Source organism: Micromonospora sp. NPDC047644, assembly GCF_040704315.1.
Lineage (GTDB): Bacteria > Actinomycetota > Actinomycetes > Mycobacteriales > Micromonosporaceae > Micromonospora.
In genome coordinates, this window is record NZ_JBEYSY010000009.1 from 169,783 (window position 1) to 227,453 (window position 57,671).

The 57,671-nt window shown below is 70.3% G+C and carries 44 protein-coding genes (2 of these 44 only partly in view); 16 read left to right on the forward strand and 28 right to left on the reverse strand.

Annotated elements, in window-relative coordinates:
- The 7 genes from AB0877_RS16780 to AB0877_RS16810 all read right to left on the reverse strand — a co-directional run.
- Nucleotides 1-108: the 5' end (the start) of a dihydrofolate reductase family protein gene (locus AB0877_RS16780; protein ID WP_366609630.1), read on the reverse strand. The gene continues 507 nt to the left of window position 1, outside the view; only the first 108 of its 615 coding nucleotides appear in the window; the start codon lies at nt 106-108; the stop codon falls past the left edge of the window.
- A 288-nt stretch (nt 109-396) separates the two neighbouring features.
- A complete protein-coding gene (locus AB0877_RS16785) occupies nt 397-1,797 on the reverse strand; it encodes a non-reducing end alpha-L-arabinofuranosidase family hydrolase (protein ID WP_366609632.1) in 1,401 nt (466 codons plus the stop codon).
- Nucleotides 1,798-1,983: 186 nt separating this feature from the next.
- Nucleotides 1,984-3,069, reverse strand: coding sequence for a hypothetical protein (locus tag AB0877_RS16790; protein WP_366609633.1), 1,086 nt, complete (start codon nt 3,067-3,069; stop codon nt 1,984-1,986).
- A 47-nt stretch (nt 3,070-3,116) separates the two neighbouring features.
- The gene (locus AB0877_RS16795) at nt 3,117-3,569 is read right to left on the reverse strand and encodes an OsmC family protein (RefSeq protein WP_366609635.1); all 453 of its coding nucleotides are present in this window, start codon (nt 3,567-3,569) and stop codon (nt 3,117-3,119) included.
- A 25-nt stretch (nt 3,570-3,594) separates the two neighbouring features.
- Entirely contained in the window at nt 3,595-5,334 is a 1,740-nt protein-coding gene (locus AB0877_RS16800; RefSeq protein WP_366609637.1) for a multicopper oxidase family protein, read from the reverse strand.
- Nucleotides 5,331-5,783: a DUF6220 domain-containing protein gene (locus tag AB0877_RS16805; RefSeq protein WP_366609639.1), complete on the reverse strand. Its 453-nt coding sequence runs from the start codon at nt 5,781-5,783 to the stop codon at nt 5,331-5,333. The genes AB0877_RS16800 and AB0877_RS16805 overlap by 4 nt, the downstream gene beginning before the upstream one ends.
- Nucleotides 5,784-5,793: 10 nt before the next feature.
- Nucleotides 5,794-6,786, reverse strand: coding sequence for a carboxymuconolactone decarboxylase family protein (locus AB0877_RS16810; RefSeq protein WP_366609640.1), 993 nt, complete (start codon nt 6,784-6,786; stop codon nt 5,794-5,796).
- A gap of 144 nt (nt 6,787-6,930) precedes the next feature.
- Here AB0877_RS16810 and AB0877_RS16815 point away from each other — a divergent pair, with 144 nt between their 5' ends.
- From AB0877_RS16815 to AB0877_RS16830, 4 genes are all read left to right on the forward strand, one after another.
- Entirely contained in the window at nt 6,931-8,061 is a 1,131-nt protein-coding gene (locus AB0877_RS16815; protein ID WP_366609641.1) for a sensor histidine kinase, read from the forward strand.
- A gap of 26 nt (nt 8,062-8,087) precedes the next feature.
- The gene (locus tag AB0877_RS16820; RefSeq protein WP_366609642.1) at nt 8,088-8,750 is read left to right on the forward strand and encodes a response regulator transcription factor; all 663 of its coding nucleotides are present in this window, start codon (nt 8,088-8,090) and stop codon (nt 8,748-8,750) included.
- Nucleotides 8,751-8,856: 106 nt separating this feature from the next.
- Nucleotides 8,857-9,570, forward strand: a complete 714-nt coding sequence (locus AB0877_RS16825) for a hypothetical protein (protein ID WP_366609644.1) — start codon at nt 8,857-8,859, stop codon at nt 9,568-9,570.
- Nucleotides 9,571-9,646: 76 nt separating this feature from the next.
- Nucleotides 9,647-11,176: a gluconokinase gene (locus AB0877_RS16830; RefSeq protein WP_366609645.1), complete on the forward strand. Its 1,530-nt coding sequence runs from the start codon at nt 9,647-9,649 to the stop codon at nt 11,174-11,176.
- Here AB0877_RS16830 and AB0877_RS16835 read toward each other — a convergent pair.
- Genes AB0877_RS16835 through AB0877_RS16850 form a run of 4 tightly spaced genes read right to left on the reverse strand, consistent with a single transcriptional unit; the run spans nt 11,154 to nt 15,269 of the window.
- Nucleotides 11,154-12,044, reverse strand: coding sequence for an ABC transporter permease (locus tag AB0877_RS16835; RefSeq protein ID WP_366609646.1), 891 nt, complete (start codon nt 12,042-12,044; stop codon nt 11,154-11,156). The genes AB0877_RS16830 and AB0877_RS16835 overlap by 23 nt on opposite strands.
- Nucleotides 12,044-12,931, reverse strand: a complete 888-nt coding sequence (locus tag AB0877_RS16840) for an ABC transporter permease (protein ID WP_366609647.1) — start codon at nt 12,929-12,931, stop codon at nt 12,044-12,046. The genes AB0877_RS16835 and AB0877_RS16840 overlap by 1 nt, the downstream gene beginning before the upstream one ends.
- Nucleotides 12,932-12,939: 8 nt before the next feature.
- Nucleotides 12,940-14,052, reverse strand: a complete 1,113-nt coding sequence (locus AB0877_RS16845) for an ABC transporter ATP-binding protein (protein ID WP_366609649.1) — start codon at nt 14,050-14,052, stop codon at nt 12,940-12,942.
- Nucleotides 14,049-15,269: an extracellular solute-binding protein gene (locus tag AB0877_RS16850; protein ID WP_366609650.1), complete on the reverse strand. Its 1,221-nt coding sequence runs from the start codon at nt 15,267-15,269 to the stop codon at nt 14,049-14,051. The genes AB0877_RS16845 and AB0877_RS16850 overlap by 4 nt, the downstream gene beginning before the upstream one ends.
- A 185-nt stretch (nt 15,270-15,454) precedes the next feature.
- Between AB0877_RS16850 and AB0877_RS16855 the strand changes: the two genes are divergently transcribed.
- Nucleotides 15,455-16,543, forward strand: a complete 1,089-nt coding sequence (locus AB0877_RS16855; protein ID WP_366609651.1) for a LacI family DNA-binding transcriptional regulator — start codon at nt 15,455-15,457, stop codon at nt 16,541-16,543.
- A gap of 17 nt (nt 16,544-16,560) precedes the next feature.
- Here the strand turns inward: AB0877_RS16855 and AB0877_RS16860 are convergent, their stop codons facing one another.
- The gene (locus AB0877_RS16860) at nt 16,561-17,085 is read right to left on the reverse strand and encodes a YfbM family protein (RefSeq protein WP_366609860.1); all 525 of its coding nucleotides are present in this window, start codon (nt 17,083-17,085) and stop codon (nt 16,561-16,563) included.
- A 256-nt stretch (nt 17,086-17,341) separates the two neighbouring features.
- Here AB0877_RS16860 and AB0877_RS16865 point away from each other — a divergent pair, with 256 nt between their 5' ends.
- Nucleotides 17,342-20,803, forward strand: coding sequence for an alpha-glucuronidase family glycosyl hydrolase (locus AB0877_RS16865; RefSeq protein WP_366609653.1), 3,462 nt, complete (start codon nt 17,342-17,344; stop codon nt 20,801-20,803).
- 111 nt (nt 20,804-20,914) lie between these two features.
- Here the strand turns inward: AB0877_RS16865 and AB0877_RS16870 are convergent, their stop codons facing one another.
- The 5 genes from AB0877_RS16870 to AB0877_RS16890 form a co-directional block, all read right to left on the reverse strand.
- The gene (locus AB0877_RS16870) at nt 20,915-23,914 is read right to left on the reverse strand and encodes a glycoside hydrolase family 95 protein (RefSeq protein ID WP_366609655.1); all 3,000 of its coding nucleotides are present in this window, start codon (nt 23,912-23,914) and stop codon (nt 20,915-20,917) included.
- A gap of 618 nt (nt 23,915-24,532) precedes the next feature.
- The gene (locus AB0877_RS16875; protein ID WP_366609656.1) at nt 24,533-24,790 is read right to left on the reverse strand and encodes a MafI family immunity protein; all 258 of its coding nucleotides are present in this window, start codon (nt 24,788-24,790) and stop codon (nt 24,533-24,535) included.
- Nucleotides 24,791-24,799: 9 nt separating this feature from the next.
- Nucleotides 24,800-29,005 (reverse strand): polymorphic toxin-type HINT domain-containing protein, encoded by a 4,206-nt coding sequence (locus tag AB0877_RS16880; RefSeq protein ID WP_366609658.1) that lies wholly within the window; start codon nt 29,003-29,005, stop codon nt 24,800-24,802.
- A gap of 190 nt (nt 29,006-29,195) precedes the next feature.
- On the reverse strand, nt 29,196-29,687 hold the full coding sequence (locus AB0877_RS16885) for a hypothetical protein (protein WP_366609660.1): 492 nt from the start codon (nt 29,685-29,687) through the stop codon (nt 29,196-29,198).
- Nucleotides 29,688-29,727: 40 nt separating this feature from the next.
- Entirely contained in the window at nt 29,728-31,671 is a 1,944-nt protein-coding gene (locus AB0877_RS16890) for an FG-GAP-like repeat-containing protein (RefSeq protein WP_366609662.1), read from the reverse strand.
- A 283-nt stretch (nt 31,672-31,954) separates the two neighbouring features.
- Here AB0877_RS16890 and AB0877_RS16895 point away from each other — a divergent pair, with 283 nt between their 5' ends.
- Nucleotides 31,955-33,007 carry a hypothetical protein gene (locus AB0877_RS16895; RefSeq protein ID WP_366609663.1) on the forward strand — a complete coding sequence of 351 codons (1,053 nt, stop codon included), beginning with the start codon at nt 31,955-31,957 and terminating at the stop codon, nt 33,005-33,007.
- A 9-nt stretch (nt 33,008-33,016) separates the two neighbouring features.
- Nucleotides 33,017-33,892 carry an alpha/beta hydrolase gene (locus AB0877_RS16900; RefSeq protein WP_366609665.1) on the forward strand — a complete coding sequence of 292 codons (876 nt, stop codon included), beginning with the start codon at nt 33,017-33,019 and terminating at the stop codon, nt 33,890-33,892.
- A 7-nt stretch (nt 33,893-33,899) separates the two neighbouring features.
- Here AB0877_RS16900 and AB0877_RS16905 read toward each other — a convergent pair whose 3' ends face one another.
- A complete protein-coding gene (locus AB0877_RS16905) occupies nt 33,900-34,130 on the reverse strand; it encodes a hypothetical protein (protein WP_366609667.1) in 231 nt (76 codons plus the stop codon).
- A 126-nt stretch (nt 34,131-34,256) separates the two neighbouring features.
- On the opposite strand from AB0877_RS16905, the gene AB0877_RS16910 reads away from it, so the two are divergent.
- Complete coding sequence (locus AB0877_RS16910; protein ID WP_366609669.1) at nt 34,257-34,652, forward strand: hypothetical protein; 396 nt, start codon at nt 34,257-34,259, stop codon at nt 34,650-34,652.
- Between the two features lie 15 nt (nt 34,653-34,667).
- Here the strand turns inward: AB0877_RS16910 and AB0877_RS16915 are convergent, their stop codons facing one another.
- The 4 genes from AB0877_RS16915 to AB0877_RS16930 all read right to left on the reverse strand — a co-directional run bounded on the left by AB0877_RS16915 (nt 34,668) and on the right by AB0877_RS16930 (nt 40,237).
- Nucleotides 34,668-35,051: a hypothetical protein gene (locus tag AB0877_RS16915; RefSeq protein ID WP_366609861.1), complete on the reverse strand. Its 384-nt coding sequence runs from the start codon at nt 35,049-35,051 to the stop codon at nt 34,668-34,670.
- Between the two features lie 98 nt (nt 35,052-35,149).
- Nucleotides 35,150-37,693 carry a DUF6493 family protein gene (locus AB0877_RS16920; protein WP_366609671.1) on the reverse strand — a complete coding sequence of 848 codons (2,544 nt, stop codon included), beginning with the start codon at nt 37,691-37,693 and terminating at the stop codon, nt 35,150-35,152.
- On the reverse strand, nt 37,693-39,018 hold the full coding sequence (locus AB0877_RS16925; RefSeq protein ID WP_366609673.1) for an SWIM zinc finger family protein: 1,326 nt from the start codon (nt 39,016-39,018) through the stop codon (nt 37,693-37,695). Before AB0877_RS16925 ends, AB0877_RS16920 begins: the two co-directional genes overlap by 1 nt.
- A 40-nt stretch (nt 39,019-39,058) precedes the next feature.
- A complete protein-coding gene (locus AB0877_RS16930) occupies nt 39,059-40,237 on the reverse strand; it encodes a MalY/PatB family protein (protein WP_366609674.1) in 1,179 nt (392 codons plus the stop codon).
- Nucleotides 40,238-40,521: 284 nt separating this feature from the next.
- On the opposite strand from AB0877_RS16930, the gene AB0877_RS16935 reads away from it, so the two are divergent.
- Complete coding sequence (locus tag AB0877_RS16935) at nt 40,522-41,568, forward strand: SMP-30/gluconolactonase/LRE family protein (protein WP_366609676.1); 1,047 nt, start codon at nt 40,522-40,524, stop codon at nt 41,566-41,568.
- A gap of 48 nt (nt 41,569-41,616) precedes the next feature.
- Here AB0877_RS16935 and AB0877_RS16940 read toward each other — a convergent pair whose 3' ends face one another.
- On the reverse strand, nt 41,617-42,255 hold the full coding sequence (locus AB0877_RS16940; RefSeq protein ID WP_366609678.1) for a hypothetical protein: 639 nt from the start codon (nt 42,253-42,255) through the stop codon (nt 41,617-41,619).
- A complete protein-coding gene (locus AB0877_RS16945; protein WP_366609680.1) occupies nt 42,252-42,413 on the reverse strand; it encodes a hypothetical protein in 162 nt (53 codons plus the stop codon). Before AB0877_RS16945 ends, AB0877_RS16940 begins: the two co-directional genes overlap by 4 nt.
- 75 nt (nt 42,414-42,488) lie before the next feature.
- Here AB0877_RS16945 and AB0877_RS16950 point away from each other — a divergent pair, with 75 nt between their 5' ends.
- Nucleotides 42,489-46,571: a tetratricopeptide repeat protein gene (locus AB0877_RS16950; RefSeq protein WP_366609682.1), complete on the forward strand. Its 4,083-nt coding sequence runs from the start codon at nt 42,489-42,491 to the stop codon at nt 46,569-46,571.
- 296 nt (nt 46,572-46,867) lie between these two features.
- A complete protein-coding gene (locus AB0877_RS16955; RefSeq protein ID WP_366609863.1) occupies nt 46,868-47,728 on the forward strand; it encodes an oxygenase MpaB family protein in 861 nt (286 codons plus the stop codon).
- Nucleotides 47,729-47,842: 114 nt separating this feature from the next.
- Here the strand turns inward: AB0877_RS16955 and AB0877_RS16960 are convergent, their stop codons facing one another.
- Genes AB0877_RS16960 through AB0877_RS16975 form a run of 4 tightly spaced genes read right to left on the reverse strand, consistent with a single transcriptional unit; the run spans nt 47,843 to nt 53,371 of the window.
- Nucleotides 47,843-50,167, reverse strand: a complete 2,325-nt coding sequence (locus tag AB0877_RS16960; RefSeq protein WP_366609684.1) for a glycoside hydrolase family 3 N-terminal domain-containing protein — start codon at nt 50,165-50,167, stop codon at nt 47,843-47,845.
- A gap of 38 nt (nt 50,168-50,205) precedes the next feature.
- Nucleotides 50,206-51,066: a carbohydrate ABC transporter permease gene (locus tag AB0877_RS16965; protein WP_355008552.1), complete on the reverse strand. Its 861-nt coding sequence runs from the start codon at nt 51,064-51,066 to the stop codon at nt 50,206-50,208.
- A 2-nt stretch (nt 51,067-51,068) separates the two neighbouring features.
- Nucleotides 51,069-52,067: a sugar ABC transporter permease gene (locus AB0877_RS16970; RefSeq protein WP_366609686.1), complete on the reverse strand. Its 999-nt coding sequence runs from the start codon at nt 52,065-52,067 to the stop codon at nt 51,069-51,071.
- Entirely contained in the window at nt 52,064-53,371 is a 1,308-nt protein-coding gene (locus tag AB0877_RS16975; protein ID WP_366609688.1) for an extracellular solute-binding protein, read from the reverse strand. Before AB0877_RS16975 ends, AB0877_RS16970 begins: the two co-directional genes overlap by 4 nt.
- 138 nt (nt 53,372-53,509) lie before the next feature.
- On the opposite strand from AB0877_RS16975, the gene AB0877_RS16980 reads away from it, so the two are divergent.
- The 4 genes from AB0877_RS16980 to AB0877_RS16995 all read left to right on the forward strand — a co-directional run.
- A complete protein-coding gene (locus tag AB0877_RS16980; protein ID WP_366609690.1) occupies nt 53,510-54,520 on the forward strand; it encodes a LacI family DNA-binding transcriptional regulator in 1,011 nt (336 codons plus the stop codon).
- A gap of 141 nt (nt 54,521-54,661) precedes the next feature.
- Nucleotides 54,662-56,509, forward strand: a complete 1,848-nt coding sequence (locus AB0877_RS16985; RefSeq protein WP_366609692.1) for a glycoside hydrolase family 15 protein — start codon at nt 54,662-54,664, stop codon at nt 56,507-56,509.
- A 120-nt stretch (nt 56,510-56,629) separates the two neighbouring features.
- Nucleotides 56,630-57,184 carry a hypothetical protein gene (locus tag AB0877_RS16990; protein WP_366609694.1) on the forward strand — a complete coding sequence of 185 codons (555 nt, stop codon included), beginning with the start codon at nt 56,630-56,632 and terminating at the stop codon, nt 57,182-57,184.
- Between the two features lie 286 nt (nt 57,185-57,470).
- A protein-coding gene (locus tag AB0877_RS16995) for a UvrD-helicase domain-containing protein (RefSeq protein WP_366609696.1) crosses the window boundary here: on the forward strand, nt 57,471-57,671 show its 5' portion. It continues 2,013 nt past the right edge of the window; the window shows 201 of its 2,214 coding nt (coding positions 1-201); the start codon lies at nt 57,471-57,473; its stop codon lies beyond the right edge, outside the window.

The window sequence follows — 57,671 nt, forward strand, 5'->3', positions numbered from 1 at the left end:
GGTGACGGCGCGGCCCATGTTCTCGTCGAAGTACGGGAAGTGCCAGTCAGGGTCGATCTCGGCCACACCGTCGGCCGAGATGAACAGCGTGGAGATGACCTTTGCCATCGCGGAGGTCCCTTCGAGTCGGGTGATGTCGGTACGTCGACCGGCGCATCGTCCCAAACTCGTCGGCCGCAGCCCGCCTCGCTGGCGCGTGTCGTGCCCCGTCTTTGTCAGCCCGGATACCGCGACTTCCGTGAACCCGAGTCAATCAAGCGCCGGACCGGGCCGGGCAGGGCCCAACCGGAGACCGGGGACGTCAGAGGATCGATCGCGCCCGGCGTGGTGCGGGGCGGGCTCGGTGTGACGCCGAGCCCGCCCCGTTCCGGGTCGGTCGAGCGCGATCGAAGTGGGTCAGCGCTGCAGGGTCAGCAGACCCGGCCGGTACGGCAGGAGGCCGTAGTCGCCGCCGGAGCTGGGAGAACGACCCTGGTAGAGCAGTTGCAGGTTGCAGGCGTCAACGGTCATCGTCTGGTCGGCGTTGGTGCGCAGCAGCTCACCGTGGCTGATGTCGTTGGTCCAGGTGGCACCGCTGTTGGCCTTACCCGCGAACGGGTTGCTCTCGCTGGTGGCCTGCGGCGTCCACGAACCACCCAGGCTGGTGGCCGTGAACGAGCGGAAGTAGCGGCCCTGCGAACCGATCGCCTCGACGATCATGAGGTACTTGTTCAGACCCTGGAGCTTGTAGACCTGAACCGCCTCGAACAGGTTGTTCGTGGTGTCGCTCATGATGGTCGTGTAGTTCGAGCCGAAGCTGCCCGGGAAGTTCCCGATCGGCATGCTGGCGCGGTAGATCTTGCCGTTGTCACCGGCGAAGAACAGGTACATGTTCGTGCCGTCACCGATGACCGCCTGGTCGATCGGGCCGGTGCCGGAGCCGGTGATGCTGCCGCTGAACAGCGTCTGCGCCGCCGACCACCCGTTCGGGTTGGTCGGGTCGGTCGAGGTCCGGTAGGAGAACGCCGGCCCACCCCACTGGTAGGCGAGCACCCAGATGTTGCGCGGCGCGAAGTAGAACAACGACGGGGCGACGGTCGCGTTGTTCATCGCGTTCTGGCTCGCCGAACCCATCTGCGAGTAGTTCGAGAACAGACCGAAGTTCATCGAACCCCACCTGGTCCCGGTGTCGTGGGTGGTGGCGTAGACGAGTTGCTGGCCGTTGTAGGGGGCGACGGTGAAGTCCTTCAGCGACACCCAACCGGACCTCGGCTGCGCCAGCGCACCGGTCGACGACCACCGGTACGTCGACGGAAGGTCGCAGGTCTGGGTGGGCGGCGGCGTGGTCGGGGGCGGGTCGGTCGGCGGCGGAGTCGTCGGGGGCGGAGTCGTCGGCGTCGTGCCGCCGGTGCAGGTGACACCGTTCAGGGCGAAGCTCGTCGGGACGGGGTTGCTGCCCGTCCAGGAGCCGTTGAACCCGAACGACACAGTGCCGTTGGCCGGGATCGCCCCGTTGTAGCTCACGTTCTTCGCGGTCACCGCCGACCCGCTCTGCGTCAGCGACGTGTTCCAGGCCTGCGTCACCGTCTGCCCGGCACCGTACGACCAGGTCAGCGTCCAACTGCTCAACGGGTCACCCAGGTTCGTGATCGCCACGTTGGCGCCGAAGCCACCCTGCCACTGCGACGAGACGGCGTAGTTCACCGAACAACCCTCAGCCGCGGCACCGGCCGGCAGCGCCGCGACAACTGTCGACGACAGCACCAAGCCGACGCCGGCCGCAACCAGACCGACATTGGTGATTCTGGATCTGACCATGTAGCACCCTCCTCGCGGGACGGCGGCCCATGCATTGGTGGTGGTCATTGTGTGGTGACCGGTTGTGAACGTTAACAGGCCGCGTCAAGCATGCTACGGGAGCGCTCCCATACCCTCAACAGCATCTATCTTTCGTTCTCGCGAATGCCGGCGATGCCGATGCTGCCGGCCCGGCGGTGACCTTCCTCAGACGACGGTGAGGGTCACGACACCGAACTGGTTGCCCCGCTGCACGTAGTGCGGCAGATAGAGCTTCCACGTCACGGTCAGCTCCCGCCCGGCCCGCATCGAGGCCGGCACCTCGGCGACCATTTCGAACGTCGCGCTGCCGCCGGCGGAGAGCTGCGGCAGCGCGCGGCAGTTCAGCCGGTACAGCTGGGCCGAGTTCACCGCGTCGTTCGTCGCGTCGCCGAGAGAGAACCGTTCCATCAGGTAGGCCGGGCACGGGTCCAACGCGAGGGGACCGTCGGTCGGGTTGCCCAGCGTCACCCGGAAGGTGAGCCGCGACCCGGCGGCGGCGGTCGTCGGCCCCCGCACAGCGACGGTGAGCTTGTCGAGCGGCGAGGACGGGGGCTTCGACACCGCCACCGGCTCGGTGAACCCGCTCGCGGACAGCGTCCCCCGCGCGCGCGGGTTGACCCCCTCCCCCCGCGGGCAGCCCGGGCGCTCGTCGGCGGTGACCGGTGCACGCAGCCTGCCGCCGTCGTGCGGCAGCTCGATCGCCAGCTCCAACGGCCCCTTCACCGGTTGGCAGAACGGTCCGGACCAGTCCAGACGCAGGCTGGCGCTGCCGCCGGCCGGCACGACGACCACCCGGGTGCGGCCCTCCTCGTCGATGCCGTGGGTGTAGAGCATCGGGATCTCGCGACCGCCGGCGCGCATGGTCGTGGGCACCTCGCCCTGCAGGGTGCACTCGACCGTCGACGAGTTCCGCACGTCCACTTCGCCGATGAGCTTGCCAATGGCGGCGTCGAAGCCCCGAGGCGTCTCACCGCCGGTGCCGGGCCGCGTCCAGGTGGTGAGCCGACCGGTCAGCTGCTCCGCCCGGCACGGTTCGCTGCCGGCGGCCGGCGTTCTCGGCGCGGGAGGGCGACCGTTGAAGTCCTCGTCGGTGATCTTCAGGTCGGCCCAGGGCACGCTGCCGTCGGCGAGCAGTTCGGTGGGCGCCGGCAGCGCGACCGTCGGGTCCGAGCGACCCGGCTGGGCGTTCGGGTCGGCACACGCCACCACCACGGTGAGGACGATCAGCAGTGGCACCAGTAGTCGACGCATCCCGCCACCCTCACACGAACGAGCCACCCGGTCCTGAGTAGCCGTGCTCAGCGCCGGTCAGTCTCCGATGGCCCCGGGCCCTCGGCGATCGCGACCGGAGTGCCCAGCTCGACGGTACGGGAGACCGTGCACAACCGATCGTGCGACTGCTGCAACGACCGGGGCAGCGCCGCACGGGCCGCGTCGCCCTCCGCGCCCTCCGGGAACGTCACCGTGAACTCGACCCGCAGGTTACGCATCCGGTTTCCGCCGGCCTCGTCCCGGATCTTGTCCCCGGTCACGGCGACGGCGAACCCGGTCGGCTCGGCACGACGACTGGTGATGTGGTCCACGTCCACCGCGGCGCAACCGCCGAGGGCGGCCAGCAGCAACTCCACCGGCGTGAAACTGCCGTCCTCGCCCGTGCCCAACGACACCGACCCACCACGGGAGTTCCGCACGACGTAGTTGCCCAGGCTGGTGCGCTCGATCGCCACCGAACGGAAGGTGTCCTCAGTCATGACAGAAAACTACCCGCCTCGACGATCACGAGTACATGAGATGCAGCGTCATCCCGGCATCGGCGTGCGCCAGGTTGTGGCAGTGGTTGGCCCACATCCCCGGGTTGTCGGCCCGGAACGCCACCTCCCACACCTCGCCCGGACGGACGTCGAACGAGTCCAGCCACAGCGGGCTCCCGGTCGCCGGTTCACCATCGCGGGCCAGCACCAGGACGTGGTGGCCGTGCAGGTGCCACGGGTGCACGATCTGCGACCGGTTGACGATCGTGAACCGCACGACGTCACCCAGGCGTACGACCTGCGGTGGGATGTCCGGATCGGCCGCGCCGTTGACGGTGTGGGCGTACCGCGGTAGCAGTCCGCGCAGGTCGAGGCCGCGATCGAGGACGAGGGTGAACGTCTTGTCGAACCGGGACCACTGCGCCGGGGTGGTCGCGCCGTAGTCGAGCGGATCCAGCACCGGCCAGGCGCCGGTCGCCGTCGACACCGGGCCGGTCGAGAAGACGGTCCGTCCGTCGACGACCAGTGCCACCGGGGTCGCCGGCGCGTCGAAGACCAGGTCGTAGCGGCCCCCGGCCGGGATCAGCACGGCGGTGTCCACCAGCGGCGTCGGGCCGCGCAGGTCGACGCCGTCGACCGCGGCCACCCGGAACGCGGTCCCGGCCAGGGCGTACCGGTGCGTCGTGCTGTCGGTGTTGATCAGCCGCAGTCGCACCGGCACCCCGGCCTCGACCTTCTCCACCCTCGGCGCGGGCAACGGACGGCCCGACAGGGTGTGCACCGGCACTGTGACGTCGAGGCCGGTCACCGGGCCCGGTCGCACCACCAGCACCCCGTAGAGACCCATCCGTACGCCGACATCGGAGGTTGAGTGCGTGTGGTACCAGTACGTTCCGGCCTGGTCGGCGCGGAACCGGTAGACGAACTCCTGCCCGGGCCGCACCGCCGCCTGGGTCACACCGGGTACCCCGTCCTGATCGTTGGGCACGTCGTACCCGTGCCAGTGCAGGGTGACGCCGCGCTCGATGTTCCGGTTGCGCAGCGTCACCTCCAGGACGTCGCCGACGGTGGCGGTCAACTCCGGTCCGGGGACCTGCCCGTTGAACGCCCACGCCGCGACGTTCCGCCCGGCGGCGTCCACAGTGGCGGTTGCGGCGGTCAGGGTGAACCGCCGGGTGGGTTCGTCGGCGATGCGGACCGCCGGGGAACCGTGCTCGTGCGGTACGGCGGGCGCGGCGCTCGGGGTGACGGTCAGCCCGGTTCCGGTCAGCAGGGCCGCGACCGCCACCACGAGGGCCACCCGGGACACCGCCCGGGACGGGCGCGCGCCGAGCGCACGCGCCGAGATCACCGTGGCCGCCGTGACCCCGGCGACCGCCAGCAGCCCCGCCCCGGCCGACGCCGGGTAGCCGTGCAGAATCGTCACGAGCAGGGCGCTGCTCGTGGCGTACCCGGCGAAGAGGAGCGGGACCGCGGCGGCCCGGATGTCGCCCCAGGCCCGCAGCAACCGCGGACCGGCGACGCCCACCGCCGCCAGCGACAGCGGGGCGGCGATGAGGACCTTCTCCGCCGCGAACCACCAGCCGGCCCGGGCGAGGGCGGTGATCGTGAGCGCGCGGGCGAGCGTGGCCAGCAGCGCGACGGCCGCCAGCCCGAGTGCGAGCGGACGCCGACGGGCGGCGGACGCGGTGCCGGCCCCCAGCCAGGCGGCGACCGCGAGGACCGCGATCACGAGGTCGGCCGCGAGCAGCGACCCGGTGGTCACGCCGGCTCTCCTTCTCGGGTGACGAGACGGGCCGCGCCGGCGGGAACCGGGACGGCGAGCTGTCGCGCTGCCCGATGGACGCCGACCACGACGTGCACCGCGATGATCCCGTTGAGCGCGTGCAACCCACCGATGATCAGGCCGAGCGGGGTGCTGACGCCCGACGCGTCGGTGGACGCCTCCGCCACCATGGCGATGAGTGGCTGGAGGGCGACGAGGCCGATCGGGAGGACCGCCAGTCCGATGACCTTTCCGGGTGCTTTCGCCAGCGCGGCGAACAGGGCGGTGAGCAGCGTGAGAAGCGGGATCACCGCCATGCCATTGACGCTGTGCAGCGCGTACGCGTCGTCGCTGGCGGGCCTGGTGAATCCACCCACGGCGGCGAGGACGAACTGCACGGCGAACGCGACGAGCAGCAGTGCGCTGATGATGACGAGTGCCTTGCGCATGGGTTGTCTCCTAGCGGTGCGCCGAGGCGAGGGCCTGGGCGACGTGATCGGTGGCCGTGATCGCCCCGTACGCGACCAACCGCACGAGGTCGGCGTCGGCGGGGTGGGAGAGCCGCCAGAGAGCGACGTCACCCGGGCTGATCGCGCCGGGCGCGAACGCCGCCAGCAACGCGATCCGCGTCCCGACGCGGTCCGTGCCCGGCACGTCCCGGACGAGGTCGACGGCCCAGTCCGCGGGCCGCGCCGGGACCTGCCCGTCCTCCCAGCGCACCGTGGCCGTGACGGTCTGGCGGGCCACCGCGCCCAGCAGGTCCCCACCCCGGGTGGCGGCGTTCCGCAGCGACGCGAAGGCGACACCCACCGGGCTGTCCCCCGCCCAGGCGGGAGGTGATGCCGTCGGGTCGACGTCGAGCAGCGCCAGGCTCCGGCCGGGCTCCTTCGACTCCCGGGCCGCCCTGGCGTAGAGCCGGCCCCCGACCGAGCGCACCAGCGGTGAGCGTTGCAGGCCGCCGGGGAGCAGATCGGGGTCGAGCAACGCGGAGACCACCCGGTTGATGAAGTGGAAGGCGAGCAGGGTGCCGGTGATCTCCGGGCCGTGGGTGCTGGTCCAGTCGGCGGATCTGGGGTTGCGGCTCGCCTGCGCCCAGCCGACGAGCGCGGCGTGCCTCGGCTCGGCGGGCGTCTCGCCGCGGGCGACGGCCTCGGCCAGCTTCGGTACGCCCAGCGCGTGCAGCAGCAGCACGTGGGCGTCGACGCAGAACTGACAGCGGTTGGCCCGGGAGACCGAAGCCGCGACGAGTTCGCGGTCGACCCGGGGCGCGTCCCCGGCGAGCAGCGCCTCCCGCATCAGCGCCCAGGTCGCGGCCAGCACCTCCGGCAGGGCCGAGAGCGCCTGGAAGGTCGGCAACGGCCCGAGAAAGTCCTCGCGCATCTGTTCGTAGACGGCTGCGGTGCGGCCGGTGGCCGCCCTCGTCGGTGTGGGGGCGAAGAAGCGGTATGTCATGGGCTCGATGCTTGTTGCGGCGGGCCGGGAAAACGTCGTGCCGTCGCAGACACTTGCCGCGCCGCTCATACCGCGTCCGTGGTACGCCGCAACTACCACGCGCGCGGGATGCTCCACCGGCGACGGCCGTTCTACAGTGCGACCATGCGCCGCGACCTCCCGTTTGCCCTCGGCGGTCTCGCCCTCGGCGTCCTCCTGCTCGGCAACGCCGTGCTCACCCCGGACGCCGCGCCGGTCGAGGTGCTCGACGTCGCCCTGGTCCTCGCCACTGTGGTGGCCCTGGCGGCGTGCCGGCGACACCCGGTGATGGCGCTGGGCGTGGTCACCGTCGCCATGTTGGCCGTTCACGTCCGGGTGCATCCCGGGGTGTCCGCCGCGTTCCCCGTCCTCTGCGCGGTCTACGTCACCGCCTGGCAGGGACACCGGTCGGCCGCCGCCGTGGCCAGCCTCGCCTTCCTCGGTAGCTTCCTGGCCAGCGACATCTCGATGGCCCCGGCCGGCCGACCGGGGCAACTGGTCGCCGAACGGACGGCCCTGTTGCTCGGCTGGTTCGTGGCGGCCAACGTCGCCGGCCTCGTCGCGCGGCAGCGCCGGGCGTACCTGGAGCAGGTCGAGCAGCGGGCCGTCGAGGCCGAGCGCACCCGCGAGGAGATGGCGTTGCGCCGCGCCGGGGAGGAGCGCCTGCGCATCGCCCGCGACCTGCACGACTCTTTGACCCACAGCATCTCGGTGATCAAGGTGCAGGCGGGGATCGCCGTGCACCTGGCCCGCAAACACGGCGAGGAGCCGTCGGCCACGCTGCTGGCGATCCAGGAGGCCAGCGGCGCCGCGATGCGGGAACTCCGCACGACCCTCGACGTCCTCCGCGCGCCGACCGACGGCGATCGGGTCGGTCTGGCCCGGGTGGACGAGCTGGCCGAGCGGACCCGGGCGGTCGGCGTACCGGTGCAGGTGACCGTCACCGGCCAGCGCGGGGACCTGCCCGACGAGGTCGACCAGGCCGGGTACCGGGTCATCCAGGAGGCGCTCACCAACGTGGCCCGCCACGCCGGGCCCGCGACCGCGCACATCCAGGTGGAGTACGCCCCGGCGGGGCTGACCGTCGCGGTCACCGACGACGGCCGGGCGTCGCCGACCGAGCCGCTGACCCCGGGCGTGGGCCTGCGCGGCATGCGGGAGCGGGTCAGCGCCCTGGGCGGCACACTGCGGACCGCCGCGCACGACGACCACGGGTTCACCGTACGGGCCACCTTCCCGCTGGACGGACCACGATGACCGTCCCGCCTCCCGCGGAAGCAGGGATGATCCGGGTGCTGCTCGCCGACGACCAGGCGCTGATGCGGGCCGGCTTCCGGGCGCTGCTCGACGCCGAGGACCACCTGGAGGTCGTCGGTGAGGCGACCGACGGCACGTCGGCCGTCCACCTGTCCCGGTGCCTGCGCCCGGACGTCGTCCTGATGGACGTGCAGATGCCGGGCCTCGACGGCATCGAGGCCACCCGGCGCATCGCCGCCGATCCCGACCTGGCGGCGATCCGCGTCCTCATCCTCACCAACTACGGGCTCGACTCCTATGTGTTCGCCGCGCTCCGTGCGGGCGCCAGCGGATTCCTCCTCAAGGACGCCGACCCGGCCGACCTGCTGCACGCCGTCACCGTCGTGGCGCGCGGTGACGCGCTGCTCGCGCCGACCGTCACCCGCACACTGATCAGTGAGTTCGTGGCCGGACCCCCGCCGGTCGTGCCGACCGCCGGACGTGACGTGCTGACCGCCCGGGAGCAGGAGGTCGTCGAGCTGGTCGCCCGTGGGCTGACCAACGACGAGATCGCCTTGCGCATGGTGATCAGTCCGCTGACCGCCAAGACACACGTCAACCGGGCGATGACGAAGCTGCACTGCCGCGACCGGGCCCAGGTGGTCGTGTGGGCGTACGAGTCGGGGCTGATCACGCCGCGTCGGCGGTGATCGCCGTCTCCGAAGCCGAGTCGATCACCCCCCCTTGGGAACACGAGGCAGGGTCGACGCACTAGCATTGCCGCCGTCCGCGACGGCTCTGCTGAATCGAGGCGACATGCGTTGGCTCCGTCGATTGCTGGGCGGTAGGCGAGTCCAGCTCGACCCGGGACGCCAGCAGGCGCTGCTGCACGACGTCCAGTCCCGGTACGGCCCCCACGCGCGGGTCCGGTTCAACGAGCAGGTCGACGCGCTCGCCGGTTCGCTCGACAGCGACGACGGCCTGGTGGTGGCGACCCGGATCGTGAGTCAGGTCGCCGACGAGGCTCACGTGGACCTTCAGGCCCAGGCGCAGGAGATCCACCGCCGGACGGGCCGACGGCTGCTGGTGCACCGCCGTAACTACCGGCCGCTGTGGAAGGAGGCGGGCCCGGCCCTGCGCTGGCCGCTGTTCGCGCTGCCGTGCGGCTTCCACCCGTACGCGCAGGTGGCCGCCGCCGTCACCGTGGTCGGCAACAGGGCGCCCCGGCTCGACCGGGTGACCGACCCGAACCCGCTGGTAACCCGCGTGTTCGAGGTGCTCGACCTGACCACCTCCGGCTGGGAGTACGGCCGGGTGCGGGTGGACACCGACGCGGCCACCCTGGCCGATCGGCTGATCGTCAGCGCCGGGCGGGTCCTCGCGGCCATGGACGACCCGCCGCGACTGCCACCCGCGGTCCGGGAGCTGATGCGTCGCAACAACACCGTCGCCGTGCACGATCCGGCCGGCCCCCGGGCGGTCGGCGGCATCAACCTGGGCGCGCGGATGCGGGAGGAGTTCCTGGTCTGAGCGCCCGTCGGCGCTACTGACGACAACTGCGCGCAACCGCTTGCCGGTCCGGCGAACGCCGCTCGACCATGGGCGGATGGGGCCGGAGCGTCGCGTGATCGTCGGGGTCGACGTGGGCGCCAGAGCCGTGCGGGCTGTCGCGTTCGCACTGGACGGCACCGCCCGGCACGTCGCGACGCGGGAGTACCCACCGCGTGAGCCGATGCCCGGCTGGCAGGTACAGGACCCGGACGTACTGATGGCGGCCACAGTGGCGGCGATGTCCGCGTGCGTGGCCGACACCTGCGGGGCGGAGGTGGTCGCCGTCGCGCTCAGCTCCGCCCGGTACGGCCTGATCGGGCTGGACGCGGCCATGACGCCGGTGACGCCGCTGCTGACCCGGCGCGACAGGCGGTCGTCGGAGGCGGCCCGCGAGTTGCGGTTGTCCGGCCAGAGCCGGGAACTGCACCGGTTGACGGGCACCCCCGTGCACCCGATGAACCCGCTCTGCAAGCTGCTGTGGTTCGCCCGCCACGAGCCGCGGCTGTGCACGGCGACGCGGTGGTGGATCGGCCTCAAGGACTACGTGGTTCATCGGCTCACCGGGATGCTGGTGACCGAGTTGTCCTCGGCATCGGGCACCGGGATGTTCGACGTGCACCGTCGAGGGTGGAGTTCCGCCGTACTCGATCTCGCCGGGGTGTCCGAGAGTCAGCTGCCCCCGGTGCTGCCCACGACGGCGGTCTTGCGGTTGTCGGCGACGGCCGGGCACGCGGTGGGTCTGCCCTCCGGCACACCGGTCGTCGTCGGCGCGGGAGACGGTCCGTTGCGGAGTCTGGGCGCGGCGGCGACCGACCCCGCCGTCGGTGGCCTGACGCTCGGGGCCACGGGCGCCCTGCGGACGGTGGTCGAGGCTCCCCTCACCGACCCGGCGGAGACCTTCTGCTGCGGTGCGTTGACCGACGACGCGTGGGTTGTCGGCGGCGCGCTCAGCAACGGCGGCAACGTCGTACGGTGGGCGGGACGTGTCCTCGGTGACGACCGGGCCGCGCCCGCGCTCCTTGATCTCGCCGAGCGGATCGCACCGGGCAGCGACGGTCTCGTGATGCTGCCCTACCTGCGGGCCGACGAGGCCCCGCCGCAGGATGGTGCTCCGCCGGGCGCGTTCCTGGGCCTGCGCAGTGAGCACTCGCGCGGCCACCTGGTGCGGGCTGCCGTGGAGGGCGTCTGCCTGCAACTCGCTGGGGTCCGTGACCGGCTGGCCGCGCTGACGCCGATCCGCAGCGTCCGCCTGACCGGCGGCGCCTTCGGGTCTCCGCTGTGGCGCGAGGTGATGGCGGCGGTGCTGGACTGCCCGGTGCGCGTCGCGGGTGTGGGCGAGCACGTCACCCTCGGCGCGGCGGCCCTCGGGCTCTTCGCGACCGGTCACAGCAACGATCTCAAGGAGTCGGTCAGCCAGCTCGATCCCGGGGTCGCCCGCGGCGAGCCCGTCGCGGTGGACCCGGCGCTCGCCGCGGCCTATCGCGGGCTGCGGACGACGATGCCGGCGCTCCTCACCGTCGCGGGTCGCCTGGGCGAGATCCTCGACGAGGCGACCGACGCCCTCAGTGCTCCGGCTCGTCCTTGACCTGCGCCACGAGCTGGGTCGGGTTGACGTAGCGCAGCGCGACGACGAGCAGGACCAGCATCATCGAGGTGTAGATGACCGCCATGGCGTCGACCGACTGCTGAGCCCTGATCCCGGACGCGGACATCGAGTAGTAGAGCGCCACCACCAGGGTCTGCGAGTCCGGCCCCGCGGTCAGGAAGGTGAGCTCGAACATGCCCACGGTGCGGACCAGCACGAGGATCGCCGAGGCGAGGATGCCCGGGACGAGCAGCGGCGTGAGGACCCGCAGGAACACCGTCCGCAGGCCCGCGCCGCACATGCGCGCCGCGCTCTCGATCCTCGGGTCGATCTGCTCGATGAACGGCGTCATGGTCAGGATGACGAAGGGCACCGACGGCACGAGGTTGGCGAGCACCACCCCGGACATGTGCCCGGCCAGGCCGAACTTGTAGAGGACGGTCGCCAGCGGGATGCCGTAGGTGATCGGGGGCATCAGGATGGGCAGCAGGAACACCAGGAAGATCAACCGTTTGCCCGGGAACGAGCGCCGGGCGAGCGCGTAGGCGGCCGGCACGCCGATCACCAGCGACAGGCCCACGACGAGGACGGAGACCTCCAGCGTCACGACGATGACCTGGAGCAGCGTGAACTCGTCCCAGGCTCGGGCGTACCAGTCGGTGGTGTAGCCGTCCGGGAGCCAGGTGTCGAACCAGCGCTGGCCGAACGAGCTGACCAGCACGGACGCCACGACGCCCAGCAGGTTGAGGAAGAAGAAGATGACGACGCCCCACACGATCCAGGCGGCCGGGCGCGCGGCGATGCGCCGCCGCCGGTCGGTCCTGGTGGCGGGGGGCCGCGCTGGTGGGGCCTGGGTGCTCGTTGCCATCAGCCCTTGCCTCCGGTGGAGCCGGTGTAGAAGCGGCTACGGGCGGCCAGCACCACAGCGATGATGACCAGCTCGACGAAGCCCATGATCATGGCAATCGCCGACGCGTACGGGTAGTCGTACTGCTCGTACGCCGCCTGGTAGGCGGCGAGGGAGATGACCCGGGTCTCCCCGGCCGGGTTGCCGACCAGAACGGCCGACGGGAACACGCTGAACGCCAGGACGAAGGTCAGGCAGAACGTCGTGGCCAGGCCGGGCATCAGCAGCGGCAGGGTGATCCGGGTGAACCGCCGACGCCAGTCCGCGCCCAGCGTCGCGGCCGCCCGTTCCAGGGTCGGGTCGATGCCGGACAGGTACGACAGCACCAGCAGGAACGCGAACGGAAAGCCGGTGATCACCAGCGAGAAGAAGACACCCCAGTAGTTGTGGGTCAGTCGCACCGGCTCGTCGACGAGGTTGCTGGCCAACAGGATCCGGTTGAACCAGCCGGTCGGGCCCAGGAAGTTCAGCAACCCCTGGGCGGTGAGGACGGTGCCGAGCGTGATCGGCACGACCAGCAGCGTGGTGACCAGCCGCTTGCCCCGGAACCGGCCACGCATCCGGTAGGCGATCGGCACCGCGGCGAGGACGTTCAGGAGCGCGGCGGGCAACGCGATCCGCAGCGTGATCCAGATGGTGCCCCGTTCGTAGGAGTCGGAGAAGAACCGGGCGTAGTCGCTGAGCGGCCCGCCTCTGGTCGGCTGGAACGAGAGCGTCAGCCCGTAGAAGAACGGGTAGAGGAACAGGGCGATGACGAAGACCAGGGCCGGGACCAGCAACCAGAGCTGACGATCGACGCCCCGCTCAGCGAGGCGGTGCTGCCAGTGCGCCAGCGGTCTCCCGGGCACGCCGCCGCTCACCGCGTCGCCCCCGAGGCGTCCGCGAGGCGGTCGGGCTGCGCCGACGCGTCGGCGGGATAGACGAGCAGCCGCTGCGGGTCGACGGTGAGCTTGACCTGGTCGCCCGGCGCGATCCGCTGCTCGGTGCGCAGGTGCAGCAGCAGCCCGGTGTCGGTGCGGGCCTCGGCCGCCAACTCGCGGCCCTGGTACTCCACCACCTCGACGGTCGCCGACATGGCGTTGCGAGTCTCGCCGGGCCCGTCGACGCGGATGTCCTCGGGGCGTACCGCGACCATGACGTCCGCGCCGGGCTGGAGGCCCCCCACCACCTCGCCGAGCAGGCGATGGCCGGACGACTCGACGCTGGCCCGGCCGCCGTCGGACTGCTCCACCCGACCCCGCCACAGGTTGCGGTAGCCCATGAAGTCGGCGACGTGCCAGTTCGCCGGTCGGGTGTGCAGCTCCCGCGGCGAGCCGATCTGCTGCACCCGCCCCTCTCGCAGCACCACCAGCCGGTCGGCCAGGGACAGCGCCTCCTCCTGGTCGTGGGTCACGTAGACGGTGGTGAGCCCCAACGACTGGTGCAGCCGGCGGATCTCGGTCCGCATCTCCAGACGCAGTTTGGCGTCGAGGTTGCTCAGCGGCTCGTCCATCAACACCAGGGACGGCTCGAACACGACGGCGCGGGCGATCGCGACCCGTTGCTGCTGGCCACCCGAGAGCTGACCGGGCAGCTTGTCGACGTGGTCCTCCAATCGCACGAGCCGCACCGCCTCGGCCGTACGCCGGCGCGTCTCCTCCCTGGGCAGCCGCCGCATCCGCAGCCCGAAGGCGATGTTCGCCCGGACCGTCAGGTGCGGAAAGAGGGCGTAGCTCTGGAACACCATGCCGAAGCCGCGCCGCTCCGGCGGGAGCGTGTCGATGCGGCGCTCGTCCTGCCAGATGCTTCCCGCCGTCAACGGCAGCAGCCCGGCCAGGCAGTTCAACGCCGTCGACTTGCCGCAGCCGGACGGGCCGAGCAGGGCGATGAACTCCCCCGCCTCGATCGTCAGGTTCAGGTCGGTGAGGGCGGCCTGGCCACCGAACCGGCGGGACACCCCGTCCAGCCGCAGCCGGGTGAACGCGCTCATCCCTGCTTGACCTTGCCGCCGCCGATCTCGCGGTCCCAGCGGCTGAACGCCGCCACCAGGCTCTTGGCGTCGAGCGGGACCTCGGTCGGGTTTCCGGCGATCAGCGCGTCGTACTCGGGGCGGCCGAACTCCCGGATCGCGTCCTGGCTCTTCTGCGGCGCCGACGAGAGCTGGACGTCCTTGATCGCCGGGCCTGGGTAGAAGTAGCCCTCGTCGTACGCCTTGGCCTGCTGCTCAGGGGTGAGCATGAACGCCAGCAGGGCCAGCACCGCGGCCTGGGTGTCGGTTGACACGCCCTTGGGCAGGACGGCGTAGTGCGCGTCGGTGACCCAGTGGAAGCCGTCGATCGGGGTGATCCTGGCCTCCTTGGGCACCGTGCCGAGCACCCGCGGGTTGATGTCCCAACCGGTGGTGCTGACGATCAGGTGGGCGGTGCCGTTGGCGAGGTTCTTCATCGTCTCGGTGGTGCCGGACGGGTAGTAGTCGACGTACTGGCCCAGCTCCTTGAGGAATGCCCACGTCTTGTCCCAGCCCGCGGTGGGGTCCTTGGGGTTCGTGTCCCCCAGGATGTAGGGCAGTCCCATCAGGAACGTCCGCCCCGGGCCGGAGTTGGCCGGCCGGGCGTACTGGAACCGCTTCGGGTTGGCCTTGGCCCAGGCGAGCAGCGCGTCCGCGCTGGTGGGTGGCGTCGGCAGGCGGGACGGCAGATATTCGAGCAGCGGACCGGACGGGTAGTAGGTGACGGTGACGCCCGCGTTGCCGGCGAGCTTCTGCATCGCGGCGGCCGGTGCCAGGTAGTTGCTCATGCCGCCGAGGCGGTCCTGGAAGGTCGGCAACACGTCGATCCAGAGCCCCTGCTCGATCCCGGCGGCCAGGCCGTCGACGCCGGTCAGCACGAGGCCGATGTCCACCCGGTCCGCCCCCTGCTGGGCCTTGATCTTCCCGGCCAGCTCGGGCGCCGGCGCCTTCGAATAGGTCACCCGGGAGATCACCTCGGGGTTCTTCTCGACGAACTCGTCGATCATCGCCTGGGTCAGCTGGAGGCTGCCCGCCACGTCGAGGACGTTGAGCGTGACGGCCTTGCCGGGCCGCTGCGGCACCTCACCGGTGCTGTCGCCCTTGTTGTCGCCGGGGGCCTCGGGTGCCCCACACCCAACCGCGCCCACCAGGAGCGACGATGCCGTGACCAGGAGAGCGCCGCGCCGTGAGATACCCATGAGCTGTTCCCTCCGCCAGGTGTCGTCGGTGCTGATTGAGGCAGCCGGCGCGCCGTGGCGGCAACGGGTTGCCATGTATTGCCTCGCGCGAATGCGTTCGACCGTTGGATTGTTGCGGGGGCATTGCCGAGTATTCACGCCCGTCATAGCATGATCACTGCGCCCCAGCTGGGAGGAGCATGACAATGCCCGACCACACCAGGCCGCCCGAGAAGAGAGTCACGATCTACGACGTCGCGGTCGAGGCCGACGTCTCACCGTCCACGGTGTCCCGCGCCTTCTCCCGGCCGAGTCGCGTCAACTCCGAGACCGCCGAACGGATTCGGCAGGTCGCCGAGCGGCTGGGCTACCGGACCAACCCGCTTCCCCGCGCCCTCACCACGTCCCGCACGCGCGTGATCGCGCTCGTCATCGCCGACATCACCAACCCGGTGTACGCCGGGATCGTGCGCGGGGCGCAGGAGACGGCGATGCACGACGAGTACACCACGGTGCTCATCGACGCCCAGGAGTCCGACCGGGTGGAGCGGGCGGCGATCGAGCGCACGATGTCGACGGTCGACGGCATCGTGCTCGCCAGCAGCCGGATGTCGGACTCGGCCATCCGGATGTTCGCCAAACAGCGGCCGGTGGTGGTCCTCAACCGTTCCGTCGCCGACGTGCCCTGCGTCGTGACGGACAACCCCCGCGGGGTCCGGCGGGCCGCCGAGCACCTTGGGGAACTGGGGCACGACCACATCACCTACGTCGCGGGGCCGCAGGCGTCCTGGCCGAACGGCATCCGCTGGCGGTCGTTGCTCGAAGCCGGCATGGAACTCGAAATCAAGGTGCGCCAGATCGGCCCCTTCAGCCCCACCATCGAGGGTGGCGAACGGGCCGCCGAGGAGCTTCGCGCTCGTCCCGCGACCGCCATCCTCGCCTTCAACGACCAGATGGCGATCGGGCTCATCCGGGGCCTCACCCGGATAGGCGTCGACGTTCCGGGCGACGTCAGCATCGTGGGTTTCGACAACACTCTCGCCGCCGACATCGTCACACCCGGGCTCACCACGGTCGCGGCACCGTTCTACGCGGAGGGTTCCGCGGCGGCCCGGCACCTGCTCACGATGATCGAGGGCGCCCCCGGGCACACCGGACGGCCGATGGTCCTGCCGGTACGCCTCGTTGTCCGCCACTCGACGGCCGCCCGCGACCGGAAAGCGGGTCGCCCCCGACCGTGGGTACGCCAGCGGCCGGCGCTCGCCGCGAGCCTGCCACCTCTCTCGGAGCAGTGAGATGGCTCACCCGCCGCTCAGTCGAGCCAGCAGATCACCGCGGCGCCATCCCTGGCGGCCGCACCGAAGAAGCGTTGAACGTCGGGTAGGTAATGGGCCACCCACCCAAGTTGGCCGGGTCGGTCCCAGGTTCCGGGGTAGATGTCGGCGCGGACCAACTCCTGTGGGTCGACGCCCCGGATGAAGTCGTCCTGGGTGAGCTCGGCCAGGCGCGCGGCCGCCGTCGCGACGTCGACCGGTGTCAGATAGGTGGGCGGCCCGTAGCCCCAGTCGTCTTCGAGGTTCTCCACGAAGTCGAACATCTCCTCGCTGTCGGGCTCGACGTCGGGCAGCTCCACGAACCGCTCCGCGCCGGAGACCAGCGGAATCTCGAAGCCCAGCCGATCGAGGAGGAACTCGAACCCGTCCCAGGCCTTGTCGATGGCCTCCCAGCGTTCAGAGTTGTCGTTCCGTTGCGTCATCGCGAGGTCGTAGGCCCAGCCGAGGTCTGTTTTCGCCCGCTCCAGTTCGTCGGGCGAAACGCGCAGCCAGTTACCGTTCATACTCACCGCGGCAGCCTAGGTACCGGCTACGACAGTTCCGGACAGCACCGAGCTTCCCGCAGCCATGGTCCACCGAGTCGACGGCGGCTCTCGCGGAACGTGTCGGGGATTGGGGCCGCACGGGCCGCGACAAGAAACGACAACTCGTTGCCGAGGCACGGCCCCATCGAGCAACATCGACGCTCACCCATCTGTCGACGTCGTCGTGCTCCCGCGCCGGGCGCACGACGACGAGTGGACGAACGAGGAGACGGCGATGATCCGAGGCTCGACGCCCAGGCTACGACGGACCCTCATCGTGCTGGGCACGGCACTGGCCACCGTCGCGGCCACCCTCACGGTCGCCACCGCCACGCCGGTCGCCGCGGCTCCGTCGCCGGACGACTACAACGGCTCCGACCTGTGGCTGCGGTACGTACCGGTCGACGACGCGAAGCTACGCGCTGACTACCTGCGCGCGGCCACGGCGATCGTGGTCGAGAACGCCGACGCCACGAAGGTCCACCGGCACACGACGGACCTCGCCATGGCCCCCGATTCGCGCGAGAAGCTCGTCGACACCACGCTGGGCGCCGCCCGGGACGAACTGGTCCGCGGTCTGGGCGGGCTGCTCGGTCAGCCGATCCCCGTGGCGACGGTCGACGGCGGCACGGTCCCGGACGGCGCGGTCGTGGTGGGCACGCCGACGAGTTCGCCGCTGGTGGGCCGCACCATCGCCACCCGCGACCTGGCCAAGGTCGGCGACGAGGGCTACCTCGTCCGCACGGTGACGAGGGGCGGGGCACGGTTCACCGTCATCGCCGGCACCACCGACCTCGGTGCGCTGTACGGCACCTTCGCCTTCCTCAGGCTGCTACAGACCCGGAAACCCGTCGACCACCTCCGCGTCGCGGAGTCACCGAAGATCAAGCATCGGTTGCTGAACAACTGGGAGACCGAGCGTCTCTACGCGGGCAACAACGCCTCCGGGCTGGGCGGGCTGAACGGGGAGAGCGGGGCGATCTTCAACTTCGCCGCGACCGGTGCCAGCGCCGGCCGGAACCTGCCCGTCATTCTGGACCGCTACCTCGTCATGGCCCGCGCGTTGGCGTCCCTGGGCATCAACGGCATCACCATCAACAACGTCAACGCCGACAACGCGTACCTGACGAGCACCCGCATCGCGCAGGAGGCGGCCCTCGCCGACGCGCTGCGTCCGTACGGCATCAGGTTGGGCCTGTCGATCCGCTACACCGCACCGACCGACAGCCGGTTCGCGCCGGACACCCTGACCAACAGCCAACTCGATCCGTACGGCGCGGACTTCCGGGGCTGGTGGCACCGCCGGGCCCAGCAGATCCAGGCCGCGATCCCGGACTTCATGGGCCTCACCGTCAAGGCCAACTCCGAGGGCCAGCCGGGGCCACAGGACTTCGGGTACGACCACGGTGACGGCGCCAACGCCATCGCCGCCGCGATCGCGCCGCTCGGGATGACAGTGCACTGGCGGACGTTCGTCTACAACGCCGAGGTCGACAACGACCGGCTCAAGCGGGCCTACCTGGAGTTCGGGCCGATCGACGACGAGGTCCAGCCGGACGGCAGCCGGGGACGCTTCGCCGACAACGTGTTCCTCCAGACCAAGAACGGGCCGCTGGACTTCCAGGCCCGGGAGCCCGTGCACCCCATGTTCGGCCGGATGGAGAACACCAACCAGGCCCTCGAACTCCAGATCACGCAGGAGTACACCGGCCAGAACTGGATGCTGGCCTACCTCGGCCCGATGTACGAGGAGATCCTCAAGACCGACACGTACGCGACCGACGCGAACGGGAACCTGCTCACGAAGCGCCTCGTCGGCAACATCGTCGACGGGACCGCCCAGCACCACCCGGACACCGCCATCGTGGGTGTCGCCAACCTCGGCAACGCGGACAACCTGACCGGGCACCACTTCGCCCAGGCGAACCTCTTCGCCTTCGGACGTCAGGCGTGGGACTGGACGCTCGACTCGGCGGACATCGCGACCGACTGGACGCGGATGACCTGGAGCAACGACCGGCGCGTCGTCGACACCATCAACCGGATGATGATGGGCTCGTGGGAGTCGCTGGTCAGCTACCAGACGCCGCTGGGCATCGGCCACCAGTTCGCCGAGGGCGCCCACTACCGCCCCGACCCCGCCGACTGGGCCGGCCGCGACGACTGGAGCCCGATCTACTACAACAAGGCCGACAGCGTCGGTCTGGGCTTCGACCGCTCCCCCACCGGCAGTAACCTGGCCGCCCAGTACTTCCCCCGGTTGCAGCAGCGCTACGGGAACATCAAATCGGTCCCGGAGAACCTGCTGATGTGGTTCCACCACGTGCCGTGGGGCCATCGGATGGACAGCGGCCGGACGTTCTGGGACGAGTTGGTCTACCGCTACCAGATGGGCGTGCAGTACGTGACCTGGATGCGGGAGACCTGGGACGCGCTGCAACCCGACATCGACGCACGCCGGTTCACCGAGGTACGCGCCAAGCTGGCGGTGCACGAGGCGGACGCCGCCGACTGGCGGGACACCTCGGTGAACTACTGGAAGGAGTTCAGCGGGCGGGACGTCCCGGTGGACGACGCGCCGCTGTCGGCGACGATCGTCGTCAACGGCAAGAGGTTCGGCGGCTTCAACCTGTCGGACACCTCGTACACCATCCCGCTGCCGGCCGGGGCGTCGCCGACCATCACGAAGGTGCGAACTGCCGACCGGAAGGCCCGCTACGAGATCATCTCCCAGGCGGCCGACGTGCCCGGTCAGGCGGTCGTCAAGGTCACGACGGAGAGCTTCTTCGGCCCACTGGTGAAGAACTACGTCTTCAACCTGGTGCCCGACACGACGCTGAAGGCCCTACGCGTCGGCGGCAAGCGCCTGGAGTCCTTCGCGCCGACGGTGCTGCGCTACAACGCCCTCACGCCGGCCGGCACCACCACCGTGCCGACGGTCACCGCCAGCGCCGCCGACCCCGCCGCCACGGTCACGGTCGAGCAGGCGACCAGCCCCACCGGGCAGGCCCGGGTCACCGTCACCAACGGCGCAGCCTCGTCGGTCTACACGGTGGACCTGAACACCACGATCACCGGCAGCGACGAGTTCGACTCGGCCCAACTCGGCCCGCAGTGGCAGTGGGTACGGCCGGACGAGAGCAGCCGGCGTCTGGCCGAGGGGTCCCTGGTCATCACCGCTCGGCAGGGCGACCTCCAGGGCACCGTGAACACCGCGAGGAACATCGCCCTCCAGGACGTCGACGGTGACTGGACGGCCGAGTCCAGGGTCGTCTTCTCCCGCCCACTCGCCGCCAACAACGAGCAGGGCGGTGTTCTCGGGTACGCGGACGACAACAACTACGTGAAGCTCGCCTGGGAGATGGGGAACGCGACCGCCGCCGTCAACAAGACCCGGATCGTTTTCCTGCGCGAACAGAACGGCACGGCGTCCACCCTGGAGATCACCGGAGCGGACGCCCAGCGCATCGTCGGGGCCGACGGCGCCGTCTGGCTGCGACTGACCAAGGCCGGGGCCAGCTACCGCGCCTACTACTCCACCGACGGAAGCGTCTACCGCTACATCGGCACCCACACGCTGAACGCCGACGTGACGAAGGCCGGGCTGTCAGCCTTCAACCGGGCCGGCACCTCCACCGACCTCGACGTCGCCTTCGACCACTTCCGGATCGAGAGCCGCGGGGAGCGCATCCGCTAGACGAGAGCGTGACCGACGGTCACCGCCGACCGGCGACCGGCGACCACGACCGGGCCCGTCCCCACGGTGGGACGGGCCCGGTCGCGTTCCCCCGAGCAGGATTCGTTACCGTCAGCCGCCGATCGCGATGGCGAAGATGTGCATGGTCGGCACGTTCGTCGCGGGACGGGCGCTGATGTTCGGCAACACGACCGAGGCCACCGCCTTGCTCTGCAACGCCACACCCACGTAGTAGACGCACGCGGCGGTGTTCTGCCGGCCGTTGTTGGGCCGGTTCTGATACGCGGACACGATCGCCGCGGTGCCCCCGGAGTGCGGCCCGCCGTACCAGTCCGGCGAGCTCAACGTGAACGTCTGGCGGGTGCCGTCGGCGTAGACCACGGTGCCGGTGCCGGACACCGCGCCGTAGGTGCCGGTCAGCAGGAAGCCGAGGGTGCTGCCGGTGCCGGTGACGCCGATGGTCTGGCCCGAGGCGACGGCGTTGTCGGCGACCCCGGAGCTGACGTTGGGCCAGCGGAAGTTCACCCCGTTGCGGCTGATCGTGCCGCCCGGGCTGGCGCCGGCCGCCGCGAGGGCCTGCGCGGAGAGCGAGGCCCCGCCGCCGTCGAAGTTCCCGACGTTGGTGTTGCTGTCGCTGGTGATGCCGACGTTGGTGAAGCTCTGCTCCAGCGTCGGCGTGGCGACCCCGGAACTGGTGACCCGGTAGGTGCGCCCGGCCTGCACGGTGACCTCGACCAGGTCGGACTCGATCCGGGTGACCCGGGCCGCCGTACCGTCGGCGGTGTCGACCACGGTGACGGTGCCGGTCAGGATCCGGGAGCGCAGGCGGACGGTGCCGGCCCGGTCCGGTCGGACGAGGATCTCGGTGGCCACGCCGCTCGCCCAGGTGATGCCGACCGTGTGCCCACCCCGACCGCGTAGACCGGTCACCCGCCCGCTCGGCCAGGCCGGCGGCAGCGCGGGCAGGACGTGCAGCTCACCGATGTGGCTCTGCAACAGCATTTCGGCGATGCCGGCGGTGGCGCCGAAGTTGCCGTCGATCTGGAACGGCGGGTGCAGGTCGAACATGTTGGGCGCGAGTCGCGCGGTGGTGGCGAGGTAGCGGATCAGGTCGTGGGCCCGCTTGCCCTCCTCCATCCGCGCCCAGAAGTTGATTTTCCAGGCCAGCGACCAGCCCGTGCCGTCGTCGCCGCGCAGCGCCAGGGTCCGCCGGGCCGCCTCGAACAGCTGTGGCGTGCCGCGCTTGGTGATCTGGTTGCTGGGGGCCAACCCGTACAGGTGCGAGATGTGCCGGTGGTTGGGCTCGGTCTCCACCCAGTCGTAGAGCCACTCCATGATGTTGCCGCGCGAGCCGACCTTCATCGGGGGGAGCCGGTCCCGGGTGGCACGCACCTGGGCCCGGAAGGTGCTGTCCACGTCGAGGATCTCGCTCGCCCGGGCAACGCCGTCGAACAGGTCGCGCAGGATCTGGTTGTCCATGGTGGGGCCGGCACAGACGCTGGCGTTCGAGTGGTGACTGAGCTCCGGTGAGTTCGACGGGTTCGTCACCAGGTAACCGAGGGTCGGCTCGGTCACCAGGGTGTTGAGGAAGAACTGCGCGGCGCCCTTCATGGCCGGGTAGTTCGTCCGCAGGAACTCGATGTCACCGTTGAACAGGTAGTGATCCCAGATCAACGTGGACAGCCACGCGCCGCCGGTCTGCCACATCCCCCAGAACGCGCCGTCGACCACCGCGGTGGCCCGCCACGCGTCGGTGTTGTGGTGGGTGACCCAGCCACTGGCGGAGCCGTACTGCACCTGGGCGGTCCGTGCCCCGGCGACGGCGAGGTCTCTGACCATGTCGAAGACCGGGTTGTGGCACTCGGCCAGGTTCGTCGTGTTGGCCGGCCAGTAGTTCATCGGCAGGTTCGCGTTGATCGTGTACTTCGAGTCCCAGGACGGGGTCAGCGAGTCGTTCCAGATGCCCTGGAGGTTGGCCGGCTGGGTGCCCGGCCGGGAGGACGAGATCAGCAGGTAGCGGCCGAACTGGAACAGCAGCGCCGAGAACTGCGGGTCGTTGACGCTGTTGTGCTGGGCGATCCGGACGTCCGTCGTCTGGTTGGCCGCGGACGTGCGACCCAGATCCAGGGTGACCCGGTTGAACAGCGCCTGGTAGTCGGCCACGTGCCGGCTGCGCAACTGGTCGAAGCTGCTGGCCCGCGCGCTGCTGAGCCGCTGCCGGGCGATGCCCTGGTAGTCGCCGCCGACGTTGCGGTAGTTGACGTAGCTGGAGCCGATGGAGATCAGCAGGACCACGCTGTTGGCGTTCGTCACCCGCAGGGTGCCGCCGGAACTCGACACGCTGCCGCCGCTGATCGTGGCGTTGGCCAGGGCGAGGAACCGGACCTGGCCGTTGACGCCCTCCTGGTTGCCCGACACACCGTCGAGGCCGATCGTGGTGCCGTCCGGGCTGGACACCGACGTGCGCTGTGGGCTGTCGAAGGTGGCGGTGAAGCTGATCGAGCCGGTGCGGTCGGCGGTCAGTCGCATCGCGATGACCTGGTCCGGCGCGCTGGCGAACACCTCCCGCTGGTGGCGCACGCCGTTGAGCACGTACGACGTGGTCACGGTGGCGGTGGTGAGGTCGAGCGTCCGGTCGTACTGCGACGCTCCGCTGGCGGAACCGAACGCGAGCCGGAGGTTGCCGACGGTCTGGTAGGCGAGCTGACCGCCGGGGTTGCCCATCATGGTCTGGTTGATGAGATCCTGGGCCTGGGTCCACTGGTTCGCGTTGACCAGCCGTCGGATCTCCGGCAGCGCCGCCGCGCCTCGGGTGTTGCTGGGATCGTGCGGCCCACCGGCCCAGACGGTGTCCTCGTTGAGCTGGAGCCGCTCGGTGTCGACATTGCCGAAGACCATGGCGCCGAGCCGGCCGTTGCCGATCGGGAGCGCCCGCAACCAGTCGGTGCCGGCGCCCTCGTCGTACCAGAGCGCCATGTCCCCGGCGGCCATCACCTGCGGCGGGGCCACCGAGTCGGCCTTGGCCACCGCGGTCCAGGGCACCGGCAGGAGAGCACCGCCCGCGCCGGCTGCGCCGACCTTGAGGGCTTGCCGTCGGGTCAGGTCTGACATCGATCCTCCAAACGGTGACCAGTCCGGCCACCCCGAAGCGTGACAACTATGGGACTCGACATGGGGATCCGCTTGGTGGGGCCAACCGGGACCCTGCCTGAGCAGGCCGACGCCGGGCCGTGGCGCGCTAGACATCTGATGTGTTTCGGGAAGGTTACTCCGGGGCCACAGAATAGGCAATGGTCGATACATGGCGGAACGTGCACCCTACGGCCTTTCCTACTGACGACTCTGGCTCAGCGCCAACGACGGCGTGCCACCGCCGCTTCGGCAGCCCACCTGGCGATCGGCCCCCACGAACCACATACATCTGATGTACGGACGTTTCGGGGATCTGGCCAGCAGGTCAGTCTCACGGCCAGGAGCAGAGCCGTGGGCCTCCGCTCCTGCTCGACGGAGGCCCACAGGTGATGCGTTCGTTCAGCCAGGGCAGCGCAGCGGGACACACATGCCGCCAGGTCTACAACGGCCGCAACGCACGCCAGATCTACACGTCAAAGGCCGCGACCGCTTCGGGTACACAGCCCCGTTTCCCGGTCCGTCGCGGACAGGCGTCGGCGCCGCCGCAGACAGGCATCGCTGTTTAAGAACCGTTTGCGACGGCGCCGTCGATGCGAATTACTCTCTGATCAGTTCATTTAATCGTTCCATCGACCCTAGGTCGTCGAATTCAGCAGCCGCCGCGGTCAGCCTTTCGTAATAAGCGCGCGAGATTGGCAATGCATCCTCATAGAGGAACTCGCAGAGTGTCGCGAAGCCAAGGCCCGCTTCACCATCCCGTACATACTCCCTGATGCTGGTGCGGATTCCCTCCCTTAGCGCCGGGGCGTCGTCGAGCAGCTTGAGGACCCGTGCTTGGGCCTGTCCGAAGTCCACGCAAACATCCTATTGGCTCAGCGGCGGGAAGCCGGTGATGATGCGATCAGTGAAGGGCTCGTAAATCACCCGAATCTTCACGCCATCGACGTAGCCCTCGATCTGCACCCGGTGTGGATTGCCACGCCGGGTCAGATCAGTGCCCGGTGCAACACCATCCGGCCACTTCCAGGAACTCGAAGGGTTGGTTGCGACCTCGGCGACGCTGTCCAAAATGCGCTCTGTGTCCCAGTCAGACGGGAACACAGACTTGCCATTCTGACCTGGCCACTTGTGTCCTCCACCGGTGCGGTTGCCACTGATGATGTGGTACTGGGCCTCACCATCAATGAGTTGCCGGCCTGGTCCACAGTTGTGCACCAGCACCGGGGTCTTGCCGGCCACCACGTAGTAGGTGGGAATGCCGGCAACGGTGAGGTTGTGTACTCGTGACTCAGCAGGGCGCGTCCAAATCTTCTTGATCTCGACGACGTGTCCCGTCGGCGTACGCAACGACTGGCCGACTTTCAGACCCTCTGCCTGCACCCAGGAGCCGGTCTTTGGCACCCAAAAGGGGTGGTTGTGGGTCGCCGTGAGGGTAGCCGTCCGCTGGCCATCGTCACCGTCGACATCCACAGTGACGTCGACCAGCACCTTCGCGCCAACACTGGTGACAGTCGCCGTTACCGGCTTGCGCATTGTCCGGTTGGTGACTGGGTCGGTTGCGAGGACCAGGTCACCCACCCGCAGGTCCTCAATGTTGCGGTTACGGCTGCCGCCCAGCAACACCTTCGTGCCTGGGACGAAGCTACTGGTCCGCTTACAGCCCTTGGCTAGGTCCTGGACGATGTTCATGATGGTCCGGAGCTTGTCGGCGTCCTTACCGGTCTTCACGCCTCGGCTCACGACGCCGAGGCCCGGCGCCATCGAGCCCACAGACAGCAACCCACCGACCCAGTCTCCTCGCTTGAACGAGATCGCTGCGTCGATTCCGTCACAGACCTCCCCGGCACCGGGGATCAGTCCGCAACCACCGAGGACAAACTGCAACATGTCCATAAGCAGTTCTGGATTCTGATCAACAAAATTCTTCAGGTCCTGAAGCATCAAGCAGCCGGACGTGTTCGTCGCCGCCGTCGAGCCACAAAGTTCAGGAGTGATCAGCGCCAGCCCGAATTCCTTGTAGACGGTGAAGCACTGCTGCGAGACGGACCCCTCAATCAGGCAACCCCAGGTCTTGTGTTCGTCGCTGGCCGTGCCGGTGCCGCCCGTTCCGCTACCGGGAGTGTTACTACGTTGGATTAACTCATGTTCCTTTAGACCGTCCAGGTAAATCTGACCCGCCTCGGTGGCAGCCGCGTTCGCTGCCGCAGCATCCGCTCCTGCTGCGGCCGCATCGGCACGCGCCTGCAGTTTGGCCTGGTAGGCCACCTCGGCGTCGAGATTGGCACGGCGTGCCGCAGCGGTGGCGGTAGCCGCGGACTTGGCGGCGGCGACGGCGCTGTTCTGAGCCGCACTTGCGGCCTGACGGGCCGTCTCCGCCGACTGTGCTGCCTGCTGGGCCGACTGTCGCGCATTCTCGGCCGAGGTCATCGCCTCGGCCGCCGACGCAGCGGCGTCCCCAGCAGATTTACGGGCCTGGTCCGCGTACACGGCTGCCTCCGCAGCCTTGCCTGCAGCAAGCATCGCGGACTCGCCTGCCTTCGCGGCATCCGAGAGAGCCGTTTGGGCGAACTGCTGAGCCTGCTTGATCAGAGCCCGCACGGTGGCGACGTGGGTAGCTTGCTCGACGTCCCGTTGGTGGGCCTGATAGCGCGAGACACTCAAGAAGTAGGAGATGTATGACGCCGGACCAGCCAGCGCCACCTCGCCGGCGGCGTTGACCTCCGGTCCACCCGACTCCATCGCCCGGTAGACCTCAAGCCGTTCGTCCGCGGTACGCGCGGGGTACTGCCCAGAGCGCAGGAACTGGTGCAGCTCCGCCGCCGTACCGGTCAGGGCCCTGTTCGCGGCCTCGGTCAAGGTGGGGCCGGCATCCTCCAAGAGCGCGTAGGCCGTCCGCCGATCGGCCGCAAACTTGCCGGTGTACGAGCGGGTGCGGAGGAACTGTTGCACCCCTGCGTCGTCACCAGCCAGCGCCGCTTGCGCCGCCGCCTTCTCCGCCCCGTCCGCCAGCGTGTCGATAAGGTGCCAGGTTCGGGCCCGGTCGTCTTGGCCGACCGCCGCCGTGCGACCGACCGCGAGCCAGGACCGCAACTCCACCTCACCACCGGAGAGGGCCTCCTCAGCCGCCCTCTTCGTCCACTGGCCGCCGCTGACTCTCAACGCCAGCGCAGCACGTCGACCTCGGTCCAGTACGACATCGGTCGGCGCACCCGAGGCAGACGCCTCGTTCAGTAGCTGACGAGTATCTCCATCGACCCGGTCCGCTTCAGCGGTGTCCCAGGTCAACTTGCGGTTCCACGCAGCACGGTCACCATCGGCGGCGTTCCGCGCCGTCTGCTCAGCTGCGGCCTCCTGTGATTTGAGGACGCCCTGTGCGGTGTCCTCCGCCAGTCGAGCCGCATCGTCCTGACGCGCCACCTGTTCAACCTCGACTGCAAGGTTCGCCGCCGCCACCGCCGTATTGGCGGCCCGTACTGCCGCCTCGGCATGTTTCCTCGCCTCGTCGGCAGCGTTCGCGGCGTCGCCCGCCGCGTCTGCCGCAGCGTTGGCTGCAACAGCCGCTTGCTCTGCGTGCTCCGCAGCCTGCAGGGCGAAGGTAAGCGCTTGGTCTGCGGCCTTGGCAGCAGCCTTGGCCAACGTCAGCGCACGATCGGCGGCTCGGGTGGCAGCTGCTGCCGCAGCACGCGCCTTCGCCGCGGCGTCACGCGCCCGGCGGGCCTGGCTGTTCGACACCCCAGCCTGCGCGGCTGCCTGGTCGGAAGCGGCCGCCGCCTCGTCGGCGTTGCCGCCGGCCCGTTTCGCCGCTGCCCCGGCCGCCTCCGCCTCGGTGAGCGCCTGAAGGTACTGAGCGCGCTTCTGCTCCAACTCTCGAGCAGCACGTGCCGCATCTCGCGCGGCCTCGGCGGCTTGCCGCGCTGCGGTGGCCTGGTTCCGGTCCCGCCGCGCGTCGGCCGCAGCCTGCTGGGCTCGGGTCGCCGCCCGAGCCGTCAGCGACGCTGCGGTCGTCGCCTTGCCAGCAGCATCCGACGCGATCCGCGCGGCTCGCATCGCCGCATTCGATGCACCGATCGCGTCTTGGGCAGCATCAGCCGCGCCCCGGGCGGCATCAGCCGCGCGTCCTGCGGCGGCATCCGCCTTGGCGGCGGAACCTCCTGCTGCCTTCGCCTCGGAGGCGGCTCTCTGCGCAGACTTTTTCGCCTCATCCGCTGCGTTCGCGGCGCGGGTCGAGGCCTGAGACGCGGACAGAGATTCCTGAGCGGTCGCCAGCCCTGCCTGCTTGGCCTGCTCCGTCAGGCTTTCAACCGACGCGAGCTCCTTGTCCCGAGCCCGGGCCACGAACTGTCCGGAAGCCAGGAAATCATTCAGCTCCTCGGCAGTGCCGGCAAGCGCCTTTTGTGCAGCCTCGTCCAACACCGGACCCGTGTTATCTGGACCGCCGTCAAGCATCCGGGTTGCCGTCAGCCGCGCATCGGCATAGGCGGCAGCATGACGCCCCGTGCTCAAGAACTGGCTAAGTTCCTCGGTGGTGCCGGACAGGGCCTTGTTGCCCGCCGCTTGCACCGTCGGCCCACCGGCCGCCACCAGCCGATAGGCGCGTACCCGCTCGTCGGCATCCCACGCCGACTCGTAGCCACCGCTGACGAAGGTCCTCACGGCCGCAGGAGAGGTTTCCAATGCCTGCAAGGCCGCGGCGCGCATGGTGGGGCCATCCATACTCGCCAGAACCTGCGCTGCGGCACGCTCGTCGGCCTCACGCGCGATGGCCCAACCCGTATCGATGAAAGCTTTCACCACTTCGGCGGAGCCAAGAAGTGCGGCCTCTGCCGCACGCTGCACTGATGGGCCGCCGGAGACCAAGGCATAAACTGCCGCCTCCCGATCTAGCGCCTCATCGGCTGTGTCGGCGACAGCCGGCGTCACCGGTGTCAGCAAGGTGCCGACAAGGGTAAGCACGATCAGGAGCCCACCTCGACGTGCCCGTGCAGATCTGACCCCACCGGCTCCGACGCCGGCGATCATTCTCGGCCAACTTTGCATGGCCATCCTCCCCGTGAGTTCGAACGACAGCATTGCGAGTGCACCTGACGGCCCGATCATCGGCTCAAGCAGCGGTGGACGCTGCTTGAGCCATCGGACTGTCGCCAAGGGGCGACGACTGCGTTGGTGGGTGGCGGTTCGCTGCGCGTAAGCGCAAGCCGCCACAGAAGCCCCGCAGTAACGCCGCCCCTACATTGGTGACTAGATGAGACTTGTCGAGTGCTTAGGCGATTCGGATCTCGACCAGAGTCGCCTCGGGCTGATCCGCGTCCGAGCCGGGACGGATCGGCACCGGCTTCCCCGCGGGGATGGTGAACTCCGCCGGGCCCTCGGGCAACTGCGCCGTCGCCTCGACCGTCCGTGCGCCGCCCCGGATGCCGAAGGTGCCGGAGATCTCCAGGGTCAAATAGCCTGTCGCACCAAGTGTTCTGAAGCAGTGGTAGTTGGCCTCGGGACCAAGGATCTGCTCTACCTGCACCTCGGTCGACAGGCATGGACTGCCGCTCTCCATCGGGCGGCTGCCCGTCCAGAGTACGTGCCCGTCACCCTTGTGGAGCTTGACGCCGTGCTCCGCGAGAATCGCGGCGGCGCCGGGATAGTTGAAATCTTCCTCAAGCGACGGAGGAGAGTCAGCAGCTCCCGAGCCGGCGGCGGGAACAAGAATGGCGACCCCAACGGCCAGGGCAGCGGCCCCAAGCCATGGCAGTACCTTCATATGTCTTCCTATCGAATAGTCACGCCAGGAACAGGACAGGTCAGAAGAGACGGATCGCGTCCCACTTCCACCGTGCGGTCGCCGGCACCGTCAGGCTCCCGTTGAAGGGACCGAATCCGCCGCTCGTGTTCGCCAACGCGGTGTGCATGGTGATGGAGCCGTCGCTCTGGTAGTACATGGCGGCGAGGTCCGAGCGTCCGTCACCGTTGTAGTCGCCGGTGATCGTCTTGAACGAGTCCCAACCCCATGACTTCACCGGGATCTTGTAACTGGCGGTGAATGCCCCGAACCCGCCAGCAGCGTTGCCCAACGAGGTGAGCAGGTCGATCGAGGTGTCGGTGTTGCGGTAGAGCATCGCGGCGTCAGCACGACCATCACCGTTGAAGTCACCACTGAACAGGCGAATCGAGTTCCAGTCCCGGCCCTCACTGGCCGGAATGGTCAGGCTCGTGACGAACCCACCGAACCGACCATTGGCGTCCGCCAGCGCCGTGCTCAACGAGATCGAGTTGTTGCTGTGGTAGTACATCGCGGCAAGGTCCGAGCGACCGTCACCGTTGAAATCGCCGGTGATCGTCTTGAACGAGTCCCACCACCACGAGTTCGCCGGGATCTTGTAACTGGCGGTGAATGCCCCGAACCCGCCAGCAGCGTTGCCCAACGAGGTGAGCAGGTCGATCGAGGTGTCGGTGTTGCGGTAGAGCATCGCGGCGTCAGCACGACCATCACCGTTGAAGTCACCACTGAACAGGCGAATCGAGTTCCAGTCCCGGCCCTCACTGGCCGGAATGGTCAGGCTCGTGACGAACCCACCGAACCGACCATTGGCGTCCGCCAGCGCCGTGCTCAACGAGATCGAGTTGTTGCTGTGGTAGTACATCGCGGCAAGGTCCGAGCGACCGTCACCGTTGAAATCGCCGGTGATCGTCTTGAACGAGTCCCACCACCACGAGTTCGCCGGGATCTTGTAACTACCGTTGAATGTCCCGAACCCGCCGGCAGCGTCAGTCAACGAGGTGAACAACTCGATCGCGCTGTCGTTGTACCGGTAGAGCATCGCCGCATCATCCCGGCCATCACCGTTGAAGTCGGTGCCGCCGTCGTCGGCTCCCACCGGAGCGTTGGCACTGATCCAGCTCCCCAGATCGCCCACTCGCGTCTCCACCGCATCGCGGCGGGTCTCGGTCTCAGCCAGGCAGCCCCCCTGCCACGACGTGCGGTGCAGGGCCACGAGCTGCGGCTGGCCGTTGACCAGTCGAACAGTCGGGCCACCCAGGTCGCCGCGGCAGATGGTTGCCTGATCGAGCCCGAGGATCCCCACGGCGGCACTCTCTACGGACTGCACCGCGAAGGTGCCCACGTGGAGTTGGTCCGGCACCCATTCAGTGGCGGTGCGCCCGAATCCAGCGACCTTCAGCTGCTCACCGACGGTCGGTGCGCCCCCGGCCAGCGGAACCGGAGCTACCGCCACGCCGTCGGAGAGCCGAACCAGAACAGCGTCCCGATCGGGGTGCGGGACCACCTGAACCGCTGAGCGAACCGCACCGGTCGCCTTCGTCAGGTCAGGCCGCCCAACGGTGACCGTGGCCGGCTTGGACGGTGGGCCGGCGGTGACCGGCTGATTGTCGAAACTGAAACAACTCTTCGCGGTGAGCACCCAATACGAGTTGACCAAGGCCCCGCTGCAACTCCGCAGTCCGGCGCCTATCTCAATCTTGGCTGCGAAATCGAAGGTCCCGTCAGTGACGGTGGTCCCGGAACTGATGGCCTGGGAGGGTGCGGCGTTGAGCAGCCCTGCGGCCACGACGGCAATGAGCAGGCCAGCGCCTCGCGCTGTGCGCCGAGGGTATGACGACGGCAATACGATCCCCTTCTCAAGAGGACGCGGGGGCTGAGCGGAGTGCATCGAAGTGACCCGGGCTACCGAGATGGGTCTAGACCCAGCACGACCAGTGGCACGACAGCGTCGATCCGGGTCGCTCATCCACGACCCAGGCTGACCAGCACGATCCGTCTACAAGGGCCCCCGTGGTCCTTGCTGGTTTCGAAATTCGAATCGGACCATGACCATAAGTGGCTCCGAGCGGAGCCGGTGTCCGCCAGGGCGTGACCTACCCCACAGCGCCATGTTCTCTCGTCAAGCCACGCCGCCGCTGCACCCGTCCCGGCTGGGAGCGGCATTCGTCGCCCGAGCGGCGCATGCGCGGAAAGGGGTTGTTCCATTTGTACCGACGGGTGACCATGGGCGGCATGGCGGGAGCCCGGCAGTGAGGTCACCTCTTCAGGGTGGGCTGCCGCCGAGTGGCACGGTGGTGGTCGGGGCCGTCGTGGAGATCGCCTGCGACGAGTCGGGGTTCTCGGGCACGAACCTGCTGCACTCGACCGCCCCGGTGATCACGCACGCGAGCGTCGACCTGGCCGTCGACGAGGCGGTCGCGCTCATCACCGCCCTGCGGTCCGGGTTCCGGTTCGCGCCGCACGAACTCAAGTCCGGCCGGTTTCTGCGCGATTCGGGTGCGCAGGAGGCACTGGATTGGTTCCTGGCGGCGCTGGCCGGCCGCGCGCACGTCCACCTCATCGACAAGGAGTTCTTCCTCGTCACCCGGATCGTGGACTTCCTGCTGAGCGAGCCGTCGTACGCGGCGGGCACCCGCCTCGCCCGCGAGCACCATCCGGCGGCTCTCGCCCTGTACGAGGCCGGACGCGCGACCGGGGGCGACTGGGGCAGCTTCCTGTCGGCGTTCGTCGATCTGGTCCGGATGAAGCGGCGACTTCCGGTCGACCAGACCGTGCGGCGGTTCTTCCAGGCCCGGGACGCGCTGCGGCGGCACGGCCTCGGCACGGTGGCCGACGCCGTCCTCGACGGGCTCGGCCCGAATCACGTGCGGGCCGTGGTGGCCCGGCTCGACGCCGACGACCGCACGGTCCCTCCCCCGCTGGAGCCGCTGCTGCCGGCGCTTGCCGAGACCGTCCTGTCCTGGAGCGGGGGCCGGCGGCAGGTGCTGGTGACCCACGACGAGCAGAGCGCCCTGACCGCCGACCGGCTGACCCGCCTCCAGTGGGTGTTGGCCGACGGCGACGCCCCGGCGGGCGGCGCTGATCGAGGCGGGGCGCTGCCCAGCGGGGTGTCACCCCTGGCGGGGCTGGTGATGGTCGACTCCCGCGACGATCCGCGCGTGCAGGTAGCCGATCTCCTCGCTGGAGTGGCCCGACGGATGCCCGGCATCATCGACGACGCGCTCCGTCAGCCGCCGCCGTCCCTGACAAACCCGACGGCTCGCCGCCCGCAAGGCACTCCGACACGGGTCAGCCGTCCGTAGTCTCATCGAATGCAGGACATCCAGACGCACACCCTGGCCATTCCCGGCGTCGACCTGGTCTATGACGTCCGCGGCCCGCTACCTCCCACCGGCGCCCATCGTGCGCTGCTCATGATCGGCCAGCCGATGGCGGCGGAGGGCTTCGTACAGCTCGCCCCGCACTTCACGGACCGAACGGTCCTCACCTACGACCCGCGTGGTCTGGGCCGCAGCGTCCGCACGGACGGTCGCTCCGAGCACACGCCGCAGCAGCAGGCCGCCGACCTGCACGCGCTCGTTGAGGCGCTCGGTGTCGGTCCGGTCGACGTGTTCGCCAGCAGCGGCGGCGCGGTGAGCGCACTCGAACTGGTCGCCACCCACCCCGAGGACGTCGCCACCCTGGTCGCGCACGAACCGCCGATCAACGCCGTGCTCCCCGACGTCACGGCCGCCGAGCGCGCCCGAGCCGACTTCTACGAGGCGTACCAGGCGAAGGGCTCGGGTGCGGGGATGGCCGCGTTCATCGCCATGACGTCCTGGCAGGGCGAGTTCACCGATGCCTACTTCGCCCAGCCCGCTCCCGACCCGGCGATGTTCGGCATTCCCGCCGACGACGACGGCAGCCGCGACGATCCGCTGCTGTCGCAGAACTCGTGGGCGGTCACCGACTACCGTCCCGACGCGACTGTGCTCACCTCCGCGCCCACCCGGATCGTGGTCGCTGTCGGCGAGGAGTCGGCCGGAACGTACACCGCTCGCACCGCTCTCGGCCTCGCGGCGCTGCTCGGCCAGGAGGCCGTGGTGTTCCCGAGCCACCACGGCGGGTTCCTCGGCGGCGAGTTCGGCTACGCGGGCAAGCCGGAGGAGTTCGCCGAGCGGCTGCGGGAGGTGCTGGACGCCGGGTGACCTCCGCTCAGCCGGTCACCTCGGCGTAGACCTCGACGTCGTAGAGAAGTTGCACATCGCGGCGGCCGTTGGTGACGCCGACGAAGACCGGATCGCCGCACGGGGTGCGGCCCTGACGCCAGACCTGCTCCCGGGCCGCCTCCCGCGACTCGTGATGGGCCCTGCCCTGCTGATGCAGGTGCAGCACCCGGCGTGCGGTGCCCCGGTCGGTGCCGAGGCGGATTCGCAGGATTGGCATGTCAGCACCGCCTTGCTCGACGCGGGATCTCGTGCGGCTGGCCGAGCAGCCGTATCGTGGGAGGCGGGCGGTGACGATCCGCCGTCTTCGATTAAACGCCACCCGCTGCGATCGAGGAGGGCATTTATGACTGGTCTGGCGGCCGTCGGCGCGCTCGTGGGTGTCCTGCTCGTCGGTCTCGTGGTCCTGGTCCGTAAGCCGGCCAATACCCGGTCGGTGCTCAGATGGTCGGCCCTGGCGATCACGGTGTTGGTGGCCGCCGTGCTGATTCCCTACACCGTGGACGACTCGGGCGCGGCGGCCGGCTATCTGCTCGGCGTTCCCGTTGTCGCGGCGTTGCTGCCCGTCCTCGCGCAGCAGGCCGGTCGGCTGGCCATCATCGCCGACCTGGTGGCCGCGCTCGTGCTCACCGGATGGGGCCTTCTCCTCGGGCTCGGCATCGGTGTGGCGTTCCTACCTGCGGTGATACTCCTGATCGCCAGCGCCGCGGGCACCTGGACGCCACGCCCGTCCACCACGTGACCCGGTGACCCGCGGTCAGCCGTCCGAGGTGAACAGCCCCTGAACGCCGACGACGATCGCGATGAGGCCGAAGATCGCGAGCAACAGCCGGACGCCGGTGGCACCGTCCGACGGCTCGTCGCGGGGCGTCGACCGCCCGGTCAACCGGCCCCACAGCAGGGCGAGCCCCACACCGATCCCCACCACCTCGAAGTGGAACACCCGAGGACCGGAGGTCAGGTGGACGATGAGGTAGTAGCCGCCGGTCACCAGCGCCACGAGGCCGACCACCCACGCGATCGGGGCGGCCCGACCGGCGAGGCGGCCCAGGTCGTCGCCGACCCGCGGCAGCAGCCGCAGCACCGCCACGGCAAGCAGGAAGCCACCGACGATATTGGCGAGGTCGAGTAGCAGAGCCATGAGCACGGGACATCTCCGTCGATCGGGTGATCAGCCGGTGGGAGCGTACCCACGGACCCGGTCGGTTGAAACGGTCCGGACGGAACACTCCCGGCGGGTCAGGTGGTCAGTGCGGTGGCGAGTCGACGCGCTTCGGTCACCAACCGACTCGTGCCACCGCGGGCCACCACGTCGGCCAACCCCGGCACCTCGATGCGCACGCCGGTGGCCCGGGCCGTCTCGGCGCCCAGAGCCAGCAGGTCAGGCGTGCCGCGAGGCGGGTTCGGCGCGGCCAGCATCGGTGGCAGCGCGGCGGCGAGCAACCGCCAGACGGTCAGCCGGGCACCGGCGGCGATCGCGTCGCGCAGGGGGGTGACGACCCGGGTCGGCGTCACCTGCCCGTCGGCCGCCAGCGCGCCCAGCTGGCCACCGACGCCCGGCGGATCGAGGTCACCCGCGGCCGCCAGCATCAACAGGGCGTCGAGGGCGGCCACCCGGTCCACCTCGTGCCGGGCGCACAGCCCGTACGCCAGCGCGAGGTCGAGCGCCGGGCCGCCGGGGCCGGCACACTCGGCGAGCACCGGCAGAATCGTGGCGGCGTCCTGGGCGTTCTCCTGCGCCGCGCTTGCGAACTCGGACAACAGGTGGGCGGCGACCAGGCCCCGGTGCCCCGGCAGCAGCGCGGGCCACAGGTTGCTCGAGTCACCCAGCACTCGCCCGATCGGGTGCGCCGGCACGGTGAGCAACCCGAGCGGGTCCGCCACACCGTCGGGAGGGGTACCGGTGACGAGGGTGCGCCGAGCAGGTAGCTCCTCGTAGGCGAAGTCGTACGTGTGCTTGCGCTCGCGCCGGCCGACGGTGACCACCTGCTGGACCGTCGCCGGTAGGGCGTCGCCGCGCAGCCATTGAGCCAGTTCGTCACCGGCCATGCTGCCCAGCGCGGCGGCGCGATCGGCAAGCGCCTCGTCCACGACGACGGGCAGGCGCAGCAGGGCCTGGGTCAGGTCCCAGCGCCACACCGGACGGTCGCCGAGCGCAGCCAGCCTCTCGTAGAGGGCGGTCGGGTCGAGGGCCCCGGTGGCGCAGGTCGGTGCGGCCAGCAGCCCGGGGTCGTCCCGGCCGTCGAGGCGCTGACCGATCTCCGCGAGCCGGCCGCAGTACACAAGTGTGAGCGCGGACTGGTGCGGCGGCTTGAGGGCCGACCGACCCCGGAACGGCCGCAACGTCCGGGTCAGTAGCTGGCTGAGGATGCTCGACCACTGGTCGCGGCGGCTGGCCGCCTCGGGCTGCGCGGCGGCGGCCAGCAGGACGCCGTTCAGTTGGACCGGCACGTTGAACTGCGACCACATGTGGTCCCAGGCACCGACCTCGCCCCGGCGCAGCACCGGCAGCAGGCCGGTGGCCAGCCGAGCCCGGTCGGTGGTGGCCAACCGGACCAGCCCGTCGAGGACCCGCTCCAGGGTCGCCGCGGGCCGGCGCGGAGTGAGGAGCCCGAAGATCTCCTCGACCAGCTCGTCCATCTCGGTGATCGGCGGCGCCGCGGGCGCGGGCGACACCGGCGGGGGCAGCTCGTCGCCCGCCACCGCCACAGTGACCGTGGCCACCGGCCGGTGACCGTGGCGCTGCGCCAACGCCGCCGCACGGTCCCGCAGGTCGGCGGCCGGGTGTGCGGTGCCCGACGCGAGGACCTCGGCGATGCCGACCCGGTGCTCGGGGCGGTCCCGGGCCAGTCGGTCCAACCAGGACAGCTGTGCCCGCACCAGCGCCTTCTCCGGCCGACCCAGCACGACCCGGGAGGTGTCCAGCAACGCCTCGAACTCCACCTGTCCGCCCGCGTCGCGCAGCGCCCGCTGCGCGACGCCGGCCACCGGCCCGGGCGCGTCGGCGAGCAGCCGCAGGTACCCACTGGCCCGCGCGGCCACCTCGTCCGGGCCGGGACGTAGCTCTTCGTGCAGGGCCAGGAACGGACGCAGCGCGCCCGGCCGGTCGCCGCGCAGCAGCCGGCCCAGCACCCCGTCCACGAGTACGGCCCGGTCGAGCCGTCCCTCCGTCGCCAGTGCGGCCAACGCCGTGGGCACCGGCTGCCCGGTGCCGCTGAACCCCAGGTCGATGCCGATCCCGTCGACCTCGAACAGGCGCGGCAACAGCACGCCCAGGAACGGGTCGGCGCGTAGCTCGTCGAGCAGCGGCGCGCGGCGGGGCCGGTCGGACGACCGCTGCCACCACAGTGATTGCGCCCAGCCGGCGACGAACGCGTCCCCGGTCGGCGGCGGCACCTTCTCCGCGAGCAGGAGCGCGGCGATGAAGTGCCAACCATCCCAGGGGCGGCGGCGGGACAGCCGCTCGGCCAGCCGGTACGCCACATCGGCGAGCCAGGGCACGCCCCGCTGCCGCGCCGCGGCGACCACCGGCTCGGGATCGGTGTCGGTCAACAGGATCGACCTCCGGCCGAGCAGGGCGGCGACCTTCGTCGCGGTGCTCAGTGTGCCCACGGCGGCCACCGCAAGCGCGGTCGCTCTGTGGCCGTAGCAGATGTCGTCCTGCTGCCGGACGTGGACGACCAGGTCGTCCGCGAGCGCTCGTCGTGCCGGCTCGTCGAGGGCGTGCAGTGCCGACCCGACGGTCGTCACCTCACCGCGTTCGAGTGCCTCGAAGAGATCCATCACGCCGTCGCCTGGGTGACGATGGACACCGCGAGGGCATGCCGGCACGGGCCGCGCTGGCCCCGGTATTTCCCCCACCATCGGCAGGTGCAGGTGAGGTTGCCGTCCGGGAGCCGGCGGACGCGGTACTCGTCGTCGCCGCTGCGTACCGTGGCATGGTCGCCGTCGCGGCGGACCGCGCCCTGCTCGACAAGCGTGCGCGCGCCGACCAACCGGGGGTTGTCCCGCTCGGCCCGGCCGGCGTCGTGCGGCATCACCCGGTGGAAGTAGCCGGCGTCGGCGACGTCGTAGCCGACCCGCCCGGCGGTGCCGAGCTGGGCCAGGGCTGCGCGGACCCGGTCGTCGGACAGGCCGGCGGCGTCGGCGAGTGCGGCGACGTCGATGGTCGGATCCCAGGAGAGCAGGGCACCGACCAGCTCCGCGTCGTCGATCACCTCGTCACCGGCGAGCGCCAGCAACGCCGCCCCTTCGCCGGAGAAGCCCCGGTACGGCTCGGGCGAGAGGGTCAGTGACAGCCGCAGCGAGCCGGTGTCCAGCTCCCAGGTGCTCGGCACGGGCGGTGAGCCGGCGCGCACCGCTGGCCCGTACACCCGCAGGGTGCGGGCGTGCCGAAGCAGCCCGCGCAGCGCCGCGAGCCGCCCCGCGCCGGCCAGACAGACCGCCCCCGGCGTCGGGCGGGAGGTCAGCCGGAGGGTACGCCCGGCCGGCACCGCCCAGAGCACCGAGCGGTCGCTGGCCCCGGGCAGCCGGCGCAGGAACGCCGTGGCCTCCGCGGCGGGGATCTCGGCGCGCGGCTCGAACCCGGCGGTGAGCACGTGCACCTCGGCGAAGCCGCGCATCCAGCGTCCCGGCAGCGGCACCTTCCGTTCCACGACCGCACCGTCCATGGTGGAGACGGTGAGGTCGTCCGGGCCGACGGCCAGGTGCAGCGGCTCGATCCCACCCACCCGGGCCAGGGCTTCGCGCAGCGGCGGGTTGACGTCGACGTTTGTGGTGCCGTGCCCGGCGATCTCCCCGTCGAAGCCGGCCGGGACCACGTCCATCCGGGCGTACACCCCGCAACAGCCGGAGAAGGACTCGAAACGCAGCCGTTCCCGGCTGCCGGTCACCACCGGATCGAGGCTCGCCGGGCTGACCGGCTGGTGGTACCGGGTGCGGGCCACCTCGGCCACGGCCAGCAGCCCGGCCGCCGCGGCCGCCGGGGTGGTGAGAAACCCGGAGAAGAAGCGCGGGTTGGCCGCCGGGCCGCCGCTGGTCTGGAGGTCGAGACCGGCGGCGCGCAGCGAGGACGGCTGAAGATAGCGGTACGTCTGGACGGCGTTCACGGGCACACCGTAGAGCCACCGACCGACATCGGTGCCGGTCTCAGCCGACGGCGCTGGTCATCCGGCGTACCGCCTCGATGATGAGTTCCGGTGCGGTGGCCAGGTTCAGTCGGACATGCCCCACACCGCCGGTGCCGAACGCCAGTCCGGAATTCAGCGCCACCCGGCCACGGTCGAGGAACACGGCGGCCGGGTCGTCGCCGAGGCCCAGGGCGCGGCAGTCCAGCCAGGCCAGATAGGTGGCCTGACCGGGCTGGTAGCGGACGGCCGGCACATGCTCGGCGAGCTGCGCGGCCAGGAGCCGGCGATTGTCGTCCAGGCCGGTCAACAGGGCGTCGAGCCACTCGACACCGTCGCGGAAGGCAGCGGTGTGGGCGATCACGCCGAGGTGGCTGGTGCTGACGCTGACCCCGAACGGGACGCGAGCGAGGTCAGCGGCTGCGGCCGGGCCGGCGACCAGGAGCCCGCCGCGCAGGCCGGAGAGGTTCCACCCCTTGGAGGCGGACACCAGCGACAGGCCGTTCTCCGCGCCCCGCACCGAGAGGTACGGCACGAACCGCGCTCCCCCGGCCACCACCGGAGCGTGGATCTCGTCGGCGACGACCCGCACCCCGTGGTTTTGGGCCAGTCCGGCGACGGCGGTCAACTCGGCCGCGCTGTGCACGACTCCGGTCGGGTTGTGCGGGCTGCAGAGCAGGTACGCGGCCGGCCGGCCGCCGGCGCGAGCCCGCTGGAACGCGTCCTCCAGGGCTCCGAGGTCGATCCGCAGGTCCTCGCCGAGCGGTGCCTCCACGATCCGGCGGCCGGCGTGCGCCACGGACTCGTAGAACGGCGGGTAGACCGGGCAGTTGACGATCACCGCGTCCCCGGGCTCGGTGACCAGTCGCAGCGCCTCGACGACGCCGTGCATGACGTCGGGCACCAGCGCGGTGCGCTCCACGGCCAGCCCGTCCCAACCCCACCGTCGCGCGGCGAACTCGGCCACTGCCTGCGGGTACGCCGTTCCGGCGGGGTAGCCGGTGTCGCCGCGGGCGACGGCGTCGGTGATCGCCCGTGCGACCGGCTCGGCCAGGGGCACGTCCATCTCGGCCACCCAGAGCGGCAGCACGTCGTCGGGGTGCTCCCGCCACTTGAGGCTCGTCCGCTGCCGAAGCTGCTCGATCGTGAGCTGGCGGAGGGGATTGACCGCGGTTCGGGCACCACTGAGCAGGCCACTCATGTCCCCTACTCTATTCCTTGCCCCCGACCGACGCTCGGGGTCGCCGTTGACGCGTCCACTGTGGTTGTTTCGGAAAGATTTCCGGAGGCCGTTTTTGCATTGACCAGCGTCTTTGTGTTTGCAATCCGCGTGCCGCTCGGAATCAACGCCGAAAGATTGCTGCGGGTCGTCAGTTCATCACCTAGGCTCCCGAATGCCCACATCGACGGCCCGCCCTCACGCCGTGCCAGCCACCGACCTCGCACGCCGGCCATCGCAACCCTCGACGCCGATTGGAGTGTCCGATGACCTGGCGTCCCACCATTGCCGCACTGGCCGGCCTGTGCCTGGCGGTCAGCGCCACCCCCCTGCCCGCCGGTGCGGCCGTCGCCGCCGCCCACGTCAGCGCTCACGCCGCGCTCGCCGGTCCGCCCGGCGCACCGCCCGGGGCCTGCCCGACGGGGGCCACCTACGGGCCGCCGCTGCCGGCCAGCACCGTGACGGCCCCGCGAATCCAGGGCGGGTTCACGTTCCTCGAAGGGCCGGTCTGGGTCGCCGACGGCGGCTACCTGCTGTTCTCCGACATGACCGCCGGCACCGGCCCGTACAACGTCCAGCCGTCGACGATCCGCCGGTTCACCGCGCCCGCCACCTTCGACACGTTCATCACCAACGCCGGCAGCAACGGCCTGGCGCTCAGCGCCGACGCCCAGCAGCTCGTCGCCGCCACCCACGACCAGCGGAGCGTGTCGGCGTACCGGCTGAGCGACCGGGCCCGCAGCACCGTCGCGCCCAACTACCAGGGCCGGGCGTTCAACTCGCCGAACGACGTCGCGGTCCGTTCCGACGGCGTCGTCTACTTCACCGATCCCAACTTCCAGCGCGGCAACCGCCCCGACCAGATGAGCGGGCGCACCGGTGTCTTCCGCGTCTCCAACGGTCAGGTGTCGCTGGTCGACGACCGGTTGCGCCAACCCAACGGCATCTCGCTCTCACCGGACGGGACGACGTTGTACGTGGGCGCCTACTCGGAGAACAAGATCTACAAGTACGCGGTCCAGCCCGACGGCAGCATCGGGGCCCGCAGCGTCTTCGTGAACTACATCGGCGGCCCGGACGGCGGCACGATCGACTGTGCCGGCAACGTGTACTGGACCTCGGGCGGGGACTCCCTGGTCCACGTCTACTCCCCCGCCGGCACCGAGCTCGGCACGATCCGGTCCGGCAACTCCGGCACGACCAATGTGGCGTTCGGTGGCCCCGACCGGCAGACCCTCTTCGTCACGTCGGGCCGCTGGGGTGACTCCGGGCTCTACAGCGTGCGGCTCAACGTCCCCGGATATCCGTACTGACCAACGGTCGAAGGCGCGCCGCCTCGTCGGAGCCGACGAGGCGGCGCGCTAGCCGGCGGTCGCGGCGATGAACACCACCGCCCCGGCCACCACCAGCGCGGCGGCCAGGAAGGTCTGCCGGCGGGCCCGGCGCAACGCCTCCCTGACCTGCCAGGCGTGCGCCGTGGCGAGCAGCCAGCGCAGGTACGGGTCGGTCCGGGCGATGTTGCGCCGGGCGGTGGCGAGACCCGCCCGGAGGGCGGCCCGCTCCTGCGGCGCAGCCGTCGGCAGGCGGCGGGTGATCTCCGCGGCGATCCGGCGATGACGCAGCAGAGCGTCGACGTCGTCCGCGTACCCGCCGAAGTGGTACCAGGGCTCGGCCTCCAACCGCTCGCGCAGGCCGCGCAGCTCCGGGCCGGTGAGCGTGGCCGGCGTGGTCATCGGCGGGACGAGCACCTCGCTGGTCCGCCAGATCGCCCAGGCCACGCCGAGCAGCGTCACCAGCAGGCCGCCGCCCGCCCACGCCGCGTGAGCCCAGTCGGTGACCCTGCCGGCGGCGATCAGCGGGCCGCCGCCGAGCAGCAGCGCACCCACCGCGCCGGCCGAGGAGATGATCCACCGCGCCGCCGCCCGACTGTCCGCGACCGAGTCCAACGGCGACGGCAGCACCTCCAACCCCGCGCCGCTGGTCGGCGACTCCCCGGTCATCGACTGTCGTCGCGGAAGACGACACCCAACGGGCCGTTCTCGTCGTCGGGCAGATCGGTGTACGGCACCCAGCGCTGCCCGTCGAAGAACTCCAACTCGCCGCTGTCGTTGATCCGCACCGCGTTGATTTGCGCGAGCTCCTCAGGATCGTCAGCCATGGATACAGTATCGGTCAGCCCGGCAATCCATCCCGGCATCGGGTCGTCCGCCGGGCGAGCGCAGGGGGGCCCTTCGTGATCCGGTTGACAGTCAGCGCGACCGACGTGGTCCTGGGCGTTCAGGGCGACCGAAGTCGGCACCCGGTGGGCCCCGGCGACCAACGCACGGCCGACCTGCTCTGGCGGCTGCGCGGCGGCCCCTCGGTGGAGCTGTCGTACGAGGTCGGCGTCGCGCTCGGCCGCCGCTTCCTGGACGCCGCCGGCCCGGCCCTGCGCGCTGAACTGGCCCGCCCCGGCCGGCACCGGCTCGGCATCGAGGTCGTCGACCCGGCCCTGGCCGACCTGCCCTGGGAGACCCTGGTGCTGCCCGGGGAGCAACTGCCGTTGGCGCTGCGACCCGACGTCGACGTGTGCCGGGCCGGCGCTGACACACCGGCACCCACGGTCCGGGTGGACGGCCCCCTGCGGATGCTCGCGGCGATCGCGAGCCCCGACGACTCGACCCAGCCGCTGCTGGACCACGAGCGGGAACTCGGGCGGATCCTCGGCGCGGTGGAACCCGGGCATCGCCACGGGGCGCGGGTCCGCGTGCTGGAGTGGGGCAGCGCCGCCGGGATCCGGGCCGCCCTCGCCGAGGAGCCGTTCCACGTCCTGCACGTCTCCAGTCACGCACGCCCCGGAGCGCTGCTGCTGGAGACTCCCACCGGCACTGAGGACCGCGTCGACGCCGCGCGGTTCCTGGCCGAGGTGCTGCCGCCCGGCCGGACCGTGCCGTTGATCGTGCTGGCCGGCTGCTCGACAGCCCGCCAGGATCAACGGGAACTGCCCGGGCTGGCCGGCGCGCTGCTGACCCACGGCGCACCGGCGGTGTTGGCGATGAACGGGACCGTCAGCGACGGGTACACCATCGACTTCTGCGCTCGGCTCTACGAGCGGTTGGCTGCCGGCAGCGAGCCGGAGCTGCTGGCGGAGGTCTCCGCCGTACGCCGCGAGCTGGCCCCGACCGCCCCCGAGTGGTGGATGCCGACGCTGTTCCTGGCCGACGCCGGGTTGCGGCTGACCGGCGGGCGGGACGGTGCCGCCATTGCCGCGCCGCCCGCCCCGTCGATCGTCGGGGACGGCGTGGTGCGGGCGCCCGCGGACTTCGTGGGCCGCCGGGAGATCCTGCGTCGGCTGTCCCGGGGAAAGCTTCGGGTGCTCGTCCACGGCATCGGTGGGATCGGCAAGACGAGTCTCGCCGCGGAACTCGCGCGGCGGTTCCGCGACGCGGGTGGCATCGTCGTGGCGACCCACGGCGACGCCACCGTCGACGCGATCCTCGACGAGCTGCGCCGCCAGGTGGAGAGCCGCTGCGCTGAGGCGACCCCGGACGACCCGCTGCGGCGATGGCTCGTCGCCCTCGCGCAGCCGGGCCAGGACTGGCGGCGACGGTTGGACGCGATCGGCACCGGCGGTCCGCCGCTGCTGCTCGTCCTCGACAACGCCGAGGACGCCCTGGACGCCGAGCACCGGTTGGCCGACGCGGACCTGGCCGCGTTCCTCGCCGCCTGGGCCTCCCACCACGAGCTGGTCGTGACCAGCCGGCACCCGTTCCCGGTCGCCGGTCTGGACGCCTGTCACCTCGGTCCGCTCTCCTGGCAGGAGACCCGCAAACTGCTCTGGCGGCTACCGGGCGTGGGCCAACTGGCGTCGGCGGAGCAGCAACGGATGTGGCACCGGCTGGGTGGCCACCCGCGCGCGCTGGAATACCTCGACGGCCTGCTGCGCGGCGGCAACGCCCGATCCGACGAGGTCGCCGGCCGACTGGCCGCGGCCGGCGGTGGCCGGGACGCCGTGCCGGCCGAGGTCGGCACGCCGCTGGCCGAGGCCGGCGCGCTGGCCGCCGAGGATGTGCTGCTGCCCCGGCTGCTGGCCCGCCTGGAGGCTGTTCCGGTGGCCCGTCGGTTGCTGCTGGGCGCGGCGGTGTACCGCACTCCGGCCGACCGGACCGGGCTCGCCTGGCAGCTCGCCGACCCGGCCGACGGCGACGACCCACCACCGGAACCGGCGGGGTTGGACGAGGCAATCGAGACGCTGTCGCAGCTGGGGCTGCTCGCCCCGGTCACCGGGGGCCACCTGGTGCACCGGTGGACGGCGGCGAGCCTGCAACGGATCGCCGGCCGCGACGCGGTGGTCGACGCGCACCGCCGGGCGGGCCGGTACTGGGGCTGGCGGGCCCGGTCCAGCAGCGACCAGCACGACTTCATCCGCCGGGCCGTCGAGGCGCGGTACCACCACCTGGCGGCGGGTGACACCGACGAGGTCGTCACCTACTCCGAGCTGGCCTGCCAGGAGTTGCACGCGGCCGGGCACTGGGCCTGGGAGGAGAAGATCTGGCGAGAACTACTGCCGCTGGCCCCCCGCGGTTCGGCGCGTTCGGCGAGCTTCCTCAAGGGACTCGGCGACGTGCACCTCAGCCGCGGTGAGTACTCGCAGGCGACGCGGCGTTACGAGGCGGCGCTCGCCGTCTACCGGGATCTCGGCGACGACAGCGGGGTCGGCAAGCTCCTGCACCAGTTGGGCCTGGTCGCCGACAACCGGGGCGACCGGGCGGGCGCGGATCGGCTGTTCCAGGAGGCGTTGACGATTTTGAATCGGCTCGACGACCGCTCGGCGGTCTCCCGGACCCTGCACCAGCTCGCCGGGATCGCCCGCGGCAACGGCGACGCCGAGCTGGCCATGTCGCGTTACCGGGAGGAGCTGGCGATCGCCCGTGACCTCGACGACCTGGAGGGGATCGCGGCGAGCCACCACCAGATCGGCGTACTCGCCTTCGAGGCGCGGGACTTCGTCAAGGCGGAGCGGTGCGTGCAGGTGGCGATCACCACCTACGGACGGTTGGGCGTCCGGGTCCAGCAGGGCAGCGGGCTGGTGATGCTCGGACGCATCGCCCTCGCCCAGTTCGCGTACGACACCGCCGAGGAGCGGGTCCGCGCCGCCCTGAAGATCTTCGAGGAGGTCGGCAGCAACGGTCACATCGCCGAGTGCGCGCTGTTGCTCGGTCACCTCTCCCGCGACCTCGACGACCTCGAGTTCGCCGAGAGCTGCTACGCCCGCGCCCGGACGATCGTCGCGGCCCTCGGCGAGGACCCGCTGCTGCGCCGCTGCGACGAGCTGCTCGGCGGCGTCCGCACCGTCCTCGGCCGGGCTGCCGAGGCGGTACCGCACACCCTGAACGCGATCGGCGGCGACGACCAGCCGCCGCTCCAGGCGGCCCTGGAATGGCTGGCCGTGCAGCGCCTGGAACTGGGCGCGCACGCCTTCTCCGCCCTGCTGTCCACGCACCTCGACCGGCGGCAGGCAGCGCAGCGGGCCGAATGGGTCGAGGCGTACCTGCGGTTGCGGTTCGACGCTTCTCACCCGACGCCGCTCGGCAGTGGCTACGTCCATCGCGCCATCGCCGCCGCCCAGGCCGGTGAGTTCGGTACCGCCCGGATGTGCCTGCTGCGGGCGTTGCCGATCTGCGCCGCCGCCGGCTACCAGGCGGGGGTCGCCAAGTGCCACGAGGACCTCGGCCGGGCAGCCCTGGAGACCCGCCGGCTGACCGAGGCGCGGTCCCGCTACGAGCAGGCGTCGCAGGTCTACCGCGTGCTGCGCCACGAGCCCAACCAGGCCATCGTCCTGCACCAGCTCGGCCGGGTCTGCGAGGAGCAGGAGGATCTCGCCGGCGCGGACGGGTTCTACCGTCGCTCCATCGCGATCAAGAAACGGCTCGGGAACATGTCAGGCGTCTCCAACAGCACCTTTCACCTCGGCCGGGTGGCCGGCCTGCGCGGCGACCGGGCCCTGGCCGAGCGGTGCTACCGGACCTGCCTGCGGATCGACCGCGAGCAGGGCAAGTGGGAGGCGGTGGCACTGGACCAGGTGGCGCTCGGTCAGCTGCGCGTCGAGCAGGGCCACCCGGCGGAAGGCGTCCCGCTGATCGTCGAGGCGCTGAGCATCGACCGGCAGATCGGGTCGGCGAACGCGGCGCTCGACCTCAACGCGCTGCGCGAACTGCGGGCCAGGCTCGGCGACGAGGTGTTCACGGCCATCCTCACCGACGCCTTCGGCGCGGCCGGCGCGGCCGAGGTGCTCGACCTGATCGCGGTGCTACCGACAGCGGACGAGCCGACCTGACCCACCCGGGCACCCGTACACTCGGCTGATGGCGTACCGCCCGCGGCAGCGAGGTCGATAGACCGATGGGGGCGTCGACCGTGGACACCGTGATCGTCGATTTCGATGGTGTGCTGCTGCGCGGGGACGCATTCGGGCTGTTCCTGCGACGCACTGCCTTCGCGGGTGCCCGGCTGCCGCTCGCCGTCGCCGCGCTCGTTCTCCTCGCGCCCGTCGCCACCGTTCCCGCCCTGCGTCCGTGGGCGGCGTGGCCAGGGCCCGGGGCACCCACCTCACACCGCTGGAGACGACCGCCGATGAGAGGCCGCTACGACAACCTGACCCGCATCCGTGCTCTCGACCCGGAGGGCGATCACCTGGCCATCTACCAGACCATGCTGCGCTACGAGTTTCCGTGGGACATGAAGCTCGGGCTCAACCTCGCCTTCAACCGGTCGTTCTCCATCCCCGCCATCGCCGCCGTGCACACCGCCACCGGAGAGCTGACCGAACGCACCCAGAAGCGGATCGACGACACCGGTCTGCTGATGTACGAGATGGTGCTCAACGGCTTCGACCAGCCCCGGGGCCGCGAGGCGTTGCGGCGCGTCAACCAGATCCACCGCCCGTACGACATCAGCAACGACGACTTCCGCTACGTCCTCGGCTGCCTGGTCGTGATCCCCACCCGGTGGTTGCAGGAGTACGGCTGGCGTCCACCCTGCTGCCACGAACGTCACTCCACGTACCTGTTCTACCGGGAACTCGGCCGACGGATGGGCATCACCGACGTCCCGGGGTCGTACGGCGAGTTCGAGACCTGGTTCGACGCGTACGACGCGGCTCACCTGCAACCGAACGACGACGCGGCGGCCATCGAGCGCGCCACCCGGATGCTGATGCTCACCCGGCTCCCCCGGATGCTCGCTCCACTGGGAAACGCGCTGGTCAGCGCCCTGTATGACGCGCCGCTGCGGAGCGCGACGCGGGTCGACACCCCGACCTGGCCGGTCCGGGCGGGGGTGCACCTGGCCCTGCGGACGCGCTCGCTGTCGCAGCGGTGGTTCGGGGCGCCACCGACGACCGCGTTGTTCGCCGACGGGATCAAGACCAGGAGTTACCCCGACGGGTACGAGATCAGCCGGCTCGGCCCCCACCAGGACCGCGTGCGCGAGTAGCACGTCGACGTGCCGCCGGGCCCGCCGCCACCGGTGCGGGGTCACCGCGAAGACCGGCGCGGGAGCGGGGTCGGCCCGCCGACTGTCCGTCGGGGACAGTCGGCGGACCGCCTCTCAGTGGATCTCTGTGGTGGTCCACCGTGGGGAGGCGTTGGTGACCGGAACGGTGTCGCCGACCAGCGTGGTCAGCGCCTCGGCGTCCCGCCGTGCACTGGTGCCGACCCACAGCTCGACGTCGCCAGGCTCCACCACCCGGGTGAACGTGCGGTCGGAGAAGGCCAGACGGGTGGTTGGGACCGTCAGCTCGACGGTGACGGACTGTCCCGGTTCGAGATGGACCCGCCGGTAGCCGAGCAGCTGCGCCACCGGCCGGGTCACCGAGGCGACCACATCGCGACCGTAGAGCTGGACCACGTCGTCGCCGGCGACCGCGCCGGTGTTCGTCACCCGCACGGTCACCGCTACCGCCCCGCCGGTGGGTGCCGTGCTGGGCACGGTGAGCTCGTCGTATCCGAAGGTCGTGTAGGACAGGCCGTGGCCGAACGGTGCCACCGGTGTCGCCGGCAGGTTGGTCACCTCGTTGCCCGTGCCCAGGGTGGGGTGCAGGTAGGAGTACGGCTGTGCGCCGGCCGACCGGGGCAGGCTGACCGGCAGCCGACCCGACGGGTTGACCCGCCCGGAGAGCACCCCCGCGATCGCCCCGGCGCCCTCCTCGCCCGGGAAGAACGCCTGCACCACCGCCGCGCAGCGTGTGAGCGCCCAGCCGACCGCGTACGGCCGGCCGGTGACCAGCACGAGGACGACCGGTGTGCCGGTCGCCAACACCGCCTCGACCAGTTGGCGCTGGACGCCGGGCAGCTCCAGGTCCTCCCGGTCGCAGCCCTCGCCGACCGTGCCGCGTCCGAAGAGGCCGGCGTGGTCGCCGACGACCAGGACGGCCACGTCCGCGCCGGAGGCCGTGGCGACGGCCTCGTCGAAGCCGGACCGGTCGTCGTCGTCCACGTCGCAGCCGCGTGCCCAGGTGACGAGATCGTCGCCGAACTCGGCCCGCACGGCGTCGAGCACGGTCGGCACGTCGATGCCGGTCTCCACACCGGGGTGCTGGACGAGGACGTGGTTGAGGAACGAGTAGCACCCGAAGAGCGCGCTCTGCCGGTCGGCGTTCGGGCCGATGAGGGCCACCCGGCGCCCCGCGGGCAGCGGCAGCGCGTCCCGGTTGGCGACCAGCACGATCGATTCCTCGGCGAGCCGGCGGGCGATCGACCGGTGCTCGGGCGAGTCGAGGTCGATCGTCTGGGGCGGCTCGTCGTCGAAGGTGGCGTCGAGCAGGCCCAGGTCCCGCTTCTGGCGCAGCACCCGCAGCACCGCGCGGTCGATCAGCGCCTCGTCGAGTTTGCCCGCCCGCACCGACTCCCCCAGGGTCAGGTAGGCGTCGCCGGTGGGCAGCTCGACGTCGAGACCGGCGGTCAACGCCTGCCCGGCCGCGTCCGCGTGATCGCTGGCCACGTGGTGCAGCAGGTTCAGGAACGCGACCCCGTAGTAGTCGGCCACCACGGTGCCGTCGAAGCCCCATTGGTCGCGCAGGATGCCGGTCAGCATCGTCGGGTCGGCGGCGACCGGCACCCCGTCGATCTCGGTGTACGAGTGCATGACGCTGCGCGCGTCGCCGTCGAGGATCGCCATCTCGAACGGGAGGAGCAGCACGTCGGCCAGTTCCCGGCGGCCGACGTGCACCGGGGCGAAGTTGCGCCCGGCCCGCGAGGCGGAGTACCCGGCGAAGTGCTTGAGGGTGGCGTGCACCCCCTGCGACTGCAGGCCGCGCACGTACGACGTGCCGATGGTGCCGACCAGGTACGGATCTTCGGCGACGCACTCGTCGACCCGACCCCAGCGGGGGTCACGGATCACGTCGAGCACCGGAGAGAGCCCCTGGTGCACGCCCAGGGCCCGCATCGACGCGCCGATCGCCGCGGCCATCTCGGTGACCAGTTCGGGGTTGAACGCGGCGCCCCAGGCCAGCGGGGTCGGGAACGTGGCCGCCTTCCACGCGGACAGCCCGGTGAGGCACTCCTCGTGCACGATCGCCGGGATGCCGAGCCTGGTGCCGGTGACCAGGTCGCGCTGAAACTTCCACAACCACGACGCGCGTTGCGCCGCGTCCAACGGGCGGGTCCCGTAGGCGCGGGTGAGGTGACCGAGCCCGTGCCGGGAGAAGTCCTCGAGCTTGAAGGCGTCGCCGAACTCCCCCTGCAACGGTGCGACCGCCTCGCCGTCCTCCTTCTCCCAGAAGCCGACGAGCTGGGCGATCTTCTCCTCGATCGTCATCCGGCCGAGCAGTTCGCGTACGCGGGCCTCGCCGTCGTGCCCGTCCGGTCGTCCGTGCTCCGGACCGGCCTGGGCCGGCAACGGCCCGCCCACCACCGCGTGGACCTCAGTCATGCTGTGCCTTCCTGTGGTTGTGCTCGTACCGCTGCCGGTCAGCCCTTGACCGCACCCTGCAGGCCACCGACGATCTGCTTCTCCGCGAGCGTGAAGAAGAGCAGCGCCGGCAGCATTGCCAGCGAGGTGAAGGCGAGTACGCCTGCCGTGTCGGTCGTGTACTGGCTGGAGAAGTTCTGCACGCCCAGCGGCAGGGTGTGCAGGTTGACGTCGCTGAGGACGAGCAGCGGCAGCAGGAACGAGTTCCAGCTCGCCACGAACGCCAGGACGCCAACGGTGACGAGCGCGGGCCGCGACAGCGGCATCGCGACGCGCCAGAGGAAGCCGAGCCGACTCGCGCCATCGATGGCGGCGGCGTCCTCCAACTCTCGCGGAATGGCGGAGAGGAAGGGACGCAGGATCACGATCGTCAGCGGCAGTGAGAAGGCGACCTGCGGCAGGATCACCGCGTAGTAGGAGTTGATCAGGTTCAGGTCACGCAGCATGAGGTAGAGCGGCAGGATCGCCGCCCCGGCCGGAAACAGCAGGCCGAGGGTGAAGAAGGTGTAGAGCCCTTCTCGGCCGCGGAACCGGTAGCGGGCCAGCACGAACGCGGCGGCCAGGCCGAGCACGACGACGGCGAGCGTGGTGCCGAGGGCGATGACCGCGCTGTTGAACGCCTGTTGCCAGAAGTTGCTCTGGGTCAGCACCCGGGAGTAGTTGTCCCAGACGAACGGGTCGGGCAGGCCGGCCGGGTCGGCGACGATCTGCGGGGTGGTGCGGAAACCGCCGATGACCACGTAGATGACCGGGGCGATCGACACCGCCGCGATCGCGAGGGCGAGCGCGTAGGTGAGCGGTGTGCCCCAGGAGACCTGGCGGCGTCCGGTGGACGGGGGGAGAACCGAGTTCACGGCCATCGTCACTTCGCCCTTCCGGTGATGGCGCCCTCGATGTCGCGGCGGAGCAGGAACCGCTGGAACAGCAGCGCCGCCACGAAGGAGATGACGAAGAGGATTACCGCCACGGCGTTGCCGTAGCCCCACAGCCGGGCGAAGAACCCGTTGTCCACCATGTACGTCGCCATGGTGGCCGACGCGCCGAGGGACCGGACCGCGGGCACCGAGGTCACCCAGATCATGTCGAAGATCTGCAGCGAGCCGATCATGGACAGGAACATCCAGATCCGGATCGTCGGGCCGAGCAGCGGAATCGTGACGTGCCGTTGGATCTGCCACCAGCTCGCGCCGTCGATGGCGGCAGCCTCGGTCAGCTCGTCGGGCACATTGGACAGCCCGGCCAGGAGCAGGATGATGGCGAAGCCGACGTATTTCCAGGTGAGAACGGCCAGCAGGGTCCAGATGACCACGTCCAGGTCGGCCAGCCAGGCCTGCACCAGGCCGCCCATTCCCAGCGACCGCAGCAGCGCGTCGACAGTGCCGTCGCCGGTGAGGAGCAACTTCCACATGATGCCGACCGTGACCTCGGCCAGCACGTACGGCACGAACACCAGGAGGCGGAACACGGACCGCCCGCGGAAGCGACGGTTGAGCAGCAGGGCGACGCCCAGGGCGATCGGCCCCTGGATCAGCAGCGACCCGAACACGATGATGGCGTTGTTGCGCAACGCGTCGAGGAAGATCGGATCCTGGAAGGCGAGGGTGTAGTTCCGCAGGCCGACGAACTCGGTGGGCGGCCCGACCCCGCGCCACCGGAACAGGCTGTAGTAGACCGCGAAGCCCATCGGCACCAGCACGAACATCACGTAGACGGCGACGGCCGGCGCGGTGAGCCCGATGATCTCGTACCACTTGCGGCGGTTGTCGGCTCGGCGGGCGGAATCGCGCTCGGCCCGGCGGGGGCCCGCCGGCGACGCGGAAGCGCCGCCGGCGGGCATACGGATCTGGTTGGCGGAGGTCACTTGCTTGCGGCCGCCTTCATTGCCGAGACGACCTTCTCAGGCGTCCCGTTGCCGGCGAAGATGGTGACGATCGCGTCGTTCATCGCGGTACCGATGGTGCTGCCGTAGGCCGTGTCCAGCCAGAGCTGGACGTAGCTCGCCCCGGAGGTGGCCTCCAGGATGGACTTCAGCGCCGGGTCCTTGACGGCGTCCGCCGCACCCTTGGCCACCGGCAGGCCGGTGCCGGTCTCGGCGTAGCCCTTCTGCACCTCGGGGCTCACGATGTACTTGAGGAACTCGACGCACTCGGACGGGGCGTTCTTGGAGCAGGAGAACCCGTCACCACCGCCGAGGGCCGCCTTCGGGTCACCCGGGGAACCGCTGATCGCCGGCACCGGGAACCAGCCGAGGAACGACGCGAGCTTCGTCTTGTCCGTGGCGACGGTGTCCAGCGTGCCGCGGTTCCAGTCACCCATCAGCTCCATCGCGGCCTTGCCGTTGGCGAGCATGCCGTTGGCGCTGGTCGGATCGTTCTGGCCCGGCGTGGCGATGAAGTTGGGCTGGAACGGCTTGGTGTCGATGAACGCCTTCAGGTCCTGGCCGGCCTTGACGAAGCACGGATCGTCGAAGGTCTTCTCCGTGGACGCCTTCTTGAGGGTGTCGACCGAGCAGGCGCGCAGCGCCATGTTGTACCACCAGTGCGCGGCCGGCCACTTGTCACCGGCACCCACGGCGATCGGGGTCACGTTGATCGCCTTGAGCTTGGTGACCGCGGCGTTGAGCTCCTCGAAGTTGGTCGGCGGAGCCGCGATGCCCGCTTGCGCGAACATCTCCTTGTTGTACCAGATGCCCTCGATGCCCATCCGGAACGGCAGGCCGTACTGCTTGCCCTTGACCTGCCAGATCTCCGCGGCACTGCCGATGTCGCCGACCTCGGTCTTGACCTGGTCGGTGATCTCCTTGAGGTAGTCGGCCTCCACCTGCTCGGCCATCTCGCCGCCGCCCCAGGCCTGGAAGATGTCCGGCGGGTCGCTGCTCAGCAGCGCGGCAGGGAGCCGGGTGCGCTGGAGCTGATTCGTCTCGATCGCCTCAATCTCGATCTTGACGGTGGGGTGAAGTGCGGAGAAGTCCTTGGCGACCTTCTCCCAGTAGGTCTTGCCGGGCCCGTCCTGTGAGGCGTTGTGCCACCAGGTCAGGGTCACCGGGTCCTTGTACAGCTCGTTCTGAGGGGCCGCCTCTTCGCCGCCGCCGCTGCATCCGGCGGTAACGAGAACACTTGTCATCAACAGTGCCAGGACGGCACTTGCACGCCGCTTCGTTGCCATCGACTCTCCTCGACTAGTCAGTCGCGGTACTCGGCCTGCGGCGAAGTTTCACAGTCACGTAACTTGATGTCAATCGGTATCGATAACGTTTTCGAGTCGGTGACGCCGCAGCGGCAACAGGGCCCTATCATCATCGACGTGGTGTTTCAGCAGCGCGTCAAGATGTCGGATGTGGCACGTACTGCCGGCGTCTCGGTCGCGACCGTGTCGAAGGTGGTCAACGGCCGCTACGGCGTGGCCCAGGCAACCGTGGAACGAGTCCAGCAGGTCATCCACGAGCTCGGCTACGAGGCGAGCCTGGGAGCGCAGAGCCTGCGCAGCCACCGCACCAACGTGCTCGGCATCCTGGTCGCCGAGTTCGAGCCGTTCTCGACCGAGCTGCTCAAGGGGGCCTCGCAGGAGGTCGCCGGCAGCGGGTACCAGCTACTGGCCTACTCCAGCGGCGACGGCGAAGGGGCCGCGGTGGGGTGGGAGCGGCGCTCCCTCGCCCGGCTGTCCGGCACACTCATCGACGGCGCCGTCATCGTCACGCCGACGGTGGTCGAGACCGAACACAGCTTCCACGTCGTGGCCGTCGACCCCCACACCGGGCCGTCCGACCTGCCCACCGTCGACTCGGACAACTTCGCCGGCGCCGTGCTGGCGACCAACTACCTGCTGTCCCTCGGCCACACGCGTATCGGGCACATCAGTGGACGCACCGACCTGAAGTCTGCCCAGCTGCGCGAGGCCGGCTTCCGCAGTGCGATGACCGAAGCCGGCGTGCCGGTGGACGAGCGGCTCGTCCGCGTCGGCGGGTTCCGGATCGAGAGCGCCGCCGGCACGGCCGCGGAACTGCTCGCCCTCAGCGACCGACCGAGCGCGATCTTCGCGGGTAACGACCTGTCCGCGATCTCCACGATGACCGTGGCCCGCGACATGGGCCTGTCGGTGCCCGACGACCTGTCGGTGATCGGCTTCGACAACGTCCCGGAGTCGGCGCTGGTCAACCCGCCGCTGACGACCATCATGCAGCCGCTGCAACGGATGGGCGCCGAAGCGTTGCGCCTGCTCGTCGACCTGATCGCCGGCGTCGACCGCGACACCCACATCCGGCTCCCCACCGAGCTGGTCATTCGCTCCTCCTGCCGCCCGCTGCGCGGACGGTGAGGCTGGCCGGGTCGGCGCAGGACCCGGCCCTCGCGGCGTTACCTGGGGAACGCGACAGGGTGGCGGAACGTGAATCTCACCTAAGCCGACAATTCCTCCCCTAAGTTCGGTGCGCAGGACGCCGCCGAACCGGGGAGAGACGTGGACAGCTATCCGGCGATCGAGGATCACGGACTCATCGGCGACCTGCAGACCGCCGCGCTGGTGACGTGCGACGGGACCGTCGACTGGTTCTGCGCGCCGCGGTTCGACTCACCGAGCATCTTCGCCGCCCTGCTCGACAAGGAGAAGGGCGGCTACTTCCAGATCGCGCCGCACGACGTGCGGTACGTGACCAAGCAGCTCTACCTCCCCGGCACACCCATCCTGATCACCCGTTTCATCAGCGCCGACGGGGTGGCCGAGGTGATGGACTTCATGCCGGTCACCGGCGAGCGGGCAACCGACGCGCACCGGCTCGTCCGGACCGTCACCATGGTCCGCGGCAGCATGCGCTTCCGGGTCGAGTGCCGCCCGCGGTTCGACTACGCGCGCGAAGCGCATCAGCTCGAGCGTCACCACAACGGCTACGTCTTCCGCAGCCGGTCGGCGACGCTGACGTTCAACCCGGTCGACCCGGTTCGGCGGTTGATCTCCGAACAGGGTGACGTCCACCTTGAGGGCGGCGACCTGGTCGCGTACGGCACGCTGAACGAGGGCGACACCGGCGGGGTGGTCCTGGAGACGGGTGGGGCCGAACCACGCATCTTCTCGCCGGAAGAGATCCAGGGCATGTTCGAGTGGACCCGGGACTACTGGCGACGCTGGCTCGAACGTTCCCGCTACACCGGCCGGTGGCGGGAGATGGTCGAGCGCTCGGCCATCACGCTCAAACTCATGACGTACGCGCCGACCGGCGCGATGATCGCCGCGCCCACCACCGCGCTGCCCGAACTGGTCGGCGGCACCCGCAACTGGGACTACCGCTACACCTGGGTCCGCGACACGTCGTTCTCGGTGCACGCACTGCTCGGCCTCGGCTTCACCGAGGAGGTCAGCCGGTACATGAACTGGCTGGACGAGCGGATCCGCGAAGCCGGCGACCATCAGGACCCGTTGAAGATCATGTACCGGGTGGACGGCTCCTCCGACCTGCACGAGGAGGTGCTGGAGCATCTGGAGGGCTACCGAGGTTCCCGGCCGGTACGGATCGGCAACGGCGCCGCCGACCAGCTCCAGCTCGACATCCACGGCGAGGCCCTCTACGCCATGCACCTCGCCGACGAGCAGGGCATCCGCGTCTCGCACCAGGTATGGAAGAGCACCGTGCGGCTGGTCGACTGGCTCTGCCACAACTGGGACCAACCCGACGCCGGCATCTGGGAGAGCCGCCACCACCCCCGCAACTACACCTTCGGTCGGGTGATGTCCTGGGTCGCGCTGGACCGGGCCATCCGGCTGGCCACCCGGACCGGTCGCCCCGGAGACATGACCTGCTGGACGGAGCAGCGCAACCGCATCTACAACCAGGTCATGGAGCGCGGATACGACCGGGCCCGCGGCACTTTCGTGCAGGCGTACGACGAGAACGTCCTGGACGCGGCACTGCTCGCCATGCCGGCGGTCGGTTTCGTCACGCCGAGCGACCCGCTGTGGCAGTCCACCCTGCTGGCGATCGAGCGTGAACTGGTCTCCGACAGCCTGGTCCACCGGTACGACCCGGTCCACTCCCCCGACGGCCTCCCGGGCCACGAGGGCACCTTCAACATGTGCACCTTCTGGTACGTCGAGGCGCTGGCCCGCTCCGGCCGCCTCGACGACGCCCGACTCACGTTCGAGAAGATGTTCACCTTCAGCAACCACCTCGGCCTCTATGCCGAGGAGATCGCCGCGACCGGGGAGCAGATCGGCAACTATCCCCAGGCGTTCAGCCATCTCTCACTGATCAACTCGGCGCTGACACTCAACGATCTGCTCGACACCGAGGCCGACGCCCGCCGCAGGCGGTAGCGCCAGCTTGTCCCGCCGCCCCGGTGGGGCCCGCCGCGGGAAGGACTTGACGCGCCCGAGTCCATCGCGCATCGTCGATACATATCGACAATCTCGAATGTATGGACGCGGGGAGAACCGATGAAGGCCTTCGTCACCACCATCTCGGTTGCGGCACTGCTGCTCCTGGCCACCGGCGGCGCATCCCACGGCCAGCCAGCTGCCGACCCGCCCTGCACCGGGCAGATCCACCCGAACCCGGGGTTCGAGCACGGGACCACCGGCTGGACGGCCGGGCCCCGCATCGTCGTGGTCGGCGACGCGACCCGACCGGCACACACCGGCCGCGCCTACGCCGCCTTCGCCGGGCTGGACGTGACGCGCACCGACCTGCTGCGCACCACTGTCACAGTGCCGGCCAACTGCAACCTGACGGTCAGCTTCTGGGTGCGGACCACCACCACGGAGACCAGCCGCGGCGACTACCTGAACGTCGGACTGGCGGTCACCGGGATACCCCCGAAGACGAGGTTCTCGCTGGCCTTCGACGGCGGAGCGCAGTGGCGGCAGTACGTCATGTCGAGCGGAACCGCCGCGACCGAACGCACCGCGACAGCGAGCTTCCTCGCCAGCGAGACGGCCGGCAACGGGGTCACCGCCTTCGACGTCGACGACGTGTCCTTCAGCTTGAGCTGACCTGCGCGGGACGACCCCCTACGCCACCATGCGACCTCGCGCGACGCCTGCCGTAGAGCGGGCCACGTCACCACTCGGAATGCATCCACAGAACAGATAAAGACTCGGCTGTCAATAAGAGAAATGGGATTGGTGAGGCCACGGACAACCCCGGAACTGCAAGGCATTGAGATTCCGATCTCTGCTGGCGGATTGCCTGGTCGGTGAGGGAAACGGACTCTATGCTTGCCGCCGAATGCGCTGCGGCTCGTCCGGGCCGAGGTTTACCCGATCCAAGGATTCGTGTATGCACCGGAAGTCTGCCCTGAGCATCGGCACCGCCGGCGTCGCCGAATCAGCACCTGACGGCCAACTGCCGGCCTCCACCGCGGAGGGCGCCGCGCGACGATCCGCTGTCGCCGAGGAACAGGCGTTCCTGGATGTGGCCACGGCCCGGCGGGACAGGCTGATCGATCACCTACAGGTCGAGCTTTCGGCGGAGGCCCTG

What these genes read in the sequence shown, in the direction of transcription:
- AB0877_RS16785 (WP_366609632.1), bottom strand. Translation starts at nt 1,797, where the DNA reads ATGGTCAGATCCAGAATCACCAATGTCGGTCTGGTTGCGGCCGGCGTC.
- AB0877_RS16790 (WP_366609633.1), bottom strand. Translation starts at nt 3,069, where the DNA reads ATGCGTCGACTACTGGTGCCACTGCTGATCGTCCTCACCGTGGTGGTG.
- AB0877_RS16795 (WP_366609635.1), bottom strand. Translation starts at nt 3,569, where the DNA reads ATGACTGAGGACACCTTCCGTTCGGTGGCGATCGAGCGCACCAGCCTG.
- AB0877_RS16805 (WP_366609639.1), bottom strand. Translation starts at nt 5,783, where the DNA reads ATGCGCAAGGCACTCGTCATCATCAGCGCACTGCTGCTCGTCGCGTTC.
- AB0877_RS16810 (WP_366609640.1), bottom strand. Translation starts at nt 6,786, where the DNA reads ATGACATACCGCTTCTTCGCCCCCACACCGACGAGGGCGGCCACCGGC.
- AB0877_RS16815 (WP_366609641.1), top strand. Translation starts at nt 6,931, where the DNA reads ATGCGCCGCGACCTCCCGTTTGCCCTCGGCGGTCTCGCCCTCGGCGTC.
- AB0877_RS16820 (WP_366609642.1), top strand. Translation starts at nt 8,088, where the DNA reads ATGATCCGGGTGCTGCTCGCCGACGACCAGGCGCTGATGCGGGCCGGC.
- AB0877_RS16825 (WP_366609644.1), top strand. Translation starts at nt 8,857, where the DNA reads ATGCGTTGGCTCCGTCGATTGCTGGGCGGTAGGCGAGTCCAGCTCGAC.
- AB0877_RS16830 (WP_366609645.1), top strand. Translation starts at nt 9,647, where the DNA reads ATGGGGCCGGAGCGTCGCGTGATCGTCGGGGTCGACGTGGGCGCCAGA.
- AB0877_RS16835 (WP_366609646.1), bottom strand. Translation starts at nt 12,044, where the DNA reads ATGGCAACGAGCACCCAGGCCCCACCAGCGCGGCCCCCCGCCACCAGG.
- AB0877_RS16845 (WP_366609649.1), bottom strand. Translation starts at nt 14,052, where the DNA reads ATGAGCGCGTTCACCCGGCTGCGGCTGGACGGGGTGTCCCGCCGGTTC.
- AB0877_RS16850 (WP_366609650.1), bottom strand. Translation starts at nt 15,269, where the DNA reads ATGGGTATCTCACGGCGCGGCGCTCTCCTGGTCACGGCATCGTCGCTC.
- AB0877_RS16855 (WP_366609651.1), top strand. Translation starts at nt 15,455, where the DNA reads ATGCCCGACCACACCAGGCCGCCCGAGAAGAGAGTCACGATCTACGAC.
- AB0877_RS16860 (WP_366609860.1), bottom strand. Translation starts at nt 17,085, where the DNA reads ATGAACGGTAACTGGCTGCGCGTTTCGCCCGACGAACTGGAGCGGGCG.
- AB0877_RS16865 (WP_366609653.1), top strand. Translation starts at nt 17,342, where the DNA reads ATGATCCGAGGCTCGACGCCCAGGCTACGACGGACCCTCATCGTGCTG.
- AB0877_RS16870 (WP_366609655.1), bottom strand. Translation starts at nt 23,914, where the DNA reads ATGTCAGACCTGACCCGACGGCAAGCCCTCAAGGTCGGCGCAGCCGGC.
- AB0877_RS16880 (WP_366609658.1), bottom strand. Translation starts at nt 29,005, where the DNA reads ATGCTGTCGTTCGAACTCACGGGGAGGATGGCCATGCAAAGTTGGCCG.
- AB0877_RS16885 (WP_366609660.1), bottom strand. Translation starts at nt 29,687, where the DNA reads ATGAAGGTACTGCCATGGCTTGGGGCCGCTGCCCTGGCCGTTGGGGTC.
- AB0877_RS16890 (WP_366609662.1), bottom strand. Translation starts at nt 31,671, where the DNA reads ATGAGCGACCCGGATCGACGCTGTCGTGCCACTGGTCGTGCTGGGTCT.
- AB0877_RS16900 (WP_366609665.1), top strand. Translation starts at nt 33,017, where the DNA reads ATGCAGGACATCCAGACGCACACCCTGGCCATTCCCGGCGTCGACCTG.
- AB0877_RS16905 (WP_366609667.1), bottom strand. Translation starts at nt 34,130, where the DNA reads ATGCCAATCCTGCGAATCCGCCTCGGCACCGACCGGGGCACCGCACGC.
- AB0877_RS16910 (WP_366609669.1), top strand. Translation starts at nt 34,257, where the DNA reads ATGACTGGTCTGGCGGCCGTCGGCGCGCTCGTGGGTGTCCTGCTCGTC.
- AB0877_RS16915 (WP_366609861.1), bottom strand. Translation starts at nt 35,051, where the DNA reads ATGGCTCTGCTACTCGACCTCGCCAATATCGTCGGTGGCTTCCTGCTT.
- AB0877_RS16920 (WP_366609671.1), bottom strand. Translation starts at nt 37,693, where the DNA reads ATGGATCTCTTCGAGGCACTCGAACGCGGTGAGGTGACGACCGTCGGG.
- AB0877_RS16930 (WP_366609674.1), bottom strand. Translation starts at nt 40,237, where the DNA reads ATGAGTGGCCTGCTCAGTGGTGCCCGAACCGCGGTCAATCCCCTCCGC.
- AB0877_RS16935 (WP_366609676.1), top strand. Translation starts at nt 40,522, where the DNA reads ATGACCTGGCGTCCCACCATTGCCGCACTGGCCGGCCTGTGCCTGGCG.
- AB0877_RS16940 (WP_366609678.1), bottom strand. Translation starts at nt 42,255, where the DNA reads ATGACCGGGGAGTCGCCGACCAGCGGCGCGGGGTTGGAGGTGCTGCCG.
- AB0877_RS16945 (WP_366609680.1), bottom strand. Translation starts at nt 42,413, where the DNA reads ATGGCTGACGATCCTGAGGAGCTCGCGCAAATCAACGCGGTGCGGATC.
- AB0877_RS16955 (WP_366609863.1), top strand. Translation starts at nt 46,868, where the DNA reads ATGAGAGGCCGCTACGACAACCTGACCCGCATCCGTGCTCTCGACCCG.
- AB0877_RS16960 (WP_366609684.1), bottom strand. Translation starts at nt 50,167, where the DNA reads ATGACTGAGGTCCACGCGGTGGTGGGCGGGCCGTTGCCGGCCCAGGCC.
- AB0877_RS16965 (WP_355008552.1), bottom strand. Translation starts at nt 51,066, where the DNA reads ATGGCCGTGAACTCGGTTCTCCCCCCGTCCACCGGACGCCGCCAGGTC.
- AB0877_RS16975 (WP_366609688.1), bottom strand. Translation starts at nt 53,371, where the DNA reads ATGGCAACGAAGCGGCGTGCAAGTGCCGTCCTGGCACTGTTGATGACA.
- AB0877_RS16990 (WP_366609694.1), top strand. Translation starts at nt 56,630, where the DNA reads ATGAAGGCCTTCGTCACCACCATCTCGGTTGCGGCACTGCTGCTCCTG.